55 protein-coding genes and 5 pseudogenes (1 of these 60 running past the window's edge) are annotated in these 55,333 nt (G+C 74.5%); 33 read left to right on the top strand and 27 right to left on the bottom strand.

Features of this window, described 5'->3' with window-relative positions:
* The coding region (locus IF37_RS0105550) for a glycoside hydrolase family 75 protein (protein ID WP_030737006.1) at window positions 1-665 on the top strand (665 nt) is incomplete at its 5' end.
* Between the two features lie 22 nt (window positions 666-687).
* On the opposite strand, the gene IF37_RS0105545 is transcribed toward IF37_RS0105550, so the two are convergent.
* The 4 genes from IF37_RS0105545 to dhaL (IF37_RS0105530) all read right to left on the bottom strand — a co-directional run bounded on the left by IF37_RS0105545 (window position 688) and on the right by dhaL (IF37_RS0105530) (window position 5,181).
* Window positions 688-1,098, bottom strand: a complete 411-nt coding sequence (locus IF37_RS0105545) for a PTS-dependent dihydroxyacetone kinase phosphotransferase subunit DhaM (RefSeq protein WP_030737005.1) — start codon at window positions 1,096-1,098, stop codon at window positions 688-690.
* Complete coding sequence (gene dhaL / locus IF37_RS0105540; protein ID WP_030737003.1) at window positions 1,091-1,699, bottom strand: dihydroxyacetone kinase subunit DhaL; 609 nt, start codon at window positions 1,697-1,699, stop codon at window positions 1,091-1,093. The genes IF37_RS0105545 and dhaL (IF37_RS0105540) overlap by 8 nt, the downstream gene beginning before the upstream one ends.
* 67 nt (window positions 1,700-1,766) lie before the next feature.
* A complete protein-coding gene (gene dhaK / locus IF37_RS0105535; protein WP_030737001.1) occupies window positions 1,767-2,759 on the bottom strand; it encodes a dihydroxyacetone kinase subunit DhaK in 993 nt (330 codons plus the stop codon).
* Window positions 2,760-3,462: 703 nt separating this feature from the next.
* The gene (dhaL, locus tag IF37_RS0105530; RefSeq protein ID WP_030736999.1) at window positions 3,463-5,181 is read right to left on the bottom strand and encodes a dihydroxyacetone kinase subunit DhaL; all 1,719 of its coding nucleotides are present in this window, start codon (window positions 5,179-5,181) and stop codon (window positions 3,463-3,465) included.
* A 348-nt stretch (window positions 5,182-5,529) separates the two neighbouring features.
* On the opposite strand from dhaL (IF37_RS0105530), the gene IF37_RS0105525 reads away from it, so the two are divergent.
* From IF37_RS0105525 to IF37_RS0105505, 5 genes and pseudogenes are all read left to right on the top strand, one after another.
* Window positions 5,530-6,495 (top strand): GlxA family transcriptional regulator, encoded by a 966-nt coding sequence (locus IF37_RS0105525; RefSeq protein WP_030736998.1) that lies wholly within the window; start codon window positions 5,530-5,532, stop codon window positions 6,493-6,495.
* A 105-nt stretch (window positions 6,496-6,600) separates the two neighbouring features.
* Complete coding sequence (gap, locus tag IF37_RS0105520; RefSeq protein ID WP_030736997.1) at window positions 6,601-7,599, top strand: type I glyceraldehyde-3-phosphate dehydrogenase; 999 nt, start codon at window positions 6,601-6,603, stop codon at window positions 7,597-7,599.
* Between the two features lie 131 nt (window positions 7,600-7,730).
* A pseudogene (locus IF37_RS41600) lies at window positions 7,731-7,916 on the top strand (DapH/DapD/GlmU-related protein); the annotation flags it as partial.
* Between the two features lie 13 nt (window positions 7,917-7,929).
* Window positions 7,930-8,364 (top strand): TetR/AcrR family transcriptional regulator, encoded by a 435-nt coding sequence (locus IF37_RS0105510; protein WP_063886360.1) that lies wholly within the window; start codon window positions 7,930-7,932, stop codon window positions 8,362-8,364.
* 125 nt (window positions 8,365-8,489) lie between these two features.
* Window positions 8,490-8,831 (top strand): DUF3040 domain-containing protein, encoded by a 342-nt coding sequence (locus tag IF37_RS0105505; RefSeq protein WP_030736995.1) that lies wholly within the window; start codon window positions 8,490-8,492, stop codon window positions 8,829-8,831.
* Between the two features lie 216 nt (window positions 8,832-9,047).
* On the opposite strand, the gene IF37_RS0105500 is transcribed toward IF37_RS0105505, so the two are convergent.
* Together IF37_RS0105500 and IF37_RS0105495 are read right to left on the bottom strand one after the other, a co-directional pair.
* Entirely contained in the window at window positions 9,048-9,611 is a 564-nt protein-coding gene (locus IF37_RS0105500; RefSeq protein ID WP_030736993.1) for a hemerythrin domain-containing protein, read from the bottom strand.
* A 102-nt stretch (window positions 9,612-9,713) separates the two neighbouring features.
* The gene (locus IF37_RS0105495) at window positions 9,714-10,607 is read right to left on the bottom strand and encodes a polysaccharide pyruvyl transferase family protein (RefSeq protein ID WP_030736991.1); all 894 of its coding nucleotides are present in this window, start codon (window positions 10,605-10,607) and stop codon (window positions 9,714-9,716) included.
* A gap of 469 nt (window positions 10,608-11,076) precedes the next feature.
* On the opposite strand from IF37_RS0105495, the gene IF37_RS0105490 reads away from it, so the two are divergent.
* The 16 genes from IF37_RS0105490 (at window position 11,077) to IF37_RS0105410 (ending at window position 27,596) form a co-directional block, all read left to right on the top strand.
* Complete coding sequence (locus IF37_RS0105490) at window positions 11,077-12,084, top strand: NAD-dependent epimerase/dehydratase family protein (RefSeq protein ID WP_030736989.1); 1,008 nt, start codon at window positions 11,077-11,079, stop codon at window positions 12,082-12,084.
* Window positions 12,085-12,117: 33 nt separating this feature from the next.
* Complete coding sequence (locus IF37_RS0105485; protein ID WP_030736986.1) at window positions 12,118-13,752, top strand: carbamoyltransferase C-terminal domain-containing protein; 1,635 nt, start codon at window positions 12,118-12,120, stop codon at window positions 13,750-13,752.
* On the top strand, window positions 13,749-14,744 hold the full coding sequence (locus IF37_RS0105480; RefSeq protein ID WP_030736983.1) for a glycosyltransferase family 2 protein: 996 nt from the start codon (window positions 13,749-13,751) through the stop codon (window positions 14,742-14,744). Before IF37_RS0105485 ends, IF37_RS0105480 begins: the two co-directional genes overlap by 4 nt.
* On the top strand, window positions 14,741-15,682 hold the full coding sequence (locus IF37_RS46560) for an HAD-IIIA family hydrolase (protein ID WP_079165564.1): 942 nt from the start codon (window positions 14,741-14,743) through the stop codon (window positions 15,680-15,682). Before IF37_RS0105480 ends, IF37_RS46560 begins: the two co-directional genes overlap by 4 nt.
* Window positions 15,679-16,689: a glycosyltransferase family 9 protein gene (locus IF37_RS0105470; RefSeq protein WP_030736977.1), complete on the top strand. Its 1,011-nt coding sequence runs from the start codon at window positions 15,679-15,681 to the stop codon at window positions 16,687-16,689. The genes IF37_RS46560 and IF37_RS0105470 overlap by 4 nt, the downstream gene beginning before the upstream one ends.
* Complete coding sequence (locus IF37_RS0105465; RefSeq protein WP_030736974.1) at window positions 16,686-17,648, top strand: glycosyltransferase; 963 nt, start codon at window positions 16,686-16,688, stop codon at window positions 17,646-17,648. Before IF37_RS0105470 ends, IF37_RS0105465 begins: the two co-directional genes overlap by 4 nt.
* Window positions 17,645-18,877 (top strand): glycosyltransferase, encoded by a 1,233-nt coding sequence (locus IF37_RS0105460; RefSeq protein ID WP_030736972.1) that lies wholly within the window; start codon window positions 17,645-17,647, stop codon window positions 18,875-18,877. The genes IF37_RS0105465 and IF37_RS0105460 overlap by 4 nt, the downstream gene beginning before the upstream one ends.
* Window positions 18,874-19,668 carry an SIS domain-containing protein gene (locus IF37_RS39040; RefSeq protein WP_079165563.1) on the top strand — a complete coding sequence of 265 codons (795 nt, stop codon included), beginning with the start codon at window positions 18,874-18,876 and terminating at the stop codon, window positions 19,666-19,668. The genes IF37_RS0105460 and IF37_RS39040 overlap by 4 nt, the downstream gene beginning before the upstream one ends.
* The gene (locus IF37_RS0105450; protein WP_030736968.1) at window positions 19,665-21,092 is read left to right on the top strand and encodes a PfkB family carbohydrate kinase; all 1,428 of its coding nucleotides are present in this window, start codon (window positions 19,665-19,667) and stop codon (window positions 21,090-21,092) included. The genes IF37_RS39040 and IF37_RS0105450 overlap by 4 nt, the downstream gene beginning before the upstream one ends.
* Window positions 21,093-21,328: 236 nt before the next feature.
* Entirely contained in the window at window positions 21,329-22,327 is a 999-nt protein-coding gene (locus tag IF37_RS0105440; protein ID WP_030736966.1) for a glycosyltransferase family 9 protein, read from the top strand.
* Window positions 22,317-23,261, top strand: coding sequence for a glycosyltransferase family 2 protein (locus tag IF37_RS0105435; RefSeq protein ID WP_030736964.1), 945 nt, complete (start codon window positions 22,317-22,319; stop codon window positions 23,259-23,261). Before IF37_RS0105440 ends, IF37_RS0105435 begins: the two co-directional genes overlap by 11 nt.
* Window positions 23,258-24,178, top strand: coding sequence for a glycosyltransferase family 2 protein (locus tag IF37_RS0105430; protein ID WP_030736961.1), 921 nt, complete (start codon window positions 23,258-23,260; stop codon window positions 24,176-24,178). Before IF37_RS0105435 ends, IF37_RS0105430 begins: the two co-directional genes overlap by 4 nt.
* Before the next feature lie 138 nt (window positions 24,179-24,316).
* Window positions 24,317-24,766, top strand: coding sequence for a hypothetical protein (locus IF37_RS39035; RefSeq protein ID WP_063886359.1), 450 nt, complete (start codon window positions 24,317-24,319; stop codon window positions 24,764-24,766).
* Window positions 24,767-24,895: 129 nt separating this feature from the next.
* Window positions 24,896-26,146 (top strand): ANTAR domain-containing protein, encoded by a 1,251-nt coding sequence (locus tag IF37_RS0105420; protein ID WP_052844982.1) that lies wholly within the window; start codon window positions 24,896-24,898, stop codon window positions 26,144-26,146.
* A 642-nt stretch (window positions 26,147-26,788) separates the two neighbouring features.
* Window positions 26,789-26,983: a hypothetical protein gene (locus IF37_RS0105415; RefSeq protein ID WP_030736955.1), complete on the top strand. Its 195-nt coding sequence runs from the start codon at window positions 26,789-26,791 to the stop codon at window positions 26,981-26,983.
* Between the two features lie 106 nt (window positions 26,984-27,089).
* Complete coding sequence (locus IF37_RS0105410; protein WP_052844981.1) at window positions 27,090-27,596, top strand: RpiB/LacA/LacB family sugar-phosphate isomerase; 507 nt, start codon at window positions 27,090-27,092, stop codon at window positions 27,594-27,596.
* Between the two features lie 62 nt (window positions 27,597-27,658).
* Here IF37_RS0105410 and IF37_RS0105405 read toward each other — a convergent pair whose 3' ends face one another.
* A complete protein-coding gene (locus IF37_RS0105405; RefSeq protein ID WP_030736949.1) occupies window positions 27,659-28,024 on the bottom strand; it encodes a DUF6479 family protein in 366 nt (121 codons plus the stop codon).
* Window positions 28,025-28,287: 263 nt separating this feature from the next.
* On the opposite strand from IF37_RS0105405, the gene IF37_RS0105400 reads away from it, so the two are divergent.
* Window positions 28,288-28,662: a ferredoxin gene (locus tag IF37_RS0105400; RefSeq protein ID WP_030736946.1), complete on the top strand. Its 375-nt coding sequence runs from the start codon at window positions 28,288-28,290 to the stop codon at window positions 28,660-28,662.
* 155 nt (window positions 28,663-28,817) lie between these two features.
* Window positions 28,818-29,625, top strand: a pseudogene (locus tag IF37_RS39030) (acyl-CoA dehydrogenase family protein).
* A gap of 111 nt (window positions 29,626-29,736) precedes the next feature.
* Here IF37_RS39030 and IF37_RS0105390 read toward each other — a convergent pair.
* Entirely contained in the window at window positions 29,737-30,657 is a 921-nt protein-coding gene (locus tag IF37_RS0105390; protein ID WP_030736943.1) for a DUF1918 domain-containing protein, read from the bottom strand.
* A 115-nt stretch (window positions 30,658-30,772) separates the two neighbouring features.
* Here IF37_RS0105390 and IF37_RS0105385 point away from each other — a divergent pair, with 115 nt between their 5' ends.
* On the top strand, window positions 30,773-31,447 hold the full coding sequence (locus tag IF37_RS0105385; protein WP_030736940.1) for a CBS domain-containing protein: 675 nt from the start codon (window positions 30,773-30,775) through the stop codon (window positions 31,445-31,447).
* 12 nt (window positions 31,448-31,459) lie between these two features.
* Here the strand turns inward: IF37_RS0105385 and IF37_RS0105380 are convergent, their stop codons facing one another.
* The 7 genes and pseudogenes from IF37_RS0105380 to acsA all read right to left on the bottom strand — a co-directional run bounded on the left by IF37_RS0105380 (window position 31,460) and on the right by acsA (window position 36,422).
* Window positions 31,460-31,747, bottom strand: a complete 288-nt coding sequence (locus IF37_RS0105380; protein ID WP_030736937.1) for a dsRBD fold-containing protein — start codon at window positions 31,745-31,747, stop codon at window positions 31,460-31,462.
* A 356-nt stretch (window positions 31,748-32,103) separates the two neighbouring features.
* Window positions 32,104-32,286, bottom strand: a complete 183-nt coding sequence (locus IF37_RS45510) for an acyl carrier protein (RefSeq protein ID WP_301540309.1) — start codon at window positions 32,284-32,286, stop codon at window positions 32,104-32,106.
* A gap of 101 nt (window positions 32,287-32,387) precedes the next feature.
* Window positions 32,388-32,435: pseudogene (locus tag IF37_RS45505) on the bottom strand (hypothetical protein); the annotation flags it as partial.
* A 37-nt stretch (window positions 32,436-32,472) separates the two neighbouring features.
* Complete coding sequence (locus IF37_RS0105375; protein WP_030736934.1) at window positions 32,473-33,552, bottom strand: alpha-ketoacid dehydrogenase subunit beta; 1,080 nt, start codon at window positions 33,550-33,552, stop codon at window positions 32,473-32,475.
* Window positions 33,549-33,890 carry a thiamine pyrophosphate-dependent enzyme gene (locus IF37_RS45500; RefSeq protein ID WP_253915650.1) on the bottom strand — a complete coding sequence of 114 codons (342 nt, stop codon included), beginning with the start codon at window positions 33,888-33,890 and terminating at the stop codon, window positions 33,549-33,551. Before IF37_RS45500 ends, IF37_RS0105375 begins: the two co-directional genes overlap by 4 nt.
* 79 nt (window positions 33,891-33,969) lie before the next feature.
* Window positions 33,970-34,485, bottom strand: a pseudogene (locus IF37_RS45495) (thiamine pyrophosphate-dependent enzyme); the annotation flags it as partial.
* 83 nt (window positions 34,486-34,568) lie between these two features.
* Window positions 34,569-36,422 carry an acetate--CoA ligase gene (gene acsA, locus IF37_RS0105365; protein ID WP_030736931.1) on the bottom strand — a complete coding sequence of 618 codons (1,854 nt, stop codon included), beginning with the start codon at window positions 36,420-36,422 and terminating at the stop codon, window positions 34,569-34,571.
* A gap of 291 nt (window positions 36,423-36,713) precedes the next feature.
* Here acsA and IF37_RS0105360 point away from each other — a divergent pair, with 291 nt between their 5' ends.
* From IF37_RS0105360 to IF37_RS0105330, 7 genes are all read left to right on the top strand, one after another.
* Window positions 36,714-37,898 (top strand): 4Fe-4S dicluster domain-containing protein, encoded by a 1,185-nt coding sequence (locus IF37_RS0105360; protein WP_030736928.1) that lies wholly within the window; start codon window positions 36,714-36,716, stop codon window positions 37,896-37,898.
* Between the two features lie 4 nt (window positions 37,899-37,902).
* A complete protein-coding gene (locus IF37_RS0105355; RefSeq protein WP_030736924.1) occupies window positions 37,903-38,712 on the top strand; it encodes an FAD/NAD(P)-binding protein in 810 nt (269 codons plus the stop codon).
* Window position 38,713: 1 nt separating this feature from the next.
* On the top strand, window positions 38,714-39,562 hold the full coding sequence (locus IF37_RS0105350) for an oxidoreductase (protein WP_030736920.1): 849 nt from the start codon (window positions 38,714-38,716) through the stop codon (window positions 39,560-39,562).
* A 24-nt stretch (window positions 39,563-39,586) separates the two neighbouring features.
* Window positions 39,587-40,933 carry a Ni/Fe hydrogenase subunit alpha gene (locus IF37_RS0105345; protein WP_030736917.1) on the top strand — a complete coding sequence of 449 codons (1,347 nt, stop codon included), beginning with the start codon at window positions 39,587-39,589 and terminating at the stop codon, window positions 40,931-40,933.
* Window positions 40,930-41,409 (top strand): hydrogenase maturation protease, encoded by a 480-nt coding sequence (locus IF37_RS0105340; protein WP_030736914.1) that lies wholly within the window; start codon window positions 40,930-40,932, stop codon window positions 41,407-41,409. The genes IF37_RS0105345 and IF37_RS0105340 overlap by 4 nt, the downstream gene beginning before the upstream one ends.
* A gap of 121 nt (window positions 41,410-41,530) precedes the next feature.
* Window positions 41,531-42,406 (top strand): universal stress protein, encoded by an 876-nt coding sequence (locus tag IF37_RS0105335; RefSeq protein ID WP_030736911.1) that lies wholly within the window; start codon window positions 41,531-41,533, stop codon window positions 42,404-42,406.
* Window positions 42,407-42,546: 140 nt separating this feature from the next.
* Window positions 42,547-42,990 carry a universal stress protein gene (locus IF37_RS0105330; RefSeq protein ID WP_030736908.1) on the top strand — a complete coding sequence of 148 codons (444 nt, stop codon included), beginning with the start codon at window positions 42,547-42,549 and terminating at the stop codon, window positions 42,988-42,990.
* A 28-nt stretch (window positions 42,991-43,018) separates the two neighbouring features.
* Here IF37_RS0105330 and IF37_RS0105325 read toward each other — a convergent pair whose 3' ends face one another.
* The 8 genes and pseudogenes from IF37_RS0105325 to IF37_RS41575 all read right to left on the bottom strand — a co-directional run.
* Entirely contained in the window at window positions 43,019-43,675 is a 657-nt protein-coding gene (locus tag IF37_RS0105325; RefSeq protein ID WP_030736905.1) for a TrkA family potassium uptake protein, read from the bottom strand.
* Entirely contained in the window at window positions 43,672-44,331 is a 660-nt protein-coding gene (locus IF37_RS0105320) for a TrkA family potassium uptake protein (RefSeq protein WP_030736901.1), read from the bottom strand. Before IF37_RS0105320 ends, IF37_RS0105325 begins: the two co-directional genes overlap by 4 nt.
* On the bottom strand, window positions 44,328-47,174 hold the full coding sequence (locus IF37_RS0105315; RefSeq protein ID WP_301540306.1) for a cation-transporting P-type ATPase: 2,847 nt from the start codon (window positions 47,172-47,174) through the stop codon (window positions 44,328-44,330). The genes IF37_RS0105320 and IF37_RS0105315 overlap by 4 nt, the downstream gene beginning before the upstream one ends.
* The gene (locus tag IF37_RS0105310; RefSeq protein WP_030736895.1) at window positions 47,171-47,623 is read right to left on the bottom strand and encodes a cyclic nucleotide-binding/CBS domain-containing protein; all 453 of its coding nucleotides are present in this window, start codon (window positions 47,621-47,623) and stop codon (window positions 47,171-47,173) included. Before IF37_RS0105310 ends, IF37_RS0105315 begins: the two co-directional genes overlap by 4 nt.
* 42 nt (window positions 47,624-47,665) lie before the next feature.
* Window positions 47,666-48,655: a nitroreductase gene (locus IF37_RS0105305; RefSeq protein ID WP_030736893.1), complete on the bottom strand. Its 990-nt coding sequence runs from the start codon at window positions 48,653-48,655 to the stop codon at window positions 47,666-47,668.
* 29 nt (window positions 48,656-48,684) lie between these two features.
* Entirely contained in the window at window positions 48,685-49,563 is an 879-nt protein-coding gene (locus IF37_RS41580; protein ID WP_030736889.1) for a universal stress protein, read from the bottom strand.
* Window positions 49,547-49,828: a DUF1918 domain-containing protein gene (locus tag IF37_RS0105295; protein WP_030736887.1), complete on the bottom strand. Its 282-nt coding sequence runs from the start codon at window positions 49,826-49,828 to the stop codon at window positions 49,547-49,549. Before IF37_RS0105295 ends, IF37_RS41580 begins: the two co-directional genes overlap by 17 nt.
* 138 nt (window positions 49,829-49,966) lie before the next feature.
* A pseudogene (locus IF37_RS41575) lies at window positions 49,967-50,454 on the bottom strand (hypothetical protein); the annotation flags it as partial.
* 225 nt (window positions 50,455-50,679) lie between these two features.
* Here IF37_RS41575 and IF37_RS0105275 point away from each other — a divergent pair.
* Window positions 50,680-51,102, top strand: coding sequence for an Hsp20/alpha crystallin family protein (locus IF37_RS0105275; RefSeq protein ID WP_030736878.1), 423 nt, complete (start codon window positions 50,680-50,682; stop codon window positions 51,100-51,102).
* 51 nt (window positions 51,103-51,153) lie between these two features.
* Here the strand turns inward: IF37_RS0105275 and IF37_RS0105270 are convergent, their stop codons facing one another.
* The 4 genes in view from IF37_RS0105270 to IF37_RS40695 are tightly spaced (each overlapping or abutting the next) and all read right to left on the bottom strand, a layout consistent with a single transcriptional unit that may run on beyond the window.
* Window positions 51,154-51,786 (bottom strand): V-type ATP synthase subunit D, encoded by a 633-nt coding sequence (locus IF37_RS0105270; RefSeq protein WP_253915648.1) that lies wholly within the window; start codon window positions 51,784-51,786, stop codon window positions 51,154-51,156.
* Window positions 51,783-53,177, bottom strand: a complete 1,395-nt coding sequence (locus IF37_RS0105265; protein WP_030736872.1) for a V-type ATP synthase subunit B — start codon at window positions 53,175-53,177, stop codon at window positions 51,783-51,785. Before IF37_RS0105265 ends, IF37_RS0105270 begins: the two co-directional genes overlap by 4 nt.
* Entirely contained in the window at window positions 53,174-55,054 is a 1,881-nt protein-coding gene (locus IF37_RS0105260; protein ID WP_079165565.1) for a V-type ATP synthase subunit A, read from the bottom strand. The genes IF37_RS0105265 and IF37_RS0105260 overlap by 4 nt, the downstream gene beginning before the upstream one ends.
* Window positions 55,051-55,333: the 3' portion of a hypothetical protein gene (locus IF37_RS40695; RefSeq protein WP_052844980.1), read on the bottom strand. Its footprint extends 227 nt past the window's final position; only the last 283 of its 510 coding nucleotides appear in the window; its start codon lies off the right edge, out of view — the gene reads right to left on this strand; it ends in the stop codon at window positions 55,051-55,053. Before IF37_RS40695 ends, IF37_RS0105260 begins: the two co-directional genes overlap by 4 nt.

The following is a 55,333-nucleotide window of genomic DNA, read 5'->3' as shown; positions in this document are numbered from 1 at the left end:
CCGCCCTGCTCGCCCCGGCGGCGCTGCCCGCCCCCGCCACCGCCGTCCCGCCCCCCCAGCGGCCCGCGGCCCGTGGCGAGGGCGAGGTCACCGCCGCCGACCTCCTGGCCCGGGCGGGCAGGTGCAGGCAGATCTCCCGCGGCCGGTACCGCACGGACGCGGACAGCCGCGCGACCGTCCGCGTCTGCGGCACCCGCGACGCCGTGTTCTGGAAGGCCGACCTGGACATCGACTGCGACGGCCGGCCCGGCAGCCGCTGCAACCGCCGCACCGACCCGCTGTTCGCCGCCACCACCGCCTTCCAGCAGTCCGACGGCCGCCAGCTGAACTCCGAGACCCTCCCCTACATCGTGGTCCCGGCACCCGGCAGACGCTGGGCCTTCGGCGCCTCCGGCGTACGCGGGGGCACCGTGGCCGCCGTCGTCTACCGCGACCGGGTGCAGTACGCGGTCGTCGGCGACACCGGCCCGCACGACATCATCGGCGAGGCCTCCTACGCCACCGCGCGCGGCCTCGGCATCCGCCCCGACCCGCGCGACGGCGGGGTCCCCTCCGGCGTGACCTACATCCTCTTCCGGCACTCCGGGGCCGGCGCCATCGAGGACCGCGAGGCGACGGTGGCGGAGGGAAAGCGCCTGGCCAGACTCTTCGTCGGCGACCACTGACCGGTCCCGGCGACGGACCGCGTCACACCTTCCGGTAGTCGTACGCCTCCGCCGCCGCGGCCTCGACGGCGTCCAGGTCGGCGCCCGTGGCGGCGGTGACCACCGCGGCCACCGCCCCCTCGACGAACGGCGCGTCCAGCAGCCGCGAACCGTCCGGCAGTTCGCCACCCTCGGCCAGCAGCGCCTTCACCGTGAGCACCGCGCTGCCCAGGTCGGTGAGGACCGCCACCCCGGCCCCCCGGTCCACCGAGGCCGCCGCGGCGGAGATCAGCCCGGCGCTGGTACCGAGCCCGCCGCCCTCGGTGCCGCCCGCCGGGGCCACCGGCACCGGGGCCGAACCGCCCGCCAGGCCCTTGGCCAGCTCGGCGACCGAGGCGGCCACCTGCGCGCTGTGCGACACCAGCACGATCCCGACCAGCCTGTCCTCACTCACCGTCCGCCTCCGCCGTGTCGGCCAGCGCGGCGATCAGCAGCGCCGACGAGGTCGCCCCCGGGTCCTGGTGGCCGATGCTGCGCTCGCCCAGATAGCTCGCGCGCCCCTTGCGGGCCCTGAGCGGTGTGGTGGCCGCCGCACCCTCCTGAGCGGCGGCCCGCGCGGCGGCGAACCCCGTGCCGAGCGCGTCCACCGCGGGCACCAGGGCGTCGATCATGGTCTTGTCGCCGGGCGCCGCCCCGCCGAGTTTCATCACCGCGTCCACCCCCGCGCGCAGCGCGGCGGCCAGCTGTTCCGGGCCGGCCTCGGGGGCGTCCCCCAGTTCCTTGCCCGCCCGGCGCAGCAGCGTCCCGTAGAGCGGTCCGGACGCACCCCCCACCGTCGAGATCAGCTGCCGCCCGGCCAGGGTCAGCACGGCGCCCGGGGTGTCCGGCGCCTCCTTGTCCAGGGCGGCCGCCACGGCCGTGAACCCGCGTTGCATGTTGCTGCCGTGGTCGGCGTCCCCGATGGCCGAGTCGAGGGCGGTGAGCCGCTCCGCCTCGCGGTCGACGGACGCGGCGGCCGTCGTCATCCAACGACGGAAGAAGTCGGCGTCGAGCACTGGATCTCCTCGCGTGGTAGGACCGTCGGCCGTACGGCCGGACCGGTGACCGGCTGCTCCTCGAAGATCACATGCCCCAGCGCAGGGCCGGGGTCCTCACCGGCGCGTCCCACAGCCGCAGCAGCTCCTCGTCGGCCTGGCACAGCGTCACCGAGGCACCCGCCATGTCCAGGGAGGTGACGTAGTTGCCGACGAGGGTGCGGGCCACGGCCACGCCGCGTTCGCGCAACACCCGCTGGACCTCGGCGTTGAACCCGTACAGCTCCAGCAGCGGGGTCGCGCCCATGCCGTTGACCAGCACCAGGACCGGACTGCGCGGCGGCATGTCCTCCAGGACGACATCGACCGCGTAGTCGGCGATCTCCCCGGAGGTCATCATCGGCCGCCGCTCCCGGCCCGGCTCGCCGTGGATGCCGATGCCCAACTCCAGCTCGCCCTCCGGTAGGTCGAAGGTCGGGCTGCCCTTCGCCGGGGTCGTACAGGCACTGAGGGCCACGCCGAAGCTGCGGGAGTTCTCGTTGACCCGGCGGCCGACGGCCTCCACGCGCTCCAGCGGCTGCCCCTCGGCCGCCGCGGCACCGGCGATCTTCTCCACGAAGAGCGTCGCGCCCGTACCCCGCCGGCCGGCCGTGTAGAGGCTGTCGGTGACCGCCACGTCGTCGTTGACGAGCACCTTGGCGACCTGTATGCCCTCGTCCTCGGCCAGCTCGGCCGCCATGTCGAAGTTGAGCACGTCACCCGTGTAGTTCTTCACGACGAACAGGACCCCCGACCCGCTGTCCACGGCCGCCGCGGCGCGCGCCATCTGGTCCGGCACCGGGGAGGTGAAGACCTCGCCGGGGCAGGCGGCGGCGAGCATGCCCGGGCCGACGAAACCGCCGTGCAGCGGCTCGTGCCCGGAGCCGCCGCCCGACACGAGCGCGACCTGCCCGGCCACGGGGGCGTCCCGGCGGACGATCACCCGGTTCTCCACGTCCACGTTCAGGTCGGGGTACGCGGCCGCCAAACCGCGCAGCGCGTCCGCCACGACCGTCTCCGGGACGTTGATCAGCATCCTCATGAGGTCTCCTCGTGAGCGTAACCTTGGGCCCTTGACCTGCGCCTTCACAGGTCCGAGGCGTAACGGGCGGTTCTTGGCCCCGGCGGTTTCGTGCCGTCGGAGGCGGAGTGCACGGTGCGGGGACTGCTGCTGTCTCGTGGCCGGCCGCGGTGACGCGACGTCAGGGGCCGACGGCCGCCCGACGGAGGTGGCCGCCCGTCCCGTCTATTGGCAGTATCGACCCAGTGGCAGCGAAGGTCACCTGCGACCGTCCGGCTCCCGGCGGGGGGCGGCCACCGGGCGGACGCTCCTCGCGCCGCTGTACGGCAGGCCGCCGCGAGGCCCGGCGGGCGTGGCCGCCCCTTGTTCCGGGCGGACCCGTCGGCGCCGTCGAAGATCCCCACGAGCGCGGAAAACACCAGCTCAGAGCATTACCGCCGACGCGCGGACGGAAATCCTTGCCGACGGGTGGCCCGCTGTCATCTGAATGCAGTAAAGAACGTTTCACGGGCACGATGACTCAGACGTCCGGCGTGCCGCGCGCCCCCTCGGGAACCGCGCTCCCGCTCCCCGGTGCCGGCCGACCCGCCGGCCGCCCGGACGCGGCAGGGCGCGGATCCCCGGGGTGCCGGCCACCGCCCCGCGGGCACGCCCCCGCGCCGGGCGAGGTCGGCGGCGACCCGGTCCCCCCCGCCCCGGATCGCGTACGTCCGCCCGTACCGGCTCATCCGGCCGGCGGCACCGCCGAGTCGTCCGGCGTGCGCACGGCGTCCGCCAGGGCCGTCAGCCAGACGGCCACGGCGACGGCTCCCGGGTCGGGGCAGCCCACCGCGCGTTCTCCCAGGTAGCTGGAGCGGCCCCGGCGCGGGACCAGATCGGCGGTGGCGTTCGCTCCCCGGTGCGCCGCCTCGGCCGCCCGGGCCAGGGCCTCCGCCCCCGTCGCGCCGTCGGCGACGGCCTTCTCGGCCGCCCGGGCCGCCGGGACCAGCGCGTCGAGCATGGTGCGGTCGCCGACCGCGGCCCCCCCCAGCTCCGCGACCGCGTCCGCCCCTTCGGACAGCGCCCCCGCCCAGACGGCCGGGGTGACGCCGGTGCCGTCCGCCTGGTCCAGGACGGCCGCCGCGCGCAGCAGCAGCGCGGCGTACAGAGGGCCGGACGAACCGCCGACCGCCCGCCGCACGGTGCCCGCCAGCGCCCGCAGGACGGTGCCCGGGGCGGCGCCGTAGTCCCGGCACTCGTCGCGCACCGCCCTGGCCCCCCTCGCCAGGCTGATCCCGAGATCGCCGTCGCCGACGCGCCGGTCGAGGGCGGTGAGCCGCGGCTCGGCCTCCTCAAGTGCCCCGCACACGGCCAGGATCGGGGCGCTCAGGTACGCGGGGAGCGCCGCGCCGGACCGCTCGGGGCCGGGCGCCACGGGCCGGGGCAGCCGGGGCGCGGTGCCCGGCACGGAGTCCCGGTGGGCGGCGGGCCAGGCGGGGGCGAGGGTCGGCGCGTCCAGCAGGCGCAGCCGCTCGTCGTCGACCTTCATCAGCGTCAGCGAGCAGCCGGGCATGTCCAGGGCGGTGAGGAAGTTCCCGCACCACATGCGCTCCAGGCGCAGCCCGTGCTCCGCCAGGTACGCGGCCGCCTTGCGGGAGACGATGGCGAGTTCCATCACGGGGGTGCCGCCCAGTCCGTTGACCAGCAGCGCGACCCGGTCGCCCCGGACCAGTGCGAGATCCGCGAGGATCCGCTCGAGGAGGTGCTCCACGAGGTCGTCCGCCGGCCGGACCGGTCCGCGCTCCACGCCCGCCTCGCCGTGGATGCCCAGACCGAGTTCGATCTCGGAGGGCCCCAGCTCGAAGCCGGCCCGCCCGGCCGCGGGGACCGTGCAGCCGTCCAGGCCGACGCTCATGGTGCCGATGTCCGCGGCCGCCCGCGCGGCCTCCCGCGCCACGTCCGCCAGGGACGCTCCGGACGCGGCGACGGCCCCCGCGATCTTGTGGACCAGCACGGTGCCCGCGACGCCCCGCCGCCCCGTGTGGGTGTCGGCGGGCAGGGAGACGTCGTCCGCCACCACCGTCATGTCCACGGGGATGCCCTCGGCGCGCGCCAGCTCCGCCGCCAGCCCGAAGTTCAGCCGGTCGCCGGTGTAGTTCTTGACCACGAGCAGGACGCCCGCGGGCCCGCCCACCGCGCGGATCGCCGAGAGGACGGCGTCGACGGAGGGGGAGGTGAAGACCTCTCCGCTGACCGCCGCCGTGAGCATGCCCGCGCCCACGTAGCCGACGTGCGCCGGTTCGTGCCCGGCACCACCGCCGGAGACGACGGCCACGTCCGCCGTCCGCGTCTTCCGCACGGCCACCGCCTCGCCGTCCAGGAGCACGGCCTCGGGGTTGCCGAGGACGAGCCCTTCCAGCATCTCGGGCACCACGTCACGGACGTCGTTGATCAGCTTCTTCACGCCTGAAGTCCCCCTTCTCCACGCGGCCGTCCACCGCGACGGCGCGGGTCCGCGGCGCCTGGCCCCTCGCCCCGGCGCCGCGGGAATCGTGAACAGCGTTCCATGGTCCTGAACCGGTCACAAGGTTTGTTCGTCACTCGCTCAGAATGTCGCGTGCGACACCGGCCGGGGCGCAACGACAAGGGTTGTTCGGGGTACGGGGGGAGTCGGCTGTGCCGGGCGGGGCGCGTCCACGATCATGGGAGGGGTCCGCGCGGTCGACGCCCCACCGCGGAGTGCTCCCGCACGGAGGCGGCGGATCTCCGGATCGTCCGGGCTCGGGAAGGCTCACGCGGAGGAGAGCTGAGCATGCGTCACACCCAGGCGGCCCGCCCGCACCGGGTCGCGGTCCTGGTGCTGGCCGGGGCCAAGCCGCTCGACGTCGGCATCCCCGCGCAGGTGTTCACGACCCGCGCCAGCATGCCCTACGAGGTCCGGGTGTGCGGCGCGGCGCCCGGACCGGTCAGCGGCGGGGACGGCCTGTCCTACCTCGTCGAACACGGCCTCGAAGCGCTGGCCTGGGCCGACCTGGTCTTCGTCCCCGGCTACCGGTTCCCGGACCGCGAGGACCCGCCGCGGCCCGTCCTCGACGCCCTGATCGCCGCCCACCACCGGGGCGCCCGGCTCGCCGCCATCTCCACGGGCGCCTTCGCCCTCGCCGCCACCGGCCTGCTCGACGGCAAGCGCGCCACCACCCACTGGCACTACGCCCGGGCGCTGGCGGCGAAGCACCCCGGGGTGAAGGTCGACGAGAACGTCCTCTTCGTCGACGAGGGCGACGTGCTGACGTCGGCCGGCGCCGCCTCCGGCATCGACCTGTGCCTGCACATCCTGCGGGGCGCACTCGGGGTGGCCGCGTCCAACCACGCCGCCCGGCGCCTGGTCGCGGCCCCCTACCGCAGCGGGGGCCAGGCGCAGTACCTGCCGCGCAGTGTGCCCGAGCCACGCGGGGAGCGGTTCGCCGCCACCCGGGAGTGGGCCCTCGGCCGGCTCGACGAGCCGCTCACCCTGGAACTCCTCGCCCAGCACGCGGGCGTCTCGACGCGCACCTTCTCCCGGCGCTTCGTCGAGGAGACCGGATACACCCCCATGCAGTGGGTGATGCGCGCCCGCGTCGACACGGCCCGCGAGTTGCTCGAACGCTCGGAACGCGCGGTCGAGAGGATCGCCGCCGACGTCGGCCTGGGTACCGGCGCCAATCTGCGACGGCACTTCCAGCGCATCCTCGGCACCTCGCCGATCGAGTACCGGCGCACGTTCACCCGGGGGTCGTGAGGCGTCCGGCCCCCTGACCCGATCCTTGCGGATGATGGCGATCCAGCCGCTGGTACGGGTACCGGGCCCGTGGAAACCTCGCAGGGAACCGAAGGGACAGTACTCATGACTCGCATCGCCATCAACGGATTCGGCCGCATCGGCCGCAACGTGCTGCGCGCGCTGCTCGAGCGCGACAGCGCCCTCGAAGTCGCCGCCGTCAACGACCTGACCGACCCCAAGGCCCTGGCGAAGCTGCTTGCCTTCGACACCACGGCCGGCCGGCTCGGCCGCCCGGTGACCGTCGAGGGCGACGAACTCCTGGTCGACGGCCGCCGCATCAAGGTGCTCGCCGAACGCGAGCCGGCGCGGCTGCCGTGGGGCGAGCTGGGCGTCGACATCGTCCTGGAGGCCACCGGCCGCTTCACCGCGGCGAAGGCCGCCCGCGCCCACATCGACGCGGGCGCCAAGAAGGTGCTGGTCGGCGCCCCGTCGGACGGCGCCGACGTCACCCTCGCGTACGGCGTCAACACCGACGCCTACGACCCGGCCGCGCACACGATCGTCTCGAACGCGTCCTGCACGACCAACGCGCTGGCGCCGCTGGCCTCGGTCCTCGACGAACTCGCGGGCATCGAACACGGCTTCATGACGACGGTGCACGCCTACACCCAGGAGCAGAACCTCCAGGACGGCCCGCACCGTGACGCCCGCCGCGCCCGCGCCGCCGCCGTCAACATCGTCCCGACCACCACCGGCGCCGCCAAGGCGATCGGCCATGTGCTGCCCAACCTCGACGGCAAGCTGTCGGGCGACTCGATCCGCGTCCCGGTGCCGGTCGGCTCGATCGTCGAGCTCAACACCAGCGTCGCCCGGGACGTGACGCGGGACGAGGTGCTGGCGGCCTACCGCGCCGCGGCCGAGGGCCCGCTCGCGGGCATCCTGGAGTACTCCGAGGACGACCTCGTCTCCTCCGACATCACCGGCAACCCGGCCTCCTCGATCTTCGACGCGCAGCTCACCCGGGTCGACGGCCGCCACATCAAGGTGGTCGCCTGGTACGACAACGAGTGGGGATTCTCCCACCGCGTGGTCGACTCCCTCGAACTCCTCGCCGCCAACTGAACCCGGCGGTCCAACGGGCGGGTTCGGGCGGTCACCCCGGCCGTCCCCGCCCGTCCGCGTGCGTACCGCCGCCCGGCGCGATCCGTCCCCGCGGCGGAGCACCCGCACGCGACCCGCCAGGAGCGTACGTTCAGCTGGAGGCCGCACGCCCGATCATCATCGGCGACAACGTCTGGCTCGGCGGCGGGGTCATCGTCTGCCCCGGGGTCACGATCGGCGACGACGCCGTCATCGGCGCCGGAGCAGTGGTCACCAGGGACGTGCCCGCCGGCGTCGTCGCCGTCGGCAACCCGGCCCGCCCCGTCCGGACCCTCTGAGGGCACCGCGCTCATGGCCACCGGGCACACCGACCCGCGGCGGCGCGAGCGGATCCTCGCCGCCGCGCTCGAGCTGATCGCCGAGGAGGGGGTCGTGGGGGTCTCGCACCGCAAGGTCGCCACCCGCGCCGACGTGCCCCTCGGGTCGACGACCTATCACTTCACCGGCATGGACGACCTGCTGCGCCAGGCCTTCACCCGCTTCGCCGACCACATCGTGGCCGTCTTCGAGCGGCGCCTCGGCCGGGCCGAGACCCCCGACCCCGCGCGCCAACTGGACGCGCTGATCGAGGGGATGACCCTGCACCGGGCCCTCGACGACGTACCGCACGACCGCGCGCTGACCCGCCGGGCGGTGGACCGCGTCACCGCGGGATGGCCGACGCCGGCCGGTCACACCGGCAGCAGCGGCTCGGGCACGGTGCCTCCGCACGGGCGGACGACGTGACCCGGTGTCCTCCATCGTGAACCGCGCCCGGTTCTCCCGGCGGCCGGCGCCGCATCAGCCGGGGCGTCGGGGGAACCCGGTCGCCCGGAGCCCCCCGGCTCCCGACCGGAGGAGGTGCCGACGCCGTGGACGAGCGGAAGATGTGGCAGCACGACGAGGTACGGATGTCAGCGCGCGAGCGGCTCGCGCTGTTGCAGATCGAGGCGAACCTACGGCAGGACCGGCGGTTCGCGCGCCGCATGGGTGCCGCCCGCCGCCCGGGCCTGCTCCCGGCGGCGGTGCTGCTGCTGGGACTCGCGTCGGTGTTCGTCGCCGTCATGGGCATCCGCACCTCCCAGCCCGCGCTGCTGTGGTGTTTCGCGGTGCTGTGGCCGCTGACCCTCTTCCAGGCGTTCCGGCTGCTGTGCCGGGCGGCCCGCCCCCGCCCCCGGCCGCAGCGCGGTGCCCGGGTCACCCCTTGGCTTTGACCTCCCGGCTCTGCCCCCGGGCTCCTGTCCCAGGGCGCTGAACCCTTCCGCCGTGGACCGGAGCCCGGACAGCACGATGCCGTCCGGCCCGTACGCGTACGGCCCGGACGGCATCGTGCTGTGGGGGCGTGCCGGGAGAGCCGACACCACAAGGGCGTAGCCGGCATCACAAGGGCGGGGGCGGGGGACGGCCCCGTCAGCCCCACCCTGCCCCGGTCAGCTCTCCTTGCCCCGGCCCGACAGGGCGTCGCGCATCCGGTCGACCAGGCCGGCGCCCGGAGCCAGCAGCTTGTTGGCCGGGGGCTTGTCCGGCGCCATCGGGTGCGGACGGGTCGGCGCCATCGACTTCGCCCGGCGGACCTTGTCGCCCAGGTCCATCAGCGCGTCCGCCGGACACACCGACTCCAGCCGGGGAAAGAGGTTCTGCTCCTCGTCGGTCACATGGGACCGGATCTCGCTCATCAGCCGCGTCATCAGCGTGTCGAACCGGGGATCGTCCGCCTGGCACCCCTCCAGATCCTTCATGATCTGCTCGGCCTGGGCATGGTCCTCCAGCTCCTTGTCGGCCAGGGCGGCTCCGCCCGGCACGTGCTCGCGCACCGCCGGGTACAGATACGCCTCCTCCGCGACCGAGTGCCGGACCAGCTCGATCGTGACCTGGTCGCAGAGGTCCTTGCGCTCCGCTGAGCCGGGCGGCAGTGCCTCGATGCGGCCGAAGATCTCCTCGACCTCACGGTGGTCGGTGGTCAGCTCCTGGATGACGTTTCCGCCGTGACCCATGGTCGTTACCTCCTGCGATGGAACGCGGCGGCCCGGGAACGGCCAGCCGTCGGCCGGCCGAGTGCCCCGGGCACGGCGCGCTACACGGTCCGCCGCACGGAGTCAGCGGATCGAGTGGCGGGCGGCGGCCGACCGGCCCGCCCCGGACAGCGCCCACTCCCACCAGTGGTCCAGCATCCGCGCGGACAGCGCCTCGGCCGCCACCAGCGCCGGCCAGCCGGCGGCCCTGGCCTGCGCGCTGACCTTCGCGCCGCCCGCGACCGGGTCGACGGCGATCACCGGGGTGCCGGTGCGCAGCCCGAGCACCAGACCGTGCAGGCGCGTGGTGACGACCACGTCGAAGCGGGCGACGAGGGCGAGGAACTGCTCGGCGGTGGCGCACAGCCGCCAGTCGTCGGTGGCCAGCCGGGTCTCGGCCGGTACCGGGGCGCAGTCCTTGCCGGCCAGCCAGCCGGTGATCCGCTCGTTCACCTCCGGGTGCCGGCGGCGCGACCCGTACTCGCCCTGCCCGGCCGAGAGCACCACCCCGGCCACCGGCGGCACCGGGCCCACCGGGGCGCCGGCCGCGAGATCCCGGCGGGCGGGAGCGGGGGTGCCGTCCCGGGCGACGACCGCGTGGAAGCCCGTGGCCGCGGGATGGGCCGGGTCGACCACCGAGACCCCGGCCGCCAGTCGTCTCAAGGACCTGAATCTGACATGCAGGTCGGCCACCTGCCGCCCGTGCACCGGACCGCACACGAACAGCAGCGTGTCGTACGCGCCCGGGTCGGCTGTCTCCAGCGACAGCGCCCCGGGCCGGAAGCCGGGGCTCCACGCCGTGTCGTGCGGGATGCCGGCCCGGGCCAGCTCGGCGGACATGTGCTGCTGGGCGAGCACGTCCCCGGCCGTCGCCTCCCCGTCCCGGAAACTGAACCAGCCGGTGAGCAGCAGCCGCGCCGGGGGCCGGCCGGGGGCTATCAGGGCGCGCAGCACGGCTGCCGGGACATCGTGGTGCATGGGGTCTCCAGCGTGCTGTACGGGATGGCCGGAGTCGCGCGAGTACCCATGGTTCCGGACAATAAGAGTCCAACGTGTGAAACCAACTGGCACGGGAACCCAGGGTGCCAGTGCCGTCCAGCCAGCGGCGGCAGACCAGGGCGGTCCCGGACGATCGCGGGACCCGAGGCCCTGTCCTCCCCCTTCCCGGCGGGCCGACGACGTCGGTCCCGGTGGCGCGGCACGCGCCGGACCCCTACGTGCGTTCCGGCGCGCGGACCGTCGCGTCCGGTCTCCCGCACGTATCCGTGGACCCGCCCGGTCCCTTCCACCTTTCCGACCCCTTCCACCTCTCCGACCGGGTTCTCCGCCCGGGTTCGCCGCCGCCACGCGCCGTAAGGCACCGATCCGGCGCTTCCGGGGACGCGGACGACGGACGACGGACGGCGTACGACAACGGACGACGAAGGACGACGAAGGAGTAGCCCCCATGACTGGTGACACACCGTTCCCTTGGCGGCGCGCCCTCGTGACCGGCGGCGCCGGCTTCCTCGGCTCCCACCTGTGCGAACGGCTGCTGGATTCGGGCGTCGAAGTCGACTGTGCCGACAACCTGGCCTGCGGCCGGCAAGAGAACGTCGCGCACCTGGAGGACCGGCCCGGCTTCCGCTACGCGCACTGCGACGTCTCCGCGGCCGACTGCGCGGGGCTGCTCCCCGGTCCGTACGACCTCGTCCTGCACTTCGCCTGCCCGGCCTCGCCCGCCGACTACCTGCGCATGCCCCTGGAGACCCTGGCCGTGGGCAGCTCAGGCACCCGCAACGCGCTGGCGATCGCCGAACGCGACGGCGCCCGCCTGCTGCTCGCCTCCACCTCCGAGGTCTACGGCGATCCGCAGGTGCACCCGCAGCACGAGGGCTACTGGGGCAACGTCAACCCGGTCGGTCCGCGCAGCGTGTACGACGAGTCCAAACGGTTCGCCGAGGCCCTGGTGACCGCGCACGCCGGCACCAGGGGGACGAACGCCGGGATAGTCCGGCTGTTCAACACCTACGGCCCGCGCATGCGCACGCACGACGGCCGGGCCGTGCCCACCTTCATCTGCCAGGCCCTGGCCGGCGAGCCGCTGACGGTCACCGGTGACGGCAGCCAGACCCGCTCGCTGTGCTACGTCGACGACACCGTGGACGGCGTCCTGCGGGTCGCCGGGAGCAGATCCGTGCGGCCGGTGAACATCGGCGGCAGCGACGAGATCACCGTCGCCGAGCTGGCCCGCCGGGTGGTCGCCCTCACCGGCTCCCGCTCCCCGATCGCGTTCGTCGACCGGCCCGTCGACGACCCCGGCAGGCGTCGCCCCGACACCACCCTCGCCCGCGAACTGCTCGGCTGGTCGCCGCAGGTCCCCTGGGAGGAGGGCCTGAAGCAGACCATCGCCTACTTCGCGGCCCTGCCCCCGGAACCGGCCCCGCGCGCACCGGATCCCGCCCCGCACTCCTGACCCCCCGCCCGTCCCCGGCCCTGGAGACAGCGCATGCACGTCCTCGGTATCAACGCACTCTTCCACGACCCCGCCGCCGCCCTGATCACCGACGGCACGGTCGTGGCGGCGGCGGAGGAGGAGCGGTTCTCCCGCCGCAAGCACGGCAAGCGGCCCCTGCCCTTCTCCGCCTGGGAGCTGCCCGAGCAGTCGGCCCGCTGGTGCCTGCGGCAGGCCGGCCTCACCCCGTCCGACCTAGACGCCGTCGCCTACTCCTACGACCCCGGGCTCGCCCGCCCCGCCGAGCGGCTGGGCCTGGACGACCCCTGGGACCACCTGCGCCAGCAGTACGCCCGCGAGGCCCCCGGCTTCCTCGCCGAGGCCCTGCCCGGACTCGACCCGGCCAAGGTGCGGTTCGTCCCGCACCACATCGCGCACGCGGCCTCCGCCGGGCCCGTCTCGCCGTACCCGGACTGCGCCGTGCTCGTCCTCGACGGCCGCGGCGAGTGCGGCTCCCACCTGGCCGGCCGGTACGTCAACCGCGAACTGACCGTCCTCACCGCCCAGCAACTCCCCGACTCCCTCGGCCTGTTCTACGAGGACCTCACCCAGCACCTCGGATTCCTGCGCAGCAGCGACGAGTTCAAGGTCATGGCGCTCGCCTCCTACGGCACCCCGCGCTTCGCCGAACGGCTGCGCGCCCACGTCCACGCCGACGACCGGGGCGGCTTCACGGCCCGCCCGGTGCCCTGGGCCGAACTCGTCCCGCCGCGCCCGGCCGGCGGCGCCTGGAACCAGGACCACGCCGATCTCGCCGCCAGCGCCCAGCTCTGTCTGGAGGAGACCGTGCTGGCCCTCGCCCGCTGGCTGCGCGCGCGCACCGGTGAGGACGCGCTCGCGCTGGCCGGCGGCGTCGCCCTGAACTGCGTGGCCAACACCCGGCTCTGGCGCGAGAGCGGATTCGCGCACGTGTGGGTGCAGCCCGCCGCGGGCGATGCCGGTACCGCCCTGGGCGCCGCCGCGCACGTCGCCGGGGAGAAGGACACCCTGGAACCGATGCCGACGGCCGCCCTGGGACGCGGCTGGAGCGACGCCGAGCTGCGGGCGTGGCTGGAGCGGGCGGCCGTACCGTACGAGGAGCCCGCCGACGTCGCCGAGACAGCCGCCGAGGCCCTGGCCGCCGACGGGATCGTCGCCTGGTTCCAGGGGCGCAGCGAGTACGGACCGCGCGCCCTCGGACACCGGTCCCTGCTCGCCCACCCCGGCCGCGCGGCGAACCTGGAACGGCTCAACGCGGTCAAGGGCCGGGAGGAGTTCCGGCCCGTCGCGCCCATGGTGCTCGCCGAGCGCGCCGCCGAGATCTTCGACGGGCCGCTGCCCAGCCCCCACATGCTGTTCGTGCACGACGTGGCCGCCGACTGGAAGGCGCGCATCCCGGCCGTGGTGCACGTCGACGGCACGGCCCGCATCCAGACCGTGGACCGCGCCCGGGAACCCCTGGTGGCCCGGATGATCGAGGGCTTCGAACGGCGCACCGGCCTGCCGGTGGTGGTCAACACCAGCCTGAACACCGCCGGGCGGCCCATGGTCGACGATCCCCGCGACGCCCTGGAGTGCTTCGGCTCGGCCCCCGTCGACCTGCTGGTGCTCGGCCCGTTCGCGATCCGCCGCGGGAAGGCGTTCGCATGAGCGACGCACCCGCCTACACCGTCGTCGTCCCGACGATCGGCCGGCCCTGTCTCGCCGAGTGCCTGCGCGCGCTCGTCGCGGCGGCGGACCACCCGCCGCACGAGGTGGTCGTCGTGGACGACCGGCCCGCGCCCGACGGCGGCCTGGCGCTGGAGACGGCCGGGCAACTGCTCGACCGGGTGCGCACCCTGCGCACCGGGGGCCGGGGCCCGGCCGCCGCCCGCAACGCCGGCTGGCGGACCGTCCGTACGCCCTGGACGGTCTTCCTGGACGACGACGTCCAGGTGCTGCCGGACTGGTCCCGGCGGCTCGCCGCGGACCTGCGCGCGGCCGGGCCCGACGTCGGCGGTGTCCAGGGGCGGTTGCGGGTCCCCCTGCCCCCGGACCGCCGGCCCACCGACTGGGAACGCACCACCAAGGGCCTGGAGAACGCCGCCTGGGCCACCGCCGACATGGCCTACCGCACCGAGGTGCTGAAGCGCACCGGCGGCTTCGACGAACGCTTCCCGCGGGCCTTCCGCGAGGACGCCGACCTCGCCCTGCGCGTGCGGCGGGCCGGCTGGGCCCTGGTCCGCGGCGAGCGGGTCACCCGGCACCCGGTCCGCCCGGCCCACTGGTGGGCCTCGCTGCCCGCGCAGCGCGGCAACGCCGACGACGCGCTGATGAACCGGCTGCACGGCCGGGACTGGTGGGACCGCGCCCAGGCACCCCGCGGCCGGCTGCCCCGCCACCTGGCGGTCACCGGCGCCGCACTGGCCGCCGCCTCCTGCGCCCTGTCCGGGCGGCGCCGGGCCGCGACCGCCTGCGCGGCCCTGTGGGCGCTCGGCACCGCCGAGTTCGCCCTCGCCCGCATCCTGCCCGGCCCGCGCACCGTCCGGGAGATCGCCGGGATGCTCGGCACCAGCGTGCTCATTCCACCCCTCGCCGTACGGCACTGGATGCGCGGCGCCGTCCGCCACCGGCACGCCGAACCCCTGGGAGGTGCCGCGTGACGACCGTGTCCGCCGTCCTGTTCGACCGCGACGGCACCCTCGTGGCGGACGTGCCGTACAACGGCGACCCCGACCGGGTGCGGCTGCTGCCGGGCGCCGCGGAGGCCGTCGCGCTGGCCCGGTCCCACGGCCTGGCCACCGGCGTGGTCAGCAACCAGTCCGGCATCGGGCGCGGACTGCTCACCGCCGAGCAGGTGCGCGCCGTCAACGCCCGGGCCGATGCGCTGCTGGGCGGCCTGGACACCTGGGTGTTCTGCCCGCACGCCCCCGAAACCGGCTGCCCCTGCCGCAAGCCCGGTCCCGGCCTGATCCGCACCGCCGCCGCCCGGCTGGGCGTACCGCCCGCCGCGTGCCTGGTGATCGGCGACATCGCCGCCGACGTACTGGCCGCCCGGGCGGCCGGCGCCCGGGCCGTACTGGTGCCCAACGCCGCCACGGCACCGGCGGAGGTCGCCCGCTTCGCCGGCCAGAGCGCCCCCGACCTGCTCAGCGCGGTCCGCACGGCCCTGATCCCGACGGAACCGGGTCCTCCGGACGGCGAGTGGGTCTCGTCGTACGGAGAGCGGGTTTCCTCCTACGGCGAGTGGGTTTCCTCGGACGGCGAGGCGCCGTCGGACCGGGTTCCGCCGTCCCCGCCGGACGTGCCGCCCCCGCCGGGCGTGCCCTGCGCGCCCGATGCGGCGGGGCGGGCCGGTACGGGGGGAGCCCCCGGGCGTGGCGCGAGGGCGGGCCGGGCTCCCGCGTCGTCGCCGGGCGCTGCGGGGGACCGGGTCCCGCCGTCGTCGCCGGGCGCGGCGGTCCCCACCCGGTCGCGGACGCTCCGGCCGGCCGTGGCGGGGGACCGGGTTGCGCCGTGCGGGCCGGGCGCGTCGGCTTCCGCCGTGGCGGGGGCCGGCCGGGAGGGCGCGAGCGGTCCCGCGGGGAGGTGGTCGCGGTGAGGTCCCTCGTCGTCCGCCTCGACAGCTTCGGCGACGTGCTGCTCGCCGGCCCCGCCGTACGCGCCGTCGCCGCCCGCAGTACGCACGTCACCCTGCTGTGCGGCCCGCGCGGCGCGGACGCCGCCCGGCTGCTCCCCGGCGTCGACGAGGTACTGGTGTGGGAGGCGCCCTGGGAGGGCTTCGACCCGCCCCCGGTCAGCCCGGCGGACATCGAGGCCCTGCTCGGGCGGTTGCGCGCCGGTGCCCACGACACCGCGCTGATCCTCACCTCCTTCCACCAGAGCCCGCTGCCCACCGCGCTGCTGCTGCGGCTGGCCGGCGTCGGCCGGATCGGTGCCGACAGCGCCGACCACCCCGGCCGGCTCCTCGACGTACGCCACCGCCGGAGGGACGGCCGGCACGAGGCGGAGGCGGCCCTGGACACCGCCGCCGCCCTGGGCTTCCCGCCCCCGCCCGGCGACGACGGACGCCTGCGCGTGCTCCCGCCCCCCGACACCGGCCACCTCACCGGCCGCGGCCCCTACGTCGTCCTGCACCCCGGCGCCAGTGCCCCCGCCCGCGCCTGGAGCCCCCACCGCTGCGCCGAAGCCGTCACGCTGCTCGCCGACGCGGGGCACCGCGTGGTCGTCACCGGCGGCCCCGGCGAGACCGCCCTCACCCGGCGGGTCGGCGGCGACGTCGCCGTGGACCTCGGCGGCCGGACCAGCCCGCGCACCCTCGCCGGCGTACTGCGCATGGCCGACGTCGTGATCAGCGCCAACACCGGCCCCGCCCACCTCGCCGCCGCCGTCGGGACCCCGGTCGTGTCCCTGTTCGCACCGGTCGTACCGGCCGAGCGCTGGGCACCGTACGGCGTCCCCGTCATCCTGCTCGGCGACCGGTCGGCGCCGTGCGCGGACACCAGGGCCCTCGTCTGCCCGGTGCCCGGCCACCCCTGCCTGGACGAGGTCACCGGACAGGACGTGGTGCGCGCGGTCCACAAGCTCATCCAGGAGCGGCACTCATGAACATCCTCGTCTGGCACGTGCACGGGTCCTGGCTCACCGCCTTCGTGCAGGGCCCGCACACCTACCTCGTCCCGGTCACCGAGGACCGCGGACCCGACGGCCTCGGCCGGGCGGTGACCTGGGACTGGCCGCCCTCCGTGCGGGAACGCACACCGGAGCAACTGCGGGACGCCGACATCGGCCTGATGGTCCTCCAGCGACCGCGCGAACTCGACCTCGCCCGGCGCTGGACCGGCCGCCGCCCCGGCGTCGACGTGCCCGCCGTGTACGTCGAGCACAACAGCCCCGACGAGACACCCGAGCGGCAACTCCACCCGCTGGCCGGCCAGTCCCGCATCCCGGTCGTGCACGTCACCCACTTCAACCGGCTGATGTGGGACAACGGCCGGGCCCCGACCGAGGTCGTGGAGCACGGCATCCCCGACCCCGGCCACCGGTGGACCGGCACCGAGCGGCGCGCGGCCGTCGTCGTCAACGAGCCCGTGCGCAGGGGCCGTACGACCGGCACCGACCTGCTGCCCCGGTTCGCCCGGTCCGCGCCCCTGGACGTCTTCGGGATGCGCACCGCGGGACTCGCCGCCCATCTCGGCCTGCCACCCGAACGCTGCCGTGCCCGGGACCTGCCGCAGCACGCGCTGCACCGCGAGATGGCCCGGTGCCGCCTCTACCTGCACCCCGTGCGCTGGACCTCGCTCGGCCTGTCGCTGCTGGAGGCCATGTTCCTCGGCATGCCCGTGGTCGCCCTGGACACCACGGAGGTCCGGGAGGCCGTACCCGAGGGCGCCGGAGTGGTCTCGAACCGACTCGACGTACTGGAGGACGCCGTACGCGCCTTCCTCGCCGACCTCGGGCTGGCCCGCCGCACCGGCGCGGCGGCCCGGGCCGCGGCCCAGGCCCGCTACGGAGAACGGCGCTTCCTGGACGACTGGGAACGCCTGATCAAGGAGGTCACCCGATGAGCCGCATTCCGCACACGGCCGGGAGCGTCGCCATGGTCTCCGAGCACGCCAGCCCGCTGGCCGCGCTCGGCGGGCCGGACGCGGGCGGCCAGAACGTGTACGTGGCGCAGACCGCCCGGCAGCTCGCCAGGAAGGGATACCGGGTCACGGTGTACACCCGGCGGGACTCGGCGGGCCTGCCGGACCGGGTGACCCTCATCGACGGCGTACAGGTGGTGCACGTGCCCGCCGGGCCGGCCGAGCCCGTCCCCAAGGACGAACTCCTGCCGCACATGGCCGAGTTCGGGCGCTTCCTGGCCCGGCAGTGGGCCGCCGCCCCACCCGACGTGGTGCACGCCCACTTCTGGATGTCCGGTCTGGCCGCCCTGGCCGGCGCCCGCGGCCTCGGCATCCCCGTCGTGCAGACCTACCACGCGCTCGGCACCGTCAAGAAGCGCTACCAGGGCGCCGCCGACACCAGCCCGCCGCAGCGCCTCGCCGTCGAGGAGGCCATCGGCCACGAGTGCGCCCGGATCATCGCCACGTGCAGCGACGAGGTGGCCGAACTGAAGGCCATGGGGCTGCCGGAGGACCGGATCAGCGTCGTGCCCTGCGGTGTCGACCCCGACCAGTTCGCGCCGCTCACCCGCCCGCCCCGGCCCGGTGCCCGCAGGCGGCTGCTGGCCGTCGGCCGGCTCGTGCCCCGCAAGGGCTTCGACCGCGCCATCCGCGCCCTCGCCGGCGTCCCCGACGCGGAACTCCTCGTCGTCGGCGGCCCCGAGGCCGACCTGCTCGGCTCCGAGCCCGAAGCCGCCCGCCTCCGCGCCGTCGCCGGCGAGTACGGGGTCGCCGACCGGGTCACCCTGCTCGGCGGGGTCGGCCGGGCCCGGATGCCCCGGCTGATGTCCAGCGCCGACCTGGTGCTGTCACTGCCCCTGTACGAACCCTTCGGCATCGTCCCGCTGGAGGCCATGGCCTGCGCCACGCCGGTCGTCGCCACCGCGGTCGGCGGCCAGCTCGACACGGTCGTGGACGGCACCACGGGCCTGCTGGTCCCCGCCGACGACGACTACGACCTCGGCGCGGCCGTCCGTGCTCTCCTCGCCGACCCCGGCCGGCTCGCCCGGTACGGCGCCGCCGGCCGCGACCGGGTGCTCGCCCACTACACCTGGGACCGGGTCGCCGACGGCCTCGCCGGGGTGTACGGCGCCGTGTCCTCGATCCGCTCGCTCCGGGGAGTCGTCCGATGAAGACCGTCACCGACACCACGCACTGCGACGACCTGGCCAAGGCCCTGGAGGCGTTCCGCGACCACGCCCCCCTCATCGAGCGCTGGGGCACCGGCCTCGCCCGGCGGCTGGGCTCGGGCGCCCGGCTGCTCGTCGCGGGCAACGGCGGCAGCGCCGCCCAGGCCCAGCACCTCACCGCCGAACTCGTCGGCCGCTACCGCGACGACCGGCCGCCGTTCTCCGCGGTCGCCCTGCACGCCGACACCTCCTCCACCACCGCGATCGCCAACGACTACGGCGTCCAGGAGGTGTTCGCCCGGCAGACCGCCGCCCACGGCCGCCCCGGGGACGTGCTCCTGCTGCTGTCCACCAGCGGCGCCAGCGCCAATCTGCTGGCCGCCGCCGAGCGCGCGCACCGGCTGGGCATGACCGTGTGGGCGCTGACCGGACGGTCCCCGAACCCGCTCCAGCTCGGCGCGGACGAGGCGGTGTGCGTCGACGCCCCCGTCGCCGCCACCGTCCAGGAACTCCACCTGGTCGCCGTGCACATGCTCTGCGAGGCCTTCGACCAGGCCGTGGCGCGCGGCACGGCCGACCGGCCCGCCGACGGCGCGGCAGGCTCCGGCGAACCGGCTGCCGACGGCAGGCCTGGTGCGGACGGCAGGCCCGGCGCGGGCGGCAGACCGGGTGTGGTCGGCCGGCTGGTGGGCCGCGCTCGCACCGTCGGCCGGACCCCGCCCGGCCCATCCGGCGCATCCGGCGCACCGGGCTCAGCTGGTGCCCCCGTGACGCCCGGGGAGGGACACGCATGACCGGCTCGCCAACGCCCCTCGTCGTCGTCGGCGACGCCCTGCTCGACCACGACCTGTGCGGCCGGGCAGAACGGCTCGCCCCGGACGCGCCGGTCCCCGTCGTGCACGGCACCCGGCGCAGCTCCCGCCCCGGCGGCGCGGCCCTCGCCGCCTGCCTCGCCGCCGCCGACGGCCGCCCCGTCACCCTGGTCACCGCCCTCGGCGCCGACACCGCCAGCGACACCCTCCGGGAGCTGCTGGCCGACCGGGTCGCCCTGGTCGAGGTGCCCCTGGAGGGCACCCTGAGCAGCAAGACCCGGGTGCTGGCCGGGGACCGGCCGCTGCTGCGCCTCGACGACGGCGAGGGCCGCGCCCGCGAGGCGACTCCCGGGGCGGTGGCCGCGATCGCGGACGCCCGGGGCGTACTCGTCGCGGACTACGGGCGGGGCACCGCCGACGTGCTGCGCGAGGCGCTGGCCCACACGGCGGCCCCCGTCGTCTGGGACCCGCACGTGCGCGGGCGGCCCCCGGTCCCCGGCGTCCGCCTGGCCACCCCCTCGGCCCAGGAGGCCCGCGCCTTCGCCCGGCAGCTGGACGCGGACGACGAGGCGGCCGGCGACACGGCCGGACTGCGCACCGCCGCCCGGGACGCCCGCACCCTCGTCCGGGCCTGGCGGGCCCAGGCCGTCTCGGTGACCCTCGGCGAGCGCGGCGCCCTGCTCTCGTACGGCGAGAGCCCGCTGCTCGTGCCCACCCCGGCCGCCGCCACGGGCGATCCCTGCGGCGCGGGCGACCGGTTCGCCGCCGCCGCGGCCGGCCTGCTCGCCGACGGCACCCTCACCGAGGCCGCCGTCCAGGGCGCCGTGCACGCCGCCACCCGCTACGTCGCCGAGGGCGGCGCCCGCGCGGTCGCCGTCGCGGACCGGCAGGAGACGGCCGCCGAGCCGGTGGCCGACGGCGACACCACCGCGGACGCCGTGCGCACCGCCGCCCGGGTCCGGGCGGCGGGCGGCACCGTCGTCGCCGCCGGCGGCTGCTTCGACCTGCTGCACGCCGGGCACGTCGCCCTGCTCCAGGCCGCCCGCCGGGCCGGCGACTGCCTCGTCGTCTGCGTGAACTCCGACGCCTCCGTGCGCCGCCGCAAGGGCGACGGCCGGCCCGTCGTCCCGGCCGCCGACCGGGTGCGGGTGCTGCGCGCCCTGGAGTGCGTGGACGCCGTCGCCGTCTTCGACGAGGACACCCCCGAACGCATCCTCGGCGAACTCCGCCCGCACATCTGGGCCAAGGGCGGCGACTACGCCCGCACCCGGCTGCCCGAACAGCCCCTGGTGGAGAGCTGGGGCGGACAGGTCCTGCTGCTGCCCTACCTCGACGGCCGCTCCACCACCGGCCTGGCCCGCCGCGCGGCCCTGGCCCCCACCCCCGCCCCGGGCCACACGAAATGACCGCCCCCGCGACGGTCCCGGGTCGTGTGGTGGACGAGCTGGCCGTCCCGGCGGCGGTTCCGGGCCGTGTGGCGGAAGAGGTGACCGCTCGCACGCGCCCACGCCCCCACCCACCGGAACGGCCCACCTCCGCTCACCCCCCGCCCGCAGACTCCGGGACGAACGCCTCCGCGACGAACGCCTCCGGGACGAACGGCCCCGCGGTGAGCGGCCCCCACCCACAGGAGGATCCCCCGGTGACCACTGAGCACCCCCCGAGCACCCCGTGCCTCCTGGTGCTGCGCGCCCTGGGCCTCGGCGACCTGCTGGCCGGCGTGCCCGCGCTGCGCGGCATCCGCCGTGCCTTCCCCGGCCACCGGGTCGTCCTCGCCCAGCCGCCCGGCCTCACCGAACTCGCCCTGGCCACCGGGGCGGTCGACGCCGTGTTCCCGGCCGAGGCGCCCGGCCGCGCGGTGCCGGTCCTCACCCACTGGCCCGGCCCGCCCCCCGACATCGCCGTCGACCTGCACGGCAACGGCCCCGAGAGCCGCGACGCCCTGGCCGCGCTGCACCCGCGCCGGCTGCTCGCCCACGCCTGCCCCGACGGACCGCCCCGGCCGGACCACGCCAACGAACGGGACCGCTGGTGCGCCTTCCTGCGCGGCTACGGCATCCCGGCCGACCCCGCGGACCTGCGGCTGCCCCCGCCCGCCACACGGTCCCCGGCCCCGGGCGCGGTCGTCGTGCACCCCGGCGCGGCCTCGGGCTCCCGCCGCTGGCCCGCGGAGCGGTTCGCCGCCGTCGTACGGTGCCTGCGCGCCGCCGGGCACCACGTCGTCCTCACCGGCGGCCCCGGCGAGGACGCCCTGGTCCACGCGGTCGCCGAACGCGGCGGCCTGCCCGGCGGCGACGTGCTCACCGGTGGTCTGCCGTACGGGCGGCTGTCCGCACTGGTCGCCGAGGCGTCCCTGGTGCTCAGCGGCGACACCGGCCTCGCCCACCTCGCGGTGGCCCACGGCACCCGCTCCGTCACCCTGTTCGGCCCCGTCTCACCGCGCCTGTGGGGACCACCCCCGAGCCCGGACCACCTGGCCCTGTGGAAACCCGGCCCGCCCGGCGACCCGCACGGCCGCACCCCCGACACCCGTCTGCTGCGCATCGGCACCGGTGAGGTCGCCGCGGTCTGCCTGACGCTGTTGCGGGAGGTCCGCGGCCGGAGCCGGCGGCCGGGACCGGAGGTGGCGCATGCCGGCTGAGCACGCCGTGGACCGCACCCGGGACCCGGCCCGCACGGGCGGTCCACGGGTGACGGTCGCCGTCATCACCCGCGACCGTGCCGCCAGCCTGCTGCGCACCCTGGACGCGCTCGCCGCGCTGCCCGAACGGCCGCCGGTCGTCGTCGTCGACAACTCCCGTGACGACACCACCCGCCGGACCGTGGCCGGCCACCCGGCGATCACCCGTCTGCTGCGGCCCGCCCGCAACACCGGCGCCCTCGGCCGCAACCTGGCCGCACGGCACGCCCGCACCCCCTACGTCGCCTTCAGCGACGACGACTCCTGGTGGGAGCCGGGCAGCCTCGCCCGCGCCGCCGGCCTCCTCGACCGGCACCCCCGGCTCGGCCTGCTCGCCGCCCGCACGCTGGTCGGCGACGAGGCCGCCGAGGACCCGCTCAACGCCCAGCTCGCCGCCTCCCCGCTGCCGTCCGAGCCGGACCTGCCCGGCCGCCCGGTGCTCGGCTTCCTCGGCTGCGCCTGCGTGGTCCGCCGGGACGCCTTCCTCGGCGTCGGCGGCTACCACCCGCTGCTCTTCTTCGGCGGCGAGGAGACCCTGCTCGCCTACGACCTGGCCGCCGCGGGCTGGGGCGTCGCCTACGACCCCGCCCTGTGCGCCCGCCACCACCCCGAGGACCACGGCCGCACCGGCCGCTCCGCCCTCGTCCGGCGCAACCACGTCCTCACCACCTGCCTGCGCCGCCCCTGGCCGGTCGTCCTGCGCGCCGGCACCGACCTCGCGCTGGCCGCCGCGACCGGCCGCCCCGGGGCGCGCCGCGCCCTGCGGGAGACCGCCGTCCGGCTCCCGGCCGCGCTCGCCCGCCGCCGCGCCCTGCCCCCGCACGTCGAGCGCGCCGCCCGCCTGCTCGACCGGAAGGCGCCGGCCGGACGCCCACCGGAAGGCACCCCGCCATGACCCGTACCGACCCCGCCCCCGGCCCCGACGACCGCACGACCGTCGTCCTGATCACCCACAACCGCCGTGACGAACTGCTGCGCACCCTCGCCCTGCTGCGCCGGCTGCCGGAACGGCCGCCCGTGATCGTCACCGACAACGGCTCCCGCGACGGCACCGCCGAAGCCGTCGCCCGGGACTTCCCCGAGATGACCCTGCTGCGCCCCGGCCGGAACCTGGGCGCCATCGGCCGCAACCTGGCCGTCCAGCGGGTCCACACGCCGTACGTCGCCTTCTGCGACGACGACACCTGGTGGGAACCCGGGAGTCTGCGCCGGGCCGCCGACCTGCTGGACACCCGGCCCCGGCTGGCCGCCGTCACCGCGCGGATCCTCGTCGAACCGGGCGGCACCGAGGACCCGGTCGTCCGCGAGCTGTGCGAATCCCCGCTGGCCGGCCCCGACTGGCTGCCCGGACCCGCGCTCGGCTCCTTCCTCGCCGCCGCCACCGTGCTGCGCACCGCGGCCTTCCGGGCCGGCGGCGGCTTCCACCCCGGGCTGTGGCTCGGCGGCGAGGAGGAACTGCTCGCCTGCGACCTGCTGCGCCAGGGCTGGTGGCTCGCCTACGCCGGGGAACTCACCGTCCACCACCACGCCTCCCGGCTGCGCGACAGCACCGCCCGCCGCGTCCTCGGCATCCGCAACACCCTCTGGTTCACCTGGCTGCGCCGCCCCCTGCTGCCCGCCCTGCGCCGCACCGGGCACCTCCTGCGGACCGTGCCCCGGGACGCCGCCTCCGCCCGCGCGTTCGCCCACGCCACCGCCGGACTCCCGTGGGTGCTGCGCCAGCGCGACCCCGTACCACCGCACCTGGAACAGCGGCTCGCCGCGCTGGAGCGCGCCCGCCGCGACTCACCCGCACGGCGGTACGTCGGCTGAGCGGCGCGCGGTAGGACACGCCCCCGACACGTCGTCGCGTCCGGCATCCGGCCGGGGGCACAGTGAAACTCCCGGTCGAGCGGCGGCCGGCCGATCCCTCCGCCCGCCGTTCCGCCCCGCCCAGGAAGCCCGTTCGCCATGGAAATCGGCCAGCCGCCCCCTGCCCGCGTCCGCCCGGGCGGACCCGCCCCGCTCCTCCTGCGCACCGTCCGCGAGCACCGCGCGGAACTCGGCGGAATCAGTGTCCTGACCGCCCGCGGCGCGGTCGACACGCACAACGCCGGACGGTTCGGCGAGGCCCTCGCCGAACGCCTCGCCCACTCCGGGCGGACCGGGGAACACCCCCTGCCGGACCTCACCGAGGCGTTCCTGGCCTGCGCCGACGCGGTCCGGGCGCTGGACGGCGCGACCGCCGCCCTCGCCGGCTCCGGCCGCGTCCTCCACGTCGTACAGCCCCGGCCGCACGTCCGGGAGACCCTGACCGCGGCCCGCCCTGCCGGGAATCCGCGTGCACGCCACCCCGGAGGCCGCCCTGCACGCCCTCGCGACTGCCGGGCTGGCGCGGGCGGAGACCGGCGGCCCCGGTGAGCGGTCCCGCCGCCGAGGGCCGGTGCGACGGGCGGCCGGGTTGAGGGTCCGGGACCTACCGTGCAAGGTGGGGCAAAGGTCAGGCAGAGGCCGAGCGAGGTCTCCGGTACGCCCTGTCGGGGTGATGCGATGAAATCCTCTTCCGGCCGGCCGGCCGCACCGGCTGCCCTCGTCATAGAGTCCTCCGTCGTCGAGGGACTGCCCGCCGAAGGCGCCCTGCTGCTGAGGATGTCCGGCAGCCTCGACGCGCACGGCGCCGAGGTCTGGGCCGAGGAACTGCGCGCCCACCTGGACCGGGCCGACCGCGCCGGGCTGCGTCCCGTGCTCGACATGGCCCACGTGCAGCTCGGCGGTGCTGCCGTGCTGCGCACGCTCAGCGAGACGACCCGGTCGCGCACCGGCCGCCCGGACCTGGTCATCGTCCGTGCCCGGCCCGGGGTGCGCGAGGCGGTCCACCTGGCCCGTCTGACCGGCGTCCGGCTGTACGCCACCCTCGAGGAGGCGCTGCGCGAGCTGGCCCGCGCCGCCTCCCGGGTGGAGGAGCTGCCGGCCTGGCGGTCGCAGGTGGCGGACCCGGCGCGGCCCTCCTACGAGGATCTGCACAAGGAGGTCCGCGCGCTGCGCGCCCGGGTGCGCACGGCTCCGGTGATCGGCATGGCGCAGGGCGTGCTCATGGTCCGGTACGGTCTGCCGGACTCCGGCGCCGCCTTCCGGGCGCTGCGCGAGGCGTCGCAGCGGTTCAACGTGCCGCTGCGCGTCCTCGTCTCGGCCGTGGTGGTGGCCCGGGCACCGAGCGGCGAGGTGTGGTTCCCGGGCCGCCGTCCGCTGCCCGTGCCGCAGCTGCGGATCCTGGCCCGCGGCGGCCGTGACCCCCGCTACCGGCGGCGGGTGCTCGACGCCGTGCTGCACGAGGCACTGGCCATCGGCCGGGCGCCCGGCGGACACGTCCAGCTCGTCGACCCGGCCGTGCACGCCCTGACGCTGGAGACGCACCACGGCTGCGCGGAGGCGTTCCTCGACCACCTCGTCCGCGGCCGGGGCGAGGGCACCGCCGACGCGGTGGCCCGCACCCGGGGCCGCCAGGTGAGCGTCCCGGACGCCGCCACGGACGTGCTGCTGTCCGACGAGTGCCGGTGCGTGCTGCTGGCGGGCGGGGCCCGTGCGGTGCACAGCGTCCCGGTGCTCTCCTCGGCCGGCTCGTGCACGGGCGTGATCGGCCTGCACTGGCCCGACGCCGGCCACCGGCCGACCGCCGCGCAGACCGAGGCACTGGCCCTGCTCGCCTCGGACACCTCGGCCTGGCTGAGCTGGTACCACCGCTCGGTCCTCCTGGACGCCCTGGAACACCTGCACCGCGCCCTGGCCCGCACCACCCGGTGAACCGAACACCACCCTGCCCGCGCGACCCGCTGCGGGACGGCGCCCTCGCCGCGCCGTGGGCCGGTGGTCGGCCGTCGGCGTGCGTGCCCCCGGGGCCCAGGTCCGCCTGGACGCGCGCGCAACGGCCGCCATAGGGCAGGCGGTGCGCGTGACTCGGATCGTCCGGCAGGCGGTGCGCGACACACGGGGCGTGGGTCGCCCGCCGCCGGGCGAGCCGTCCACAGCCGGAAGCCGGAAGCCGGAAGCCGGACCTGACCGGTGCTGATCCACCGGAGCCGAACCAACCCGCCGGAGTCGGAGCCGGAGCCGAAGCCGGCTCGGAGCCGGTTTGCCGGCGTCTGCGATCGGCCGGCCGGAGCAGGTCCGCCGGGATGCTGACGCCGCTGGCCGGGCGCTGGCCGGGCGGCGGCCAGTCGTTCGCCGAGCCGTCGCCGACCGGCGTACCCCGCCTCGCCGCGGGCTGCCCGCGCTCCGGCCCCGTACCGACGTCCCGCCCCGCACCCGTGCCCCCGTGCCTCGATCGGCCCCGTGCCGTCGTTCGGCCCGTGCCGTCGGTCGATCCCCGACGGTGTGCGTCACCCGTGCCGCGCGGGGAACCCGGACCCCGCACGGAGCACGTACCACCCGGAGGGAGTCCGGCGCATGTCCAATCCGCAGCAGCCCGAACAGCGGCGCAGTGACAAGGGAGGCGCCACCCCGCAGGACAGCGGTGAGCTGAAGGCCCGCCAGTCCGACGGCGGCGGCCCCGGCGTCCGCCCGCACGGCCCCGACAAGGGAGCCAAGGGCGGGGGAGAGGGCGGCGGTGTGCCCCCGGCACAGCAGCCCGACCACCCCTGACCGCCTTCGCCCACCCCGACCTTGCAGCACGCCCTGCCGGACGGCCCCCGCGAGGGGCCGTCCGGCACGTCCGGACGCCCCCGGGTGTGGGCGCTACCCTCCGGGTATGCGGATATCCGTCTCCTCCGACATGGACGAACCCGTGGCCCGCCTCCTGGTGGCGGAGCTGCGGCAGCGAGGTCACGACGTCCGGGAGCACGGCGCGCTGCGCCCCGGGGCGGACGCGCGGTGGGCGGTCTGTTCGGAGGCCGCCGCCCGGGAGGTGGCCGCGGGGGCGGCCGACCAGGCGGTGGTCTGCTGTTGGACCGGTACCGGCGCGTCCATCGCGGCCAACAAGGTGCCCGGCGTCCGCGCGGCGCTGTGCACGGACGCCGCCACGGCCGACGGCGCACGGCGCTGGAACGACGCCAACGTCCTCGCGCTGAGCCTCAGGCTCACCTCCGCGCCGGTACTGGGGGAGATCCTCGACGCATGGTTCGCGGCCGAGCCCAGCCAGGACCCGGAGGACCGGCAGAACGTGGCCCGCGTCGGCCGTCTGGACGCCGCCCGGGAGGATCTACGGGGGGCGCCCGGCGGTCCGGCGCGGGCCGGGGGGCCGGAGCACGGCGATTGAGCGTGCCCGAGCACGGCGATTGAGCGTCTCGGAGGGCGGGCGCCTGGCGAGGAGCCCGGGGTTCAGTGGGCGCCGAGGCCGCCGCCGCCGAACGAGCCGCTGGAGCCACGGCTCCAGCGCGGGCGGTCCTGCGACTCACTCGTCTTGGTGTCCATGTTGGACAGCTCGTAAGGGGTGAGCGGGCGCTCGCCCTTGGGGATCTGGGGAACCTCCGCGGAGTCCCTGTTCTCCCGTACCTCATGTACCGGCCCGCCAGGTGGCATCTTCGGCTGTTCCTCGGGACGGGGCCGCGGGGGCTCGCGGTACTTGACGCGGGAGGTCATCCAGAAACCGCCGGCGAGCAGTGCGAGGAGGGCCACGGCCACGAGGAACAGGACGAGGCTCATCAGGCCGCTCGCCGCGGCCAGCTGCGTGGATGCGGTGTTCATAGGAAAGGAATACCCCACCCATAATCGGGCGAACCAGGACACTATGGGTAAGCGGTGGTGATGCGGAGTGTGCGACCGCCCGGCGGGCGACCGCACCACCCCGGCGAGCCCGGCCGACGTGAAACGACGCGAAACCGCGAGGAGTGACTCGAAACGGCGAGGAACGGCGAGGTCCGCACGGACCGCACGGAGCGGCGCACAGCGGCGCGGGACAGCGCGGATTGGGCGCGTTTGTGGCCGCCCGCCCCGGCTACCCGCACGGAGTGACACCGACGACTTCGCAGCAGCAGCTGTACCGGTTCCTGGAGGATCGTTTCACCTGTGCGCAGGCGTGCACCGAGTGCGCCCGGGCCTGTGCCGTGCGCGCGAGCCTCGTCGAGCCCGACGGCACCGAGCACCAGGAGCGCGTACGCCGGCTGGGCATCATGTGCGCCGAGGCGTGCGACGCCACCTGCCGGACTCTGTGCGAGGAGAGTCAGCAGGACGAGCAGGCGATCCGGGTCCGGGTGGACTGGTGCCGCTCGGTCTGCCTGGAGTGCGCCCGTGTCTTCGACTCGCACCCCGGCGCCGAATCGGCCGCGGCGTCCTGCCGTGCCTGTGCCGACGCCTGCGCGGACTTCCTGACGCTGCTCAGGTGAGTCACGTACCGCGGCCCCCGGGTCCGTGAGCCGGACGACGGCCGCCCCCTCCTCGAGAACTCTCCGAACTCGCCAGGGCCCCGGCATTCCCAATTACTGGAACGCGTTCTACGGTGTGCGCCGACAGGACCGCCCGCGGGGAGCCTGGAGGCGCCGTGCACCTCGACCACACGCCCGAGCAGCAGCGGCTGCGCACCGAACTGCGCGCCTACTTCGCCGAACTGGTCCCGGACAACGCCTACGCCCGCTACGCCGACCCGGCCGCGCAGAAGCGGTTCTACCGCGCCACCATCCGCCGGCTCGGCGCGGACGGCTGGCTCGGCGTCGGCTGGCCCGAGGAGTACGGCGGGCGCGGCATGACCGCCATGGAGCAGTTCATCTTCTTCGTCGAGGCCGCGCAGGCGGGCGTTCCGCTGCCGCTGATGGCGCTGAACACGGTCGGCCCGACGATCATGCGGTACGGCACCGACGAGCAGAAGGAGTACTTCCTGCCCCGCGTCCTGTCCGGCGAGATCGACTTCGCGATCGGCTACAGAGAGCCCGGCGCCGGCACCGACCTCGCCTCGCTCACGACCCGTGCCGTACGCGACGGCGACACCTACGTGGTCAACGGCCAGAAGATCTGGACGACCAACGGCGACACCGCCGACTGGGTCTGGCTCGCCGTGCGCACCGACCCCCAAGCCCCGCCGCACCGGGGCATCACGATGCTGCTGTCCGCAGGACGCCTCGGCCGTCAAGGTCTACGGCTCCGAGGCCCGCCGGGACGCCTACGCCTGGCTGATGGAGGTGGTCGGCGCGGCGGGCCCGCTGAAGGAGGGCTCGGCCGGCGCCGTCCTGTACGGCGAACTGGAGCGTGGCTACCGCTCGGAGGTCATCTTCACCTTCGGCGGCGGCAACAACGAGATCCAGCGCGAGATCATCTCCTGGCTCGGCCTGAAGATGCCCCGGGTGCGGCGGTAGGCGGCTGCGACCACCCTCTTCCGCTGCCACGAAGGGGGATGGCCGGCACCGGGATCACCGACCGTCAACGCTTGGCTCCGGTGTCTCGCAGGGCGGGTGGACGGAGGCTGTCTACTGATCCGCCGGAGATATCCGGCGGCCCGTGAGGCTTGTGGGCCGGACCGATACCCACATCTCGCGCTCACCACCGGCCCAGGGGGTGGTGTGCGCGTGCCGGGTGAGCCCGCGCACTGCCTCCGGCTCCGTCACCACGCTCGCGGGGCCGACGGCAAGCACGCTCCAGCCCTCGCTCATGGCGTCGTCCACGTGGTCGACCTCGAAAGCGACCTCCGTCCCAACCGCCGCCGCGGCCACGGAGCCGGGCGCGGTCCGGAAGACGATGGCGTCGTCGACGATCTCGTAGTTGACCGGGACGACCGCCGGGCGGCCGTCGGACGCCGACACCGCGACGCGACCCACGCCGTGCGTGGACAGCAGGGAGCGGCACTCCTCCGGGGCCAGGGCCCGCAACCGGGGGTGCAGCAGTGCGTGGCCCTGACCGGGAGGACGATCCATGTCTCCGCCACGGAGGGCGGCGACCGTGGTGCCCAGGGCGTCGGCCAGCCGCACGAGCGTCGCGGGACTCGGGTCGGCGGGCTGGTCCTCCAGGCAGGCGAGGTGGTCGGGCGACATCACGGCACGGCGCGCCGCTTCCACCAGGCTCAGCCCTTGCCGCCGGCGTTCGATCCCCACGCGCCGTCCGATGGCTCCGGGATCGGCCGCTCCGGCCGACCGCGGCACGGTGATCACGGTCTCCGCCTCGTGGGTGTCCGGCACGGGCGCGCGGGCGGCTGCCGGCTCTCCATGTTCGAGACGGCGGATGTGGGCGTCGGGCCCGGGGAACACGAGTGTCACTTCGCCCGTGTCCGACCAGCGCACATCGTAGGGAGGTGTTCCGTCCTCGTGGTGCAGTCCGACGATCTCGCCGTCGCGCCTGGCGGTGCCGGTCGCCGGAGCTTCGACGACGAGTTGATCGCCGAGATGAGCTCGCATGATCGCCGCCCTCTCCGCAGAATGGTGCTGTATCCAACCTGCCACGCGGGCCGCACCGGCGCACGGGGCGGCTGCCCCGTCTCCGCGAGGTGGGCGACAGTTCCCGGGAGGCGACATGCACCACCGAACGGTCGAGGAACTCATGAGCCGGGACGTCGTCCGGGCGCGGCGTGACACGCCGTTCAAGGAGCTGGTCAGACTGCTGGAGGAGAACGGCGTCACCGCCGTGCCCGTGGTGGACGAGCTGGACCGTCCGCTGGGTGTGGTGTCCGAGGCCGACCTGCTCCGCAAGAGCGCCGACCAGGCCGACCCCACGGGCAGGACGCCCATCCCGCACCTGGAGGCATGGGAACGGGCCAAGGCCGAGGGCTCCCGCGCCGAGGAACTGATGTCCGCTCCCGCCGTGTGCGCACGGCCGGAGTGGACCGTGGTCGAGGCCGCCCGTCTCATGGAGGTCCAGAACGTCAAACGACTGCCGGTGGTGGACGACGCGGACCGGCTCCTGGGCATCGTCAGCCGCGGTGATCTGCTGCGGGTCTTCCTCCGCCGTGACGAGGCCCTCCGGGAGGAGATCACCGGTGAGCTGCTGCGGCGGACCCTCGGACTCGACCCGCGGGACGTGACCGCGGAGGTGCGCGACGGACGGGTGACGCTCGCCGGCACCGTCGAGTACAGGGCCCTGATTCCCGTCATCGAGCAGTTGTGCCGGGGTGTCGACGGCGTGGTGTCGGTGTCCGGGAATCTCTCCTACCGGACGGACGACTCGCGGGACCCGTCCGGCGACGGCTGACCCCTCCGGCGGTCACGCGGGCCGTACAGCGGCCCGAGGGATGCCGGGACGGGACGCCGCCATGCCCTGGACGTCGCGTCCGGCGACGTCCAGCAGCTGGTGGGCGAGGTCGTGCATGGCCCTTCCTGCCGCCAGTTCGTCGCCGATCTCCGGCACCATCGTGTCCGACGGATTGCAGTGCGCGGTCCCGCTCCCGGTGAGCGTCGTGGTGCCGGTGTCCAGCGTGATGTGCGCCTTCGTCGTCCCGTCGTCGTCCTCGAAGAGGTGGAGACGCACGCTCCACTGTCCGGTGTGTGACATCGTTCTCTCCTTGCCTGTGTGCGGCGCGCCGGCATCCGGCCGACCACCGGGCAGCCCCCGGGTCCTTCCACGATCGGACGACGGCGCTCCTCGGCCACAGGGGCCGGAAGTCCCTGGAGGACCGGCGACCGGCCCCGGGAGCCGGGCTGCCCTCCCGCCAGGGCGGTCACATCCGAGTGGCGACGGCGACGGGACGCGGCGCTGAGGCAGCGGTTCGAGAACCTGCGCCGCTCCCATCTCGTACGGACGGGTGCCGCCGTGGAACGACGCCCTCCGCTGCTTGCCGAAAACGTGCTCTGCCTCCCCATCGCACCATGCGCACCGCTCCCGTCGCCGTCGTCCATGGCGAGGCGCGGTCATGGCCGGGCGGCAGTCCTGTCGACCAGGAACCGCGACGCGGCGGACAGCGTGGTCAGTTCCGGATAGTCCTCCTCGTCGATCCGGACTCCGGTGCGCTCGGACAGCAGCTCGACCAGGCTGAGGAAATCGAGCGAATCCAGTTCGAGGACGTCGCGGAACTTGTCGTCCGGCCGGACCAGAGTGAAGTCGGCGTCGGGGATGATCCGCGTGATCGACTCCTTTCGACCTCGATGGCGGCCTTGTCCGTCTCCACGACCGCCACGACGTCGCCCTTGCGTACCTGGTCACCGGGGCTCACGAGCCACTCCCGGAGGAGCCCGTCCGTCATGTCCGCGCCCAGTGAGGGCATGGTGAACGCGGTCATCTCAGCCCGGCCTTCCGCTGACCGGCGGCCGTTCCGCCGTGTCGGCTCCGCTCGGCGCCGGTTCGCCCACGGCGCGCCGCGCGGCGGCGACGACTCCGCCCACCTGCGGCAGCGCGGCCTCCTCCATCCTGCGCGCGTACGGCACGGGCACCTCGGCGCTGCACACCCGTTCGACGGGGGCGTCGAGGTCGTAGAAGTGCTGTTCCATGAGGCGCGCGGAGATCTCCGCGGCGAGGCTGCCGGTGCGCCACCCCTCGTCGACCACGACGGCACGGTGGGTGCGCGCCACCGACTCTCCGATCGTGGCGTCGTCCAGGGGACGCAGGGTGCGCAGGTCGACGACCTCCGCGCCGATGCCGCCGCTCGCGAGGTCGTCGGCGGCGGCCAGGGCCTTCGGCAGTGAGCCGCCGTAGGTGATCAGTGAGACGTCCCCACCGGGCCGGCGGACGGCCGCGTGGTCGATGTCGACCGGCCCCGCGTCGGCCGGCAGCCCGCCCGAGACGTTGTACAGGCTGCCGTGTTCGAAGATCAGTACCGGGTCCGGGTCGGCGAGCGCGGGGGCCAGCATGTACCGCGCGTCGGCGAGGGTGGCCGGGGCGAGCACCCGCAGGCCGGGGATGTGCGCGTACCAGCCCTCCAGGCTGTGCGAGTGCTGGGCCGCGAGCTGTCGCCCCGCGCCCGTGGTCATCCGGATCACGATCGGCACGGGCAGCTGGCCGCCGGACATGTGCAGCAGGGTCGCCGCGTTGTTGAGGATCTGATCCAGGGCCAGCAGGCTGAAGTTGACCGTCATGATCTCGACGACCGGCCGCATGCCCGCCAGGGCCGCGCCGATGCCGGCTCCCACGAAAGCCGACTCGGACAGCGGGGCGTCGCGAATCCGTTCGGGCCCGAACTCCTCCAGCAGGCCGAGGCTGACGCCGAAGCAGCCGCCGTACCGGCCCACGTCCTCACCCATGAGGAACACTCGCTCGTCCGAGCGCAGCGCTTCACGCAGGGCCTCGCGCATCGCCTCCCGATAGGTCGTCTTCCGGCCGTCGGGCTCGGCGGACGCGGCGGTACGCGTGCGGGTGGCGGTCATGGCCGGCTCGCCTCCGGGCTGGTGACGTACTTCAGCAGATCCTCGACCGGTTCCTCGGGAGCCTGATCGGCCGCCTCGACGGCGCGGTCGATCTCGGCGGCCAGACGGTCCTCCAGGGCGGTGCGGGCCTTGTCGGTCAGCTCCTCCGCCTCCCACAGCCGCCGGGCGAGCCCTTCGACCGGGTCGCGTTCCTTCCAGTGTTCGATCTCCGTCTTGTCGCGGTAGCGATCGGGGTCGTACATGGAGTGAGCGCGGAAGCGGTACGTGCGCATCTCGAGGAAGTGCGGTCCGGTACCGGCGCGCACCCCTTCGGCCGCCCGCCGGGCGGCGTCCTCCACGGCGAAGACGTCCTGGGCCGTTGACGGCCCAGGACACCATGCCGTAGCCGGCGGCGCGCAGCGCGAGGTCGGTCTGTGCCTGGTGCCGGGCCAGGGCGGTGCCCATCGCGTACAGGTTGTTCTCGCAGACCAGCAGCAGCGGCAGCCCCCACAGCGCGGCGAGGTTGGCGGTCTCGTGGAACTCGCCCTCGGCGAAGGCGCCGTCGCCGAAGAAGCAGCAGGTGACACGAGTGCGGCCGGTCATGCGGTCGGCGAGCGCGAGGCCGGCCGCGAGCGGGAGCCCGCCGCCGACGATCGCGCTGCCACCGTAGAAGCGGCGGTCGGCGTCGAAGAGGTGCATCGAGCCGCCCCGGCCCCGGCTGCAACCGGTCACCTTGCCGAACATCTCCGCCATGATCGCCTCGGCCGGAACCCCGCGGGCGAGCGCGTGGCCGTGTTCCCGGTACGTCGACACCACCGCGTCGTCATCCGTGAGCGCCTCGCAGACGCCGACGGCCACGGCCTCCTCACCGATGTACACGTGCATGAAACCCCGGATGCGCGCCGCACTGTACAGCTCGACGCAGCGTTCCTCGAACCGGCGGACACGGAGCATGAACTCCAGCAGGGCCAGACGATGCGCGGCCTGCCGGTTCGGCCGGGCGGCGGGCCGTGGTGCGCGGGGGGCGCGACCGCCGGTCATGCCGGCTGCTCCGTCCTCGCCGTGGAGGTGGCCTCCGTAGTGGAGTCCTTGGCCTCCGTAGTGGAGTCCTCCAGGGCGGAGATGTCGCCCTCGGGCAGCCCGAGTTCACGAGCGCGCAGCAGGCGGCGCATGACCTTGCCGCTGCGAGTGTGCGGAAGGTGCTGGTCGAAGGCGATCTCCCGGGGCGCCACGGCCGGTCCCAGCCGGCGCCTGGCGAAGGCCAGCAGATCCCGCCGGGTCGCGCTGCTCGCGTCGAAGCCCGGCCGCAGTGTGACGAAAGCCTTGACCATGCTCCCCGCCACGGGGTCCGGCCGGCCGATGACCCCGGACTCGGCGACCGCCGGATGCTCCATCAGGGCACTCTCGACCTCGAACGGCCCGATGAGGTGTCCGGCCGACTTGATGACGTCGTCGGCTCGCCCGACGAACCAGTACCATCCGTCGGCGTCGCGCCGTACCAGGTCACCCGAGAGGTACCAGCCGTCCGCGAAAGCCGCCGCGCTACGCGGCTCGTCGTGCAGATAACCGCGGAACTGGGACGGCCAGCCGGGACGGAGTGCCAGCTCGCCCACCACCCCGGGCTCCTTCAGCACGGTGACGCGTCCGTCGGCGACCTCGGCCCGGCCGTCCTCGCCGCGCCGCAGCACCGCCGCCTCCACACCCGGCAGCGGGCGCCCCATCGAGCCGGGGCGGATGTCGCAGGCGGCGAAGTTGGCGATCATGATGGCGCCGGTCTCGGTCTGCCACCAGTTGTCGTGCACCGGCAGTCCGAGCACGTCCCGTCCCCACACCACGGTCTCCGGATCGAGCGGCTCACCGACCGACGCGATGAACCGCAGCGCGCTCAGGTCGAACGAGCGGGGCAGGTCGTACGGCCCGGTCCTCGGCGTCGCGCGCATCAGCATGCGCAGGGCCGTCGGCGCCGTGTACCAGACGCTCACCCGTTGCCCGGCGAGGATGCGGTACCAGCGGCGGGCGTCGTACTCGCCCTCGTCCACCACGACCGTCACGCCGTGCAGGAGGGGGGCGATGATCCCGTAGGACATGCCGGTGACCCAGCCCGGGTCGGCGGTGCACCAGAAGACGTCGTCCTCGTGGAGGTCCAGGGCGTACAGCGCGGTCGTGTAGTGGGCGACGGCCGCCTCGTGCACGTGCACCGCACCCTTGGGAATGCCGGTCGTGCCGCTCGTGAAGTGCAGCAGGGCCATGTCGTGCGGGGAGGTGGGCGGAATGGTGAAGGTGTCGGCCGCGTCGGCCATCAGCGCGGCGAGGGACAGCGTGCCGGGCAGGTCGTCCGATCCCTCGCCGACGATCAGCACATGACGCAGGGCGGCGAGCCTCTCGCGTTGCCCGGCGATCTTCCTGCGGTACAGGTCCGCCGTGGTGACCAGTACCTGCGCGTCGCTCAGCGTCATCCGCTGGAAAACCGGGTCGGGTCCGAAGGCGGAGAACAGCGGGCACAGGACACCGGTGGTCTTCAGCGTGCCGAGGACCGCGGTGTACAGCTCGGGGCAGCGCCCCAGCAGCGTCACCACCCGGTCCCGGTGACCGATCCCGAGGCCGCGGAGCACGTTGGCGAACCGCGCCGTCGAGCGGGCCAGATCCCCGTAGGTCAGGGAGGTGACGGAATCGTCCCGCCCGACACAGCGCAGCGCGACCGCATGCGCACGGCCTGATGCCACGTGCCGGTCCACGGCCTCGTGCGCGATGTTCAGCCCCTGGTCGCCGGGCAGTCCCCGCAGCCTGCTCCGCGCCGTTTCCCACGAGAAGTCCGCGCACTCCTTGTCGTAGTCGCGCAGATGGGGGGTGACGCGCGGTGGGGTGTCCTTCCGGACGGTCTCCCATGGCATGGCGGCCCCTCCTTCCTCCGGGCCTTCTCCGACCATCCGTCCGGCCCGCTCGGTCCGCACTGGGTCGAACGGCCCCCGTCCGTGGCCGGACGGCTCCGCTTGACGGGCCGTGGCCTGGTACGGGGAGTGGGAGTGGGAGGGACTCGTCTGAGGTCAAGGGGCCCAACGGACCCAGAGAACGTGCCCGGGTGGCTCTGCCGGCACGGCGCCGTACCGGTGAGGCTGTCGTTGTGGGCCCGAAGGGGACGGCACGGCCCCCTGCGCCGTCCGCCGTGCCGAAGGAGGCCGGTCATGAGTGCCGACACCCGAGTGAACGCCGTCCCGGCCCCCGCGTCCGACGGGCTGGTGATGGGCAAGGACGGCATGGCCGCGTTCGTCGACGTGCTGGTCCGGCGCGGCTTCACCGTGATCGGTCCCACGGCCCGGGACGGCGCCATCGTGCTGGCGGAGCTGCGGTCGGCCGACGAGTTGCCGTACGGATGGGGCGTGGAGCTGGAGGCCGGGCGGTACCGGCTGCGGGAGCGGGCGGACGGCGCGGCCTTCGCGAACACGGCGGGGCCCCAGTCGTGGAAGTCCTTCCTGCATCCGCCGCGGGTGCGGGAGTGGAGCGCCGACCGGGTGGAGGGAGAACTCGTCCTCACACCCGACCGAGCCGCGCCTCCCCGGTACGCCTTCCTCGGTGTGCGTCCGTGCGATCTGCGGGCCATCGCCATCCAGGACCGGGTGCTGACCGGTGGGGCGTACCGGGATCCCGGCTACGCGGGACGGCGCTCCGGGGCGCTGCTGATCGTGGTGGAGTGCACGGAGCCCGGCGCCACGTGCTTCTGTGTCTCGATGGGTGCGGGGCCCGCCGCCGGTCCCGGTTACGACCTGGTGATGACGGAAGTGGTCGATGCGGACGGGCACCGGTTCTGGGTCCGCAGCGGCAGCGAGGAAGGCGCGGAGATCCTGGCCGAGCTGCCCGGACGCCCGGCCGACCCCGGAACCCGGGAGAAGGCCCGCGCCGACGTCACAGCCGCCGCGGACCGCATGGGACGGACCATGCCCGAGGCCGACCTGAGGGAGCTGATGGCCGGGACGCTCGACGCGCCACGCTGGGACGATGTCGCCGGGCGGTGCCTGACCTGCGGCAACTGCACCATGGTGTGCCCCACCTGCTTCTGCACCACCACCGAGGACACCACGGACCTCACCGGTGACCACGCGGAACGGTGGCGGCTGTGGGACTCGTGTTTCGACCTGGACTTCTCCCAGTTGCACGGCGGCCCGGTCCGCGCCTCCGCGCGCAGCCGCTACCGGCAGTGGATGACCCACAAACTCGGCACCTGGTACGACCAGTTCGGCTCGTCGGGCTGCGTGGGCTGCGGACGCTGCATCGTGTGGTGCCCGGTCGGTATCGACATCACCGAGGAAGCGGCCGCCCTGCACGACTGGACACAGCCGGGCGGGACGGCGGCGGAGCCGAAGGGGGGATGACCTCGTGCCGCTCCCGCTGCCGTACCGCGTCGCCGATGCCTGGGACGAGACCGCCGACACCCGGTCGATCGAGCTGGTACCGGCCGAAGAGGCACTCGCACCCTTCTCGCCGGGGCAGTTCGCGATGATCTACGCCTTCGGGGTCGGCGAGGTGCCCGTCTCGGTCAGTGCCCCGCGTGGCCGCCACGGGGGTCTCGTGCACACCGTGCGCGCGGTGGGCGCGGTCTCGACCGCGCTGTACCGGCTGCGCCCCGGTGACAGCGTCGGACTCGGCGGGCCGTACGGCACCGGCTGGGACCTCGAAGCGGCGGCCGACCGTGACGTGGTGGTGGTCGCCGGCGGCATCGGGCTGGCCCCGTTGCGGCCGGTCGTGCACACGGTCCTGGACCGCCCGGCCGAGTACGGCCGGCTCGCCGTCCTGGTGGGTGCCCGCACCCCTGCCGACCTCGTCTACCCGGACGAGATCGAGAGCTGGCGCGGGCCGGCCCGGGTGGAGGTGACCGTCGACCGCCCCGGCCCGGGCTGGCGGGGCGCGGTGGGCGTGGTCACCACGCTCCTGGACCGCCTCGACCTGCGCCCCGAGCGGACCTGCGCGCTGGTGTGCGGACCCGAGGTGATGATGCGGCACACCGCGCGCGACCTCGTGACACGGGGCCTGGCCCCGCACCGCGTCCAGGTGTCCCTGGAACGCAACATGCGCTGCGCCACCGGCCACTGCGGCCACTGCCAGCTCGGCCCGCTCCTGCTCTGCCGGGACGGCCCGGTCGTCGGCTACGACCGTGTGGCAGACCTGCTCCTCGTGCGGGAGTTGTGACATGGTCACCGAACTCGGCCCGGTCATTCGCACACGGCCGACGCTCGCCGTGTGGAAGTTCGCCTCCTGCGACGGCTGCCAGCTGACCCTCCTGGACTGCGAGGACGAGCTCCTCGGCCTCACCGAGCGCGTACGGATCGAGCACTTCCTGGAGATGACCCCGGCCGAGGGCGCCGAAGGGGGCCGCGCGCGGCTGGAGGGCCGGGGGCCGTACGACCTCTCCCTGGTCGAAGGCTCGATCACCACCGCGGAGGATGCCGAGCGCATCCAGCACGTCCGCCGCGTCTCCCGCCGTCTGGTGACCATCGGGGCCTGCGCCACCGCGGGTGGCATCCAGGCGCTGCGCGACTTCGCCGACATCGACGATTTCCTCGCCGCGGTCTACGCCCGGCCGGACTACATCGCCACGCTGGAGACCTCGACCCCGATCTCGGCCCACGTTCCGGTCGACTTCGAACTGCGCGGCTGCCCCATCGACCGCCGCCAGCTCCTCGAGGTCATCACCGCCTGCCTGGCCGGACGCAGACCCCGGATCTCCAGCCACAGTGTCTGCTTCGAGTGCAAGAGACGCGGCACCACCTGCGTCACCGTGGCCCGGGGCACCCCCTGTCTGGGCCCGGTCACGCACGCCGGCTGCGGCGCCATCTGCCCCGCCTACGGACGCGGCTGCTACGGCTGCTTCGGACCGACGAACAAGCCCGACCTGCGCTCCATGGTCGCGCAGCTGCGCCGCGACGGGATGAGCGAGCGGGACATCCAGCGTGTCTTCCGCACCTTCAACGCCGCGTCACCGGAGTATGCCCCCGTACCCGACCTCGCGGCCGAGGAGCAGCAGAGCCCACCGGCCTGACGGACCCCGCCCGGAAAGGCTCGCATGAACCATCGCGGAACCCGCGTCCTGCGACTGGACGCGCTGGCCAGGGTGGAAGGCGAGGCCGCCCTCCACCTGCGCGTCGAGGGAGACACGGTCGCCGAGACACGGCTGCGCATCTACGAACCGCCCCGCTTCTTCGAGGCGTTCCTGACCGGCCGGGGCCATACCGAGCCTCCGGACATCACCGCCCGTATCTGCGGCATCTGCCCGGTCGCCTACCAGATGAGCGCCTGCCGGGCGATCGAGGACGCCTGCGGTGTCACGGTGGACGGCCCGCTGGCGGACCTGCGCCGCCTGCTGTACTGCGGCGAGTGGATCGAGAGCCACACCCTGCACATCCACCTGCTGCACGCACCGGACTTCCTCGGGTACGCGGACGTCGTGGAACTCGCCCGCCACCAGCGCGCCGCCGTCGAACGTGGCCTGCGCATCAAACAGACCGGCAACGCGATCCTCGAACAGCTCGGCGGCCGTCCCATCCATCCGGTCAACGTCCGGATCGGCGGCTTCTACCGGACACCGGCGCCGGAGGAACTGCGCCCGCTGGCGGAACGGCTGCGTCAAGCCCGTGATGACGCGCTGGAGACCGTCCGCTGGGTGGCGGCGTTCGACTTCCCCGACACCATGTACGACCACGACCTGCTCGCACTGCGCGACCCCGGCCGCTACGCCATCGACTCCGGAACACCGGCCGTCGTGTCCGCCCAGGGCCCTGGCCCGGCGCCGCGCGGGTTCCCCCTGGCCGACTTCGAACAGCACGTCGAGGAAGCGCAGGTGCCGCACTCCACCGCCCTGACGGCCACTCTCGACGGCCGCCGCCACCTGACCGGTCCGCTGGCTCGTTACGCGATCAACGGCCGTTGGCTCCACCCCGTGGCCGCCGAGGCGGCGCGGCACGCCGGGCTGGGCGACCCGGAGCGCGGCGCCGTGTGCGACAACCCCTTCCGCAGCATCGTCGTGCGCGCCGTCGAAGTGGTCCAGGCCGTCGAGGAAGCCCTGCGGATCATCGACGGCTATGAACGGCCTTCCCGCCCGGCCGTCGACGTCCCACCGCGCCGAGGGACCGGCACCGGAGCCACCGAGGCGCCCCGTGGGCTGCTGTACCACCGCTACGCCCTCACGGGGGACGGCTCGATCGCCGAGGCCCGCATCATCCCGCCCACGGCCCAGAACCAGGGGGCCGTCGAGGAGGACGTGCGCGGGGCGGTCCAGGCACGACTGGCAACGGCCGGGCCCGCCGCCGACGACGAGGAACTCACCCGTCTGTGTGAACGGGCCATCCGCAACCACGACCCCTGCATCTCCTGCGCCACCCACTTCCTCGACGTGACCGTGGAGCGTCTGTGAACGGCCGGGTCGTGGTGATCGGTGTGGGCAATCCGCTGCGCGGTGACGACGGGGTCGGTCCGGCGGCGGTGGAGGCGCTGCGGGGCCGCCTCCCGGGCGGAACCGTCCTGGCGGTCAGCGACGGCGAACCCGCACGCATGCTCGACCTGTGGCGCGGCGCGGACACGGTCGTCGTGGTGGAAGCCCTCCGCCCCCGGCCGGCCCGGCCGGGGGCGCTGCACACCCTGACGGCGACGGAAGCGGCCGACCGGACAGCGGCCACGGCGAGTACCCATGCGCTCGGCCTCGGCGAGTGCCTCGCCCTGGCAGAGGCACTCGGGCGGCTGCCGCAGGGGCTCGTGGTGCACGCCATGGAGGTGGCGGACGTCGCCCTCGGCGCGCCCCTGAGCGAAGCGGCGCGGTCGGCGCTCCCTGCCCTGATCGACCAGGTCGCCGCTTCCGTCCGGCGGGCCTGCGGACCGGAGCACGAGGGGTAGGGGGCCGAAGGTCCTCCCGTGCGGGCCGTAGCGCCCTCGCGACCGCCGACACGGAGTGCGACGGTGAAGTGCACACCCCAGGCGCACGCTTGCGGTGGTCCCTTGGAAGGCGGTGGGGACGATGGCACTTCCTCTGGTGGTGGGCGTGGACGGATCGGACTCGTCCCTGCCGGCGGTCGACTGGGCCGTGGACGAAGCCGCCCGCCATGGTGTCCCGCTCAGGCTGGTGTACGCCTCCTTGTGGGTGCGCTACGAGGCGGGCCTTCCCCCGGGGGATTGGAGGCGGCCCTCCGAACAGGTACTGGCCGAGCACATCGTGGCCGCGGCGGCCGAACGTGCCGAAGGGCGCAACCCGGATGTGAAGGTCACCACCGGCATCGTGCCCAAGGACGCGGTGGACGCTCTGGTGCGCGCGGGCGACGAGGCGTTCGCTCTGGTGACCGGTTCGCGCGGTCGTGGTGAGATCAAGGGCCTGTTGCTGGGATCGGTCGGACTCGGCGTAGCCGCCCGGGCGCACTGTCCGGTCGTCGTGGTCCGGGGCGATCGTGCGGGCCTGGAGGGTGCGCACGAGCGGATCCTGCTCGGCCTGGGCGACGCCGGCACCAGCACGGAGGCCGTGCGTTTCGCCTTCCGTGAGGCCGAGGTGCGCGGATGCGTCCTCGACGTCGTGCGGGCCTGGCGCAGGCCCGCCTACGACAGGGACGGCGACCGGTTGCGCCCCGGCGGACCGGCGGACACCTGCGAGGAGAACGCCTCCGCCCTGATCGATGCGCTGCTCAAGGCGGCGAGCGCCGAGCACCCGCATGTCCGAACGCGGCCGGCAGCCCTTGAGGGACCGGCCGGCAGGATCCTCGTGGACCGGTCGGCGGCCGCGGATCTGGTGATCGTCGGAGCACGGCGCGGAACGGGGCACCTCGCGTTCCAGCTCGGCTGGGTGAGCCATGTCCTCCTCCACCACGCGCAGTGCCCCGTCGCGGTCGTACCCGGACGGCGGTGAGCGCGTTCGAGGCAGGCCCGGCTTGCCCGGCGGAACGAGGACGACCGGCCGACGAGGCGCCCGACCGCCATGGACGTACAGCGTGGAGAACGAGGGCGCACCGGCTGCGTGGGGACGGACACCGGAGGAGAGTGGGACGCATGGACACGGAGGTCTCGAAGCCACGGGTGGTGGTCGGCGTCGACGGATCGCACTCCTCGTACGAAGCCCTGCGCTGGGCCGTGCGCTACGCCGACCAGGTCGGGGGCAGGGTGGAGGCCGTCGCGGTGTGGGAGCTGCCGGGCCTGTACGGCTGGTCCGGTCCCGCCGTCGACATGCAGGTCGACGAGGACGAGACCCGTCGGAAGATGACCCAGGAGCTGGCCGAGGTGCTCGGCGCGGAGGCCGCGGGCTCGGTGCGGACGCAGGTGGTGCACGGCAACGCCGCCGATGTCCTGTTGCGGGCCGCCGAAGGAGCCGAGGTCCTGGTGGTGGGCAGCCGGGGCAGGGGCGGGTTCGCGCGTGCCCTGCTCGGCTCTGTCAGTCAGCACGTGTCGCAGCACGCGAGCTGCCCGGTGGTGATCGTGCGTTCCGCTGAGCGGTGACCCGGGGCCCCGGACCGAGTGGAGCCGCTCACTGGAATGCCGCGTGGATCTCCCGCTCGGTCGCCTCGTGCGACACGAGCAGGAGCTCGTCGCCGGGGAGCAGCCGCACCTCGGGGCCCGGGACCGTGGGCCGGCCCGCGCGCACGACGGTGGCGACCACGGTGCCGGCGGGCAGCTCGATCTCACCGAGCCTGTGCCCCACCGCCCGGGATTCGTCCGTGATCGCGGTCTCGATGACCTCGACGCCCGCCTTGCTCAGCCGGAGCAGCGCCACCGTGTCCGTGGCGCCGGTGGCCTCCACGATGAGGGAGATCAGCGGGGTGGCCGTCGGCACGGCCACGTCCACGCCCCACCGCTCGTCGAAGAGCCAGGTGTTCTCCTCCTCGTTGACGCGCGCGGCCACCCGCCCCACTCCGAACTGCCGCTTGGCCAGGAGGCTGATGACGAGGTTGTCCTCGTCGCGGCCGGTGGCGGCGATCACGAGGTCGCAGGCGAGTGCTCCCGCGTGCTCCAGGAGCGCCGGCTCGCAGGCGTCCCCGGCCACGACGCGCACATGCGGCAGATCGCCGAGTTCGGCCACACGGTCGTCGTCGTACTCGACGAGGGTGACCTCGTTGCGAGCGACGGACAACACCTGGGCGATCTGGGTGCCGAGTCGGCCTGCGCCGGCGATCAGGACCTTCACGTTCCCAGCTCCTTGTCCAGAAAGCCGCTCAGCCGGCCCAGCGCCGTGGCCGCGACGCTGAAGGTGACCAGGTCGCCGGGCTCGGCCAGGACACCGTGGGCGGGCAGCAGTGAACGACCGGCACGGGTGATCTCCACGACGCGGATCTCGCCGTCGACATCGAACTCGGTGGTCTGTCGTCCGCTGAGGTAGGAAGGCAGCTGGGAGCGCACGAGGAGCGTCTCGCCGTTGCCGAAGGTGAGTTCGGGGGTGAGGTGGCGGTGCAGCAGCATCTGGTGGATGCGGTTGACGGCCCAGCGGACGCTGGAGATCGTCGGGATGCCCAGTTCCCGGTAGATGTCGGCCCTGCGCGGGTCGTGGATGCGGGCAAGGACGATGGGGACCCGGTACGTCTCCTTCGCGGTCCGCGCGCTGACGATGTTGCTGTTGTCCCCGGACGTGACCGCGACGAAGACGTCCGCGTGGGTGATTCCGGCCGTCTCCAGCACGGAGCGGCTGAAACCGTTGCCCACGTGGAAAGCGCCAGGGAAGCCCGGTGACAACATCCGCCGCGCTTTCGGCTGGCGGTCGACGAGCCGCACGTCGTGGCCTTCGGCGACGAGCCGCGTGGCCAGGGTGGCCCCGACTCGGCCGCAGCCCGCGATGATCACCTTCATCGGCTTCCTCCCTTCGGTTGTGTTCTCCGGTGCCGCAGCACCCCTTTCCTGAGCTCCTCGGCGGCCAGCAGCAGCGCTCCGAACGCGGCCAGGACCGCCCAGTCGGCGGGGGCCAGCGGCGCGGTGTGGAAGACCGCCTGGAGCGGTGGCGTGTAGCTGACGGCGGCCATCAATCCGATGCCGAAGCAGCCGGCGGCCAGTAGCCAGGGGTTGGTCAGCAGACCGGCCCGGAACACGCTCTGCCGGTCGGTGCGCACGGCGAGCGCGTTGAAGAACTGACTGACGACGATGCCGGCCTGAACCATGGTGATCGCCTCGCGGTAGACGGGATCGTCCTTGGTGAAGTCGGCGTAGGGGATGCCCGAGGCATGGATGTGCCAGAAGAAGACGGCGCACACGCCGAGGGCCTGGATGCCGCCGAGGAAGAGGATGCGGCCCATGACGGACGTCGAGAAGAGTCGCTCGTGGCGGGGCCTCGGCGGGCTGTCCATGACGTCGGGCTCCATCGGTTCCGCACCGAGCGCCAGGGCGGGCAGTACGTCCGAGCCGAGGTCGATGGCGAGGATCTGCACGGCCGTGATCGGCACCAGCGGGAACCCGGCGAAGGTCGCGGCGAGGATCGGTACGAGTTCGGCGATGTTGTGGCTGAAGAGGTAGATCAGGAACTTGCGGATGTTGCGGTACACCGAGCGGCCCAGCCCGACAGCGGTGGTGATGGAGGCGAAGGAGTCGTCGAGCAGCACCATCACCGCGGCCTCGCGGGCGACGTCGGTGCCGGAGGCGCCCATGGCGACGCCGATGTCGGCGTGTTTGAGGGCCGGGGCGTCGTTGGCCCCGTCGCCGGTGACGGCGACGACCTCGCCGTGCCGCTGCAACGCGGTGACCACCCGCATCTTGTGCTCGGGACTGACCCGGCAGAGCAGTAGTTCGCCGGAGCCGGTCAGCAGGGTGTCCAGACCGCTGTCGTCCAGTGCGTCCAACCGGGTGCCCGTCGCCACGGTCGGGGCCGGATCGCGCACGATGCCGACGCGGCGGGCGACGGCCTCCGCGGTGAGGGGATGGTCTCCGGTGACCATGACGATGCGGATCCCGGCCCGCCGGCACGCGTCCACCGCGTCGCGCACCTCGGGCCTGGGAGGGTCGTACATCCCGGCGAGACCCAGCAGCGTCAGGTCCGACTCGACCTCTCCGAGCGGCGGCCGGGGGACGGCCACCTGCCGCCGGGCGACGGCGAGTACGCGCAGGCCCTGTGCGGCCATACCGTCCGCGGCCGCCGCCACCTCGGCGCGGGCCGCGTCGGACAGCGGTGTCGTCGCGCCCCCGCGGTCGATGGCATCGCAGCGGGCGAGCAGTTCGAGCGGTGCGCCTTTGACGTAGGCGAAGAACCTGCCGTCGCCGCCGCGGTGCACGGTGCTCATGAGCTTGCGCGCGGAGTCGAAGGGATGCTCCGCCACCCGGGGGGTGCGTATCTCCTCCTGCGCCGGATCCAGGCCGGCCTTCCGGGCGGCCACCAGCAGGGCCCCCTCGGTGGTGTCTCCGAGCACCCGCCACGCGTCCCGCCCACTCGGCGGTACCAGCCGTGCGTTGCCGCACAGAGCCGCCGCCCGCAGCAGCTCTCGCACGGGCCCCGCGTCGGTGATCCCGCCGTCAGGCGCGTACCCCACGCCGGTCACGGTGTGGGACACCCCGTCCGCCCACAGCCGCACGACGGTCATCTCGGCCTGGGTGAGGGTGCCGGTCTTGTCGGTGCAGATCACGCTGGTCGAGCCGAGTGCCTCCACCGCGAGCAGTTGCTTGACCAGCGCGTGCCGACGCGCCATGCGGCGGACACCGATCGCGAGCGAGACGGAGAGCGTGGCCGGCAGCCCCTCCGGGACCAGGGCGACCATCACACCGAGGGAGAAGACGAACGTGTCGACGAACGGCTGACCGCTGGGCACGCGCACCACGAACAGGACGGCGCCGGTCGCAAGCGCCACGCCCGCCACCCGGCGGGCCATGACGGCGACCTGCCGTTGCAACGGGGTCCTCTGCCTCGGCGCGGCGGCGGCCAGTCGGAAGATCCGACCGAACTCGGTGGACGTCCCCGTGGCGAACACGACGGCCTTGACCGTGCCGGCGACCAGGTCGGTGCCCATGAAGACGCAGTTGCGGGCCTCCGGCAAAGGCCCCGGCGGTACGGGTTCGGCAACGCGGGCGACGGGATCGCTCTCACCGGTGAGCGCGGCGTTGTTGACCGCGGCTTCCTGGGCCTCGATCAACCGGCAGTCGGCAGGCACCGCGTCCCCGGCGTCGAGGATCACCACGTCGCCCGGCACCAGCTCCCGCGCGGACAGCTCGCGTCGCTCTCCGTCGCGCAGCACGCGGCAGGTGTGCGGCACCATCGCCTTCAGGGACTCGGCGGTGCGTTCGGCGGAGTACTCCTGCGCGAAACCGATGCCCGCGTTCAACAGCACCACGCCGAGAATCGCCAGGGCCAGTTGGAGGGTGGCCGGGTCCCGGGGCCGCCCCAGCCAGTACGCGAGCAACGTGATCGCCGAGGAGACGAGCAGGACCACGGCGAAGAGGTCGGTGAACTGCGCGACCAGCCGACGCCACGCCTGACCTCGGCCCACGCCGGGCAGCTCGTTGAGGCCGAAGCGGTCCCGCCGCGCGACTGTCTCGGCCGATGTGAGACCGCGGGGGGAGCTTCCCAGGGCGACGAGGGCGTCCGCCGCGGGCAGAGTGAGGACGGACGAGGTGGGGGCATCTCGCCGGTGCGGCGGCGCCGCCGTCCTGACGCCCGCCGGAGGTCCGCCCGCACGGAGAACGGCCGTCCCCCGCCGTCCGGGTTCAGGGCTCATCCGGTGCCCCGGTGTCGGCAGGGGGGGCCTGGCGGCTCCTGCGAGACGCTCCAGGCCACCGGACCCAGGAGGTCGGACAGGCGCCGGAAGACGTCGAGGAACAGGTCGTCGATCGTCAGCACGCCCACCACCCGGCCCGCGTCCAGGACCGGGAGACGGCGGACCCCCGCGCGGCGGAACGTCCGGTAGGCCACCTCCAGGTCGTCGGTGGCTTCCACCGTGACGACCCGGGGCGACATGACCGCGTCCACCGATACCTTCGGTTCCAGGCCGCCGCCCATGCCGCGCACGGCGAGGTCGCGGTCGGTGACGATGCCGCGCAGCACCCCGTCCTCGACCACGAGGACGGACCCGACGGCGCGCTCGGCCATCCGCCGGGTCACCTCGACCAGGGGGACGTGGAGTCCGACGCACACGGGAGGAGCGGTCATCACCTCGGATACCTTCATACGACCACTCCCCGGTGCCCGATGCGGTCCGATGGGGGCTGTTCAGAGAACGTCGAGCAGATCGGCCACCGGCCGCCGTGGGCTCGCGGGGCCCTCGGGGCCGTAACCGAGCCGGATCACCATCTGGACGTGCGCCATCGCCGAGACGGGGTCGCGGACGGCCCACCGTGTCTCCGGCCATTCCAGAGGCTGGGAAGTGATCGAGGCGACCAGCCCGCTCGCGGTGGCCAGGAGCAGTACCCGCTCCAGTGCCTGACCGGCCACGAGCCAGTCCACGGGCTCGTCGCGGGCCGTTCCCAGCAGGGCGATGTTCGGGTGTCTCTCGAAGGGTGCCCAGCCACGTCCGGGCATCGGACGGCCGGCGGCGAAGTCACGCACGGGAACCGAGGTGCCGCGCTGCCGGGGACCGAACGCCTCGCCGGGGACGCCGTCGGCCACCCCGGCGGCATGGGGCAGCTCCGTGTGCGTCCAGCGCGCCGTTTCCTCGCGCACGCCCGGTGCGAGGGCCTCCCTGTCCTCCGCGTCCCGGACCAGTTCCAGGATCGATTGCACGTGCCACGCCCCGGGAAACAACAGCTGGGCCCCCTCGTCGCGGGCCGCTCCGGACAGCTCCTCCCGCACCGCGCCGGGGATGTCCTCCTCGCGGAAGGGCAGCCGGCTGGAGTGGCGGCGCCGGACCGTGGGACCCAGCCGGGCGAGCGCGGCGTCGGGTGGTCCGGTGCCGCACAGGTGCGCCTCGGCGAGGAACTCCGGGAAGGCCGGGTCGGGCAGCAGGCGGACGAGCGGCGCCAGGCCCGCCGCGGCGGCGGCCACGCGCAGGTTCAGCAGGGCGGCGCCACAACCGATGTGCAGGCCCCGGTTCTCCGGATCCGTCCGCGGCAGGGTGCGTTTGGGGTCGGCGTAGAGGCGGAGGACGCCGATGTCCCGCAGGTAGCGGAAGGTCCACGGCTGCGTGTTGTGCAGCGAGGGCGCCGCGGCGGCGTCCGCCACGAGTGCGGTGACGGTGTTCACGTCGGGAGGTTGTGCGGTCACGGCGGCTTCCCTTCGACCGGACAGAGGTCTCACCCCGGTGCCGGGACGGCGATGACAGGGCAGGCGGCGTGGTGCAGAACGCCTTGGCTGACCGAACCCAGCATCATGCGGGCGAAGCCCCCGCGGCCCCGGGTTCCCACCACGAGACCCAGCGCATGTGCCGAGGCGTCGGTGAGGACTTCGACGGGATGCCCGAGGACCACTTCGTGACGCAGGTCGACCTCGGGGAAGCGGGCGTGGCGGCCCGCCACGATCTCGGAGAGCAGGCGGCGGCACTCCTGCTGCGGCTCGTGCTCGTCGAGGAACCGCAACGGTCCGGGCTCCCGGACGAGCAGGGCCCGCAGCTCGGCGCCATGCAGGGCCGCCTCCTCGAACGCCACGTCGACCGCGGTGGCGGAGTGTTCGCTGCCGTCGACGCCGACGACGAAGTACGCCGGGTCCTGGGTGACGTGCTCCGGTTCGGGAACGACCACCACGGGGCAACGGGTACGGGCCATGACCGGCAGGGCCACCGAGTGTGAGCCGAACAGCTCCTGCCTGCGGCTGAGATGCCGGGATCCCAGCACCACGGCGGCGGCGCCGCGACTCTGCTCGCTCAGCACCCACACCGGGTCCCCCTCCGCGAGCAGGACGTCCACCTCGAGCCGGGGGTGCCGGGCCGCGACGAAGCCCGCGGCCTCCTCCAGCACCCGCTCGCCGGCTTCGTGCAGCGCCTCGTTCCACTGCTCCCACGACGGTGGGACCTCCCGTCCGCGGTAACCCCGGGTGGGTACGCCCTCGACATGGACCAGGCGCAGGGGCAACCGCCGACGGGCGGCCTCGTCGGCCGCCCAGGCCGGCGCCATCCGATGGCCGGGGTCAGGATCGAGGCCCACCACGATCGGCCGGCGATCAACGGGCCGGGACATGGCCACCCCCGGTCAGCAGATGACGGATGCGGGCATCAGGTCCCGGGAAGTACGGGGTCACCCGTCCGCCGTCGGCCTCGCGCACGTCGAGGGGCGGGCTGCCGTCCGGGTGGTGGAGGCCGACGATCTCGCCGTCGCGCTCGATGCCTCCGGCCGAGGTGCCCCGTACGATGATCTCGTCACCGACGCGGGCGCGCGCCGGGGCGCCGGTCACCTCGGGGTCGACGGCCTGGGCGTTCCCCTGCCGTGGTGCGGGAGCGGACATCGTCCTCGCCTCCTTGCTGCGGTGGTGCCGTCGAGGCGTCGCCGCCGATTCCATGGAAGACCCCGGCATCGTCGCCCTGCCAGGGGCCGTTGGTCCCCGCGCCGTCCCTGTCGGCCCTCCCGCCCGCGCGGGGACCGGTCAGCGCGTGTGCGCCGAGAGCGGGACCGGGTGGGAGACCGCCGTGTCCGGGGGCGTGACGCGCCCCGCCGGGCGCAGCCGGGTCCCGAAGCAGGCTCGCACCGAGGCGGTGAGCCGCGCGAGGGCCTCGGACCACACCGGCAGGAGCGGTTCGGGGTCTTCGAAGCGGAGTGCCGGGCCGGGCAGGGTCTCGAGGTCCTCGCGGAACCGCTCACGGGCGTCCCGCCAGTGGTCCGGCGACCGCGTCCGCCGCCCGCCGCGCATGACCGTCCGCAACAGTGGCCGAGCGGGGTCCGGGGGCACCCTCCCCCGCCAGGGCGATCACGTCGGGCCGCCCGGCGCGGCGGGAGACCTGCTCGCGGACCGGGGCCGTGACCTTCGCCGAGGACAGGTCCACGGCGGAGCCCGGCCAGGACCCGGGCGGCGACGCGTACGCCCTCGTCGGTGTCGTAGGTGTCGACGAGGAAGGTCACGGGGCCGGGGTGGGCTCCACGCGGTAGCGGGCCAGGAAGTCCTGGGCGGGCTCCAGGCCCGCGGCGGCCAGGAACCCCCGGCCGGGCCTCTGCGAAGTGACCATGGTCATGTCCTACCTCCGCCCGGGACGAAAGGGACCTCAGGTCCCGGAGCATGGACTGTTCGGCCTCAGCGGCAGGGGCCCGTGCGCGCTGGACTGGGGGTGTCGGCAGTGGCACGACAGCCGAGGAGGTACGGCGATGACCACGCTGTCCCGTAAGCAGAGGTTCGCGTTCCCGGAGATGTCGGACTGGTTCGAGAACCTTCCGGCCCGGTTCGCGATGCCCACGATGGGTGACCTGTACACGCTCCGCATCGAGGACTACACGGAGGACGGCCGCTATGTGATGCGAGCGGAGCTGCCAGGCATGTCGCCCGAGAACATCGATGTCCTCATCGGCGACGGCATCCTCACGGTCGAGGCCGAACGCACCGAGAAGGACGTCACGAAGAACCACGGCGAGATCCGGTACGGCGCGATGAGTCGCAGCGTCACACTGCCACCGCAAGCCGACGAGGACGACGTCAAGGCCGAGTACACCGACGGCATGCTGACCGTCAGCGTGGGCCTCGGGGCCGAGAAGGCGGAGGCCAGGCACGTGGAGATCCGGCACGGCAACTGATACCGGACCGGCGGCCGATGGCGGGCCCCGGGGCCCGCCATCGGCGTGCGGTCACCGACGTGTTCGACGAGCGCCGTGGCCGGCGGCCCAGCGGCGCCGTACCGCCTCCTCGTGTTCCGCCTCCTCCAGCGCCAGCTCCGCCACGGCCAGGTCTTCCCGTAGCCGCGGGATCCAGTGCCGGCGCAGGGCGCGGACGCGCTGCCGGGTCCGTACGGCCTCGGCGGCCAGCAGCTCCGCGGCCGCCCGGTGGACGGCGAGTTCCGCCGCGGCACGGGCCGCGGCACGATAGGCCGTCTCGGCGTGGGCGAGCGCGGTGTTGGACGGTGTCCGTTCCCACGCGGAGCGGGCGGGGTCCGTCCAGCTCACCACTGCGGGGTGGCGCACGCCCATCAGCACGCTCCACCGGACGTCGACGCGTGCCCGTTCCGCCGGCGCTGCCCCGGCCAGTGCGCCTTCGCCGCCGAGCAGCACGCCTCGCACCAGCCATGTCTCCGCCTCGGCGAGCGTCCGCCGCCACACCCGGTCCGCGTCCTCGGCCGCCCGCCGTGCCCTGTGCTCCCGGTCCAGCAGGAGCCGGAGCTTGCGTTCCAGGAGGTCGGCTCCGCGCACGGCCGTGGCGAGACTGCGCCGCATCCGCAGGCGTCCGGCGCGTCCGGCCGGTACCCGGCGCGCCCTCGCGCTCATCCCGCCTCCCGGTCCGGCGGTGGGGCGTGGGCGTCGAGCAGGTCGGCCGGCAGCATGCCGAGCTGGCTGCGCGGCAGGGTCAGCAGCACCTCCCAGGCCCGGTCCAGGGAGTCGTCGAGCGACCGGTTCTCATCGGCGCCCTGCGCGAGGAACCGGTGCCGGAAGGCGTCCTCCAGGTCCAGATGGCGCAGATCGGCCGGGCCGAGCGCCGAGCGTCCGATCAGGTCGGCCAGCTCCCGCACCTGCCGGGACCGGGCCAGCGCGGCGATCAGCTGCGCCGCGACGGCGGGATGGTCCGCGCGGGTGCGTCCCGCTCCGGTTCCCTTGCGCATCAGCCGCGACAGCGAGGCCAGCGGATCCACGGGCGGATAGACACCTGCTGACTGCACTTCGGCGGACAGCACGATCTGGCCTTCCGTGATGTAGCCGGTGAGGTCCGGGACGGGGTGGGTGATGTCGCCCGCGGGCATGGTGAGGACGGGAAGGATGGTCACCGAGCCCGGCCGGCCTCTGATGCGGCCACAGCGCTCGTAGAGGGACGCGAGGTCGCTGTAGAGGTATCCGGGGTAGGCCCGGCGGGCCGGGATCTCGCCACGAGCGGCGGACACCTCGCGCAGTGCCTCCGCGTAAGCCGTCATGTCCGTCATGATCACCAGGATGTGACGGCCCTCGGTGAACGCCAGGTGTTCGGCGACGGTCAGGCCGAGTCGCGGGGTGAGCAGCCGTTCGATCACCGGGTCGTCCGCCGTGTTCAGGAACAGGACCAGTTCCCTCGCGGCCGAGCGGGCCGCCAGTCCTTCGCGGACGAACGCCGCGTCCGCATGGGTGAGCCCCATGCCGGCGAACACGACGGCGAACGGCACCCCTCCGCACGTCGCCTGGGCCGCTGTCTGCACGGCCAGCTCCAGGTGCGGCAGCCCGGCCGCCGAGAACACCGGCAGCTTCTGGCCCCGCACCAGCGTGGTGAGCACGTCCACGGCGCCCACACCGGTGAGTACGGCCTCGTTCGGCGGTTCGCGGCGCAGCGGGTTGATCGGCGCGCCACCGACCTCCGCGTACGACCCGCCCAGCACCGGCGGCCCCCCGTCGGTCGGTGCGCCGCGCCCGTTGCACACCCGCCCCAGCCACCCGGCACCGACCGGGATCCGCAGCGGGGTCCCCGAGAAGGCGACGCGGGTGCCGCTACGGTTCATGCCGGCCGTGTCCTCCAGGACCTGCACCACCGCCACGTCGCGGTCCACTTCCAGGACCAGGCCGTGCCGTCGCCCGCCGGAGTCGAGGACGATCGTGGCGAACTCGTCCCACCCCACCCCGCTCACCCCCTCCACGAACAGGAGCGGACCGCGCAGATCCCGGACCCTCGTGTACTCGATGCCCACGGCGCCGGTCATGCCGCCTCCCTGAGGCGGGCCAGCACGGCGTCGCGGGCCGCGGTGACCGGAGCGGTCTCGGCGGGCCCCGCTCTCTCGCGCGCCCGCAGCAGCGGGCCGAAGTCGACCGCTTCGACGGCGTCCGCGGGGATGCCGGAGTCCACCAGTTCCAGGCAGCGGTCGACGACCGTCACCACGGCCTGCACGAGGGCCGCCGTCTTCTCGGGGGCGCTGAAGGCGTCCGCCGGGGACAGCGCGTTCTGCTGGATCGCGGCCTCGCGCAGCAGCCGCCCGGCGAGCACGTTGATCCGTTCCCGCGGCGGCAGCGCCGTGATGCCGACCAGCTCGACGAGGTCGGCCAGCCGGTCCGCCTCCGCCAGCTGCCGCGCCACACGTCCACGCCGCTTTGCCCACCCCGCGTCACCGGCCCGCGCATGGGCGGCGGCCAGCGCGGCGGCGTCCCGGGAGAAGGACTCCGACCAGGACACCGCGGGATAGTGGCGTGCGTAGGCGAGATCACGGTCCAGGCTCCACAGGCAGCGCACGAAGCGCTCGGTGTGCGCGGTGACGGGCTCGGTGCGGTCACCGCCCGGTGGGGACACCGCGCCGATCACCGTGACCGAGCCGGTCGCGCCGCCGAGGGTGCGCACGGCGGCGGCCCGCTCGTAGAACGCGGCCAGTTGTGAGGCGAGACCCGCCGGATAGCCCTCCTCGGCGGGTAGTTCGCCCATGCGGGAGGCGAACTCCCGCAGCGCCTCCGCCCAGCGGGAGGTCGAGTCGGCGATCAGAACGACGTCGAGGCCCATGTCGCGGAAGTACTCGGCGACCGTCGCGCCCGTGTGCACGCCGGCCTCGCGGGCCATCATCGGCATGTTGGAGGTGTTCGCTATCGTCACGGTGCGTTCGGCCAGACGGCCCCCGGTACGCGGATCGGTCAGCCGCTCCAACTCCTCGATCACATCCGCCATCTCGTTGCCACGCTCACCGCAGCCGACGTAGACGATGACGTCGGCGTCACACCACTTGGCGATCTGTTGCAACAGCATGGTCTTGCCGGTGCCGAAACCGCCGGGCACGGCGACGGTGCTACCGCGTGCCACCGGGAAGAGCAGGTCCACGGCCCGCTGTCCGGTGTTCAGGGGCGCGTCCGCCGGCAACCGCCGTGCGACGGGTCGCGGTCTGCGCACCGGCCAGGACTGCTCCATCCGCACCTCCCGGCCGCCCACCACGGCGAGCACGACCTCCGAGGGGTGATCGCCCGCCGCCGCGACCCAGCTCACCTCACCCCACACGTCCGGAGGCACCAGGAGCCGCAGCGGGACCCCCGCGCCGATCTCCCCGAGGACGTCACCGGCCCCGACCCGCGCCCCCTCGGCCACGCACGGTCTGAACGGCCGGGTGCGACGGTCCGGTTCACCCGTCGTCGATCCGCCTGCCGTGAGCAGGTCGCCGACGCCGGCCAGCGGCCGCAGCAGCCCGTCGAACACGCCGCCGAGCAGATCCGGTGCCAGCCGCACCGACAGGGGACGGCCCTGGGGCTCAGCGGGGTGCCCGGGGGCCAGCCCCCCGGTGTACTCGTAGGCCTCGACGGTGGCGGTGTCGCCCCGGATGGCGACCACCTCGCCCGGCAGCCGGGCGGCACCCAGCACGACCAGGTCGTGCATGGCCACCGTGGGCGGGCAGACGATCTCCACGAGGGGGCCGGCGACACGGAGGATCCGTGGACGGTCCGGGCAGTCCGGCCCGGTGCCGGGCGCGATCCGCGCGAGCGTACGCCCGTCGGGCGCATCCGGCCCGTCGGGCGGGACTGGCTCCTGCGACCCGTCCGGCGCGTCCGGCGTGACCGGCCCGTCCGGCGTGACCGGCCCGTCCGGCGTGGGCTCCGGGGAAGGGTTCATGCCGGATCCCACAGCGCCTCGGCACGGACGCCCAGCCGGTCCAGGGCACGATCGGCCAGGGCGACCGCCGACAGGTCGACCCGTCGCCCGGGCACCTCGGCCGCCACCCCTCCACCCGCGGAGGCCGTGACCGTCGCCCGCGGGCCCAGCAGCTCCCGTGCCAGCTCCGCGCAGCGCGACCGCAGGGACGCGTCCTGCGCGAACTCCGCCCGCACCCTCGCCCGGACCGCGTCCCTCAAGGCCGCGTGGGCCTCGGCACGGGCCGCGAGTTCCGCCGCC

Source organism: Streptomyces sp. NRRL S-31 (genome assembly GCF_000718775.1).
Taxonomy (GTDB): Bacteria; Actinomycetota; Actinomycetes; order Streptomycetales; family Streptomycetaceae; genus Streptomyces.
Note: the sequence above shows the minus strand (reverse complement) of the source record. Positions and strands in the feature narration are given on the sequence as shown.

Bases quoted from the DNA above. Each gene is read 5' to 3' on its own strand.
- dhaK (WP_030737001.1), bottom strand. From the start codon at position 2,759: ATGAGGATGCTGATCAACGTCCCGGAGACGGTCGTGGCGGACGCGCTG.
- IF37_RS0105525 (WP_030736998.1), top strand. From the start codon at position 5,530: ATGCGTCACACCCAGGCGGCCCGCCCGCACCGGGTCGCGGTCCTGGTG.
- gap (WP_030736997.1), top strand. From the start codon at position 6,601: ATGACTCGCATCGCCATCAACGGATTCGGCCGCATCGGCCGCAACGTG.
- IF37_RS0105510 (WP_063886360.1), top strand. From the start codon at position 7,930: ATGGCCACCGGGCACACCGACCCGCGGCGGCGCGAGCGGATCCTCGCC.
- IF37_RS0105500 (WP_030736993.1), bottom strand. From the start codon at position 9,611: ATGGGTCACGGCGGAAACGTCATCCAGGAGCTGACCACCGACCACCGT.
- IF37_RS0105495 (WP_030736991.1), bottom strand. From the start codon at position 10,607: ATGCACCACGATGTCCCGGCAGCCGTGCTGCGCGCCCTGATAGCCCCC.
- IF37_RS0105490 (WP_030736989.1), top strand. From the start codon at position 11,077: ATGACTGGTGACACACCGTTCCCTTGGCGGCGCGCCCTCGTGACCGGC.
- IF37_RS0105485 (WP_030736986.1), top strand. From the start codon at position 12,118: ATGCACGTCCTCGGTATCAACGCACTCTTCCACGACCCCGCCGCCGCC.
- IF37_RS0105480 (WP_030736983.1), top strand. From the start codon at position 13,749: ATGAGCGACGCACCCGCCTACACCGTCGTCGTCCCGACGATCGGCCGG.
- IF37_RS0105465 (WP_030736974.1), top strand. From the start codon at position 16,686: ATGAACATCCTCGTCTGGCACGTGCACGGGTCCTGGCTCACCGCCTTC.
- IF37_RS0105460 (WP_030736972.1), top strand. From the start codon at position 17,645: ATGAGCCGCATTCCGCACACGGCCGGGAGCGTCGCCATGGTCTCCGAG.
- IF37_RS39040 (WP_079165563.1), top strand. From the start codon at position 18,874: ATGAAGACCGTCACCGACACCACGCACTGCGACGACCTGGCCAAGGCC.
- IF37_RS0105450 (WP_030736968.1), top strand. From the start codon at position 19,665: ATGACCGGCTCGCCAACGCCCCTCGTCGTCGTCGGCGACGCCCTGCTC.
- IF37_RS0105435 (WP_030736964.1), top strand. From the start codon at position 22,317: ATGCCGGCTGAGCACGCCGTGGACCGCACCCGGGACCCGGCCCGCACG.
- IF37_RS0105430 (WP_030736961.1), top strand. From the start codon at position 23,258: ATGACCCGTACCGACCCCGCCCCCGGCCCCGACGACCGCACGACCGTC.
- IF37_RS39035 (WP_063886359.1), top strand. From the start codon at position 24,317: ATGGAAATCGGCCAGCCGCCCCCTGCCCGCGTCCGCCCGGGCGGACCC.
- IF37_RS0105420 (WP_052844982.1), top strand. From the start codon at position 24,896: ATGAAATCCTCTTCCGGCCGGCCGGCCGCACCGGCTGCCCTCGTCATA.
- IF37_RS0105415 (WP_030736955.1), top strand. From the start codon at position 26,789: ATGTCCAATCCGCAGCAGCCCGAACAGCGGCGCAGTGACAAGGGAGGC.
- IF37_RS0105410 (WP_052844981.1), top strand. From the start codon at position 27,090: ATGCGGATATCCGTCTCCTCCGACATGGACGAACCCGTGGCCCGCCTC.
- IF37_RS0105405 (WP_030736949.1), bottom strand. From the start codon at position 28,024: ATGAACACCGCATCCACGCAGCTGGCCGCGGCGAGCGGCCTGATGAGC.
- IF37_RS0105390 (WP_030736943.1), bottom strand. From the start codon at position 30,657: ATGCGAGCTCATCTCGGCGATCAACTCGTCGTCGAAGCTCCGGCGACC.
- IF37_RS0105385 (WP_030736940.1), top strand. From the start codon at position 30,773: ATGCACCACCGAACGGTCGAGGAACTCATGAGCCGGGACGTCGTCCGG.
- IF37_RS0105380 (WP_030736937.1), bottom strand. From the start codon at position 31,747: ATGTCACACACCGGACAGTGGAGCGTGCGTCTCCACCTCTTCGAGGAC.
- IF37_RS0105375 (WP_030736934.1), bottom strand. From the start codon at position 33,552: ATGACCGCCACCCGCACGCGTACCGCCGCGTCCGCCGAGCCCGACGGC.
- acsA (WP_030736931.1), bottom strand. From the start codon at position 36,422: ATGCCATGGGAGACCGTCCGGAAGGACACCCCACCGCGCGTCACCCCC.
- IF37_RS0105360 (WP_030736928.1), top strand. From the start codon at position 36,714: ATGAGTGCCGACACCCGAGTGAACGCCGTCCCGGCCCCCGCGTCCGAC.
- IF37_RS0105350 (WP_030736920.1), top strand. From the start codon at position 38,714: ATGGTCACCGAACTCGGCCCGGTCATTCGCACACGGCCGACGCTCGCC.
- IF37_RS0105345 (WP_030736917.1), top strand. From the start codon at position 39,587: ATGAACCATCGCGGAACCCGCGTCCTGCGACTGGACGCGCTGGCCAGG.
- IF37_RS0105335 (WP_030736911.1), top strand. From the start codon at position 41,531: ATGGCACTTCCTCTGGTGGTGGGCGTGGACGGATCGGACTCGTCCCTG.
- IF37_RS0105330 (WP_030736908.1), top strand. From the start codon at position 42,547: ATGGACACGGAGGTCTCGAAGCCACGGGTGGTGGTCGGCGTCGACGGA.
- IF37_RS0105320 (WP_030736901.1), bottom strand. From the start codon at position 44,331: ATGAAGGTGATCATCGCGGGCTGCGGCCGAGTCGGGGCCACCCTGGCC.
- IF37_RS0105315 (WP_301540306.1), bottom strand. From the start codon at position 47,174: ATGAGCCCTGAACCCGGACGGCGGGGGACGGCCGTTCTCCGTGCGGGC.
- IF37_RS0105310 (WP_030736895.1), bottom strand. From the start codon at position 47,623: ATGAAGGTATCCGAGGTGATGACCGCTCCTCCCGTGTGCGTCGGACTC.
- IF37_RS41580 (WP_030736889.1), bottom strand. From the start codon at position 49,563: ATGTCCCGGCCCGTTGATCGCCGGCCGATCGTGGTGGGCCTCGATCCT.
- IF37_RS0105295 (WP_030736887.1), bottom strand. From the start codon at position 49,828: ATGTCCGCTCCCGCACCACGGCAGGGGAACGCCCAGGCCGTCGACCCC.
- IF37_RS0105275 (WP_030736878.1), top strand. From the start codon at position 50,680: ATGACCACGCTGTCCCGTAAGCAGAGGTTCGCGTTCCCGGAGATGTCG.
- IF37_RS0105270 (WP_253915648.1), bottom strand. From the start codon at position 51,786: ATGAGCGCGAGGGCGCGCCGGGTACCGGCCGGACGCGCCGGACGCCTG.
- IF37_RS0105265 (WP_030736872.1), bottom strand. From the start codon at position 53,177: ATGACCGGCGCCGTGGGCATCGAGTACACGAGGGTCCGGGATCTGCGC.
- IF37_RS0105260 (WP_079165565.1), bottom strand. From the start codon at position 55,054: ATGAACCCTTCCCCGGAGCCCACGCCGGACGGGCCGGTCACGCCGGAC.